Source organism: Nocardiopsis sp. NPDC006139, assembly GCF_040614155.1.
GTDB lineage: Bacteria > Actinomycetota > Actinomycetes > Streptosporangiales > Streptosporangiaceae > Nocardiopsis > Nocardiopsis changdeensis.
In genome coordinates, this window is record NZ_JBEXTT010000001.1 from 73936 (window position 1) to 131606 (window position 57671).

A 57671-nucleotide genomic window follows, 5' to 3' on the forward strand; every position below is an offset into this window, starting at 1 on the left:
GGCGCGGGACCGCGCCCCGCCCGGGGCGGGGCGCACCGTGGCGGGACGCGGGACCGCGCCCCGCCCGGGGCTACAGGACCGGGGCCTCGATCGGCTCGCCGTAGAACGGCTCGAACACGACGCGGTCGGCCTCCACCAGCCCCTGGACGGTGATCACCCCGGACGTGCTCTGCCCCGGGACGAGGGTGCTCGCGTCCAGCTCTCGCTCGTCCATCCCGATCCCCTCGGAGGTGCTGTGCAGCGTCCCGGAGACGTCGATGACGCTGAAGTACAGCGGGTTGACGTCCAGCGGCTCCTGGCCGTCGTTGCGCACGGACACGTCGACGCTGGTGAAGTCGCCCGACGAGTACAGCGGCCCGGGCTCGAACTCGGTGCGCCCGGCGGTCACCTCCGCGCCGCCGGCGCCCTCCTCCGACGGCGACCCGGAGTCCTCCGTCTCGGGCGCCCCCACACCGGGCGTCCCGCTCTGCGCCAGGACCAGGCCGATGGCGGTGCAGCCGCCGCCGACCAGCAGCAGGAGCAGCAGCACGCCGCAGCCGATGCCGAGGATCCTCCCCCAGGGGGTCTGCTTCTCCTGCGGCGGGCCGTACGCCTGCTGCGCGCCGTGCCCGCCGTACCCTCCGGGCCCGTACGCGGCGCCGTACCCGGCCCCGTAGGGACCGGACGGCGGCCCCTGCTCCCCGTACCCGGGCCCGGGCGCGGGCTCCCCCCGGTACGGCGGCTCCGGGTAGCTGCCCGCGCCCGCCCCGGACACGTCCGCCTCCCCGTAGCCGGGGGCGTATCCGGCGTGCTCGTACCCGGCCTGGGCGGGACCGCTGGGCCCCTCCGACAGCTCCCCGCCCACCGGCTCGGGCGGTCCGCCCGTGGGATGGTCGCCCGGCGGGTACCCGCCGGGCGGCGGTGGCGGGGGCGGCGGAGGGGCCCCGGGGCCGGGGCCGGGCCCCTGGTCGCCCAGGGGCGGCGGCGTCCAGTTCGGTCCGGGCGGGGGCGGCAGGTGGCCGCCCTCCTCCGGCGGCCCCGGGCGCCCCCCGTGCGGCCGGTCGGGGAAGACGTGCGGGGGCTCGCCGGGCGGCTGCGGGCCGCCCTCCATCGGGTCCTCGGGGTCCCCGGGGCGCCACTCCTCCGGAGGGTGGTGGTTCACCGGGTCGCCCGGCCTCTCCTGCGGTCGCTCCTGCGGCCCTTCCTCGGGATCCCGATCGGTCACGTGAGAACACCCCTCCAGTGGCGTCGGCCCACCGAGGGCGGTGGGCGCCCCAGACCTGCACGGTAACCGCGCCGGTCCGGGGGCCGAGGAAGAAGTCGGGGCGTTTCCGGTAAAGGTCCGGAAGTTTTTCAGCGCCCGGCGCGCGCCGCCCGCAGCGCCAGCACGAACACCGGGACGGTGAACAGGGCGGCGAACAGGTTGAGGCCGCCGAAGCCCGTCTGGGACAGGACCACGCCGGACAGGCCGCCCGCGGCGGCCCCGCCCAGGTTCATCAGCAGGTCGCTGACCCCCTGGGCGCGGGGGCGCACGCCCACCTCCAGCGATCCGGCCAGCAGCGCCGTGCCCGACACCAGGCTGAGCGACCAGCCCAGCCCCAGCAGGAACAGGCCCGCGGTCACCCTGGCCTCGTCGTGCCCGGCGGTGCCCGAGACCGCCGTCGCCGCCAGCAGCACCGCCTGCCCGGCCAGCAGCACCGGGATCCGGCCCAGCCGGTCGCTGAGCCAGCCCACCAGCGGGGAGAACGCGTACATACCCGCGATGTGCAGGGAGATGGTCAGGCCGATCACGGTCAGGGCGGCGCCGTGGTGGGACATGTGGACGGGGGTCATGGTCATGACCGCGACCATCACCGTGTGGGCGCAGACGATGCCGACCACGGCCAGCAGCGCGCCCGGGGAGGCCGCGACGATCCTCATGACCTCGCCCACCGGCAGCCTGCCCGGGGCCTTCGCCGCGGGGTCGGCCGAGGCGGCCGCGCGGGCGGCGGTGAGCAGCGGGTCGGGGCGCAGCAGCGCGAAGGTGAGCAGGGCGCCCAGGACGAACCCGGTGGTGGTGAACACCACCGGGCCCAGCAGATCGGGCAGGCCGAGCAGGGCGGCGACCCGGGCGCCGGGGGCGGTGAGGTTGGGGCCCAGTACCGAACCGACGGTGGTCGCCCACACCACGACGGACAGATCGCGTCCGCGGCTGCGGTCCGAGGCCAGGTCGACGGCGGCGTGCCGGGCCTGGAGGTTGGTGGCGGTCCCGGCCCCGACCAGGACCATGCCCAGCAGGAACAGCGGGAACAGCTCGGCGACCGCGGCGGCGATGACGACGAGGCCGCCGACCGCTCCCATCGCCCAGCCCAGCCCCAGCCCGGGGCGGCGGCCGCGGCGGGCCGCCAGCGAGGCCAGCGGCAGAGCGAACACGGCGGCGCCCAGGGTGATCATGGTGGTGGCCATGCCCGACCAGGTGTCGGAGCCGGTGAGGTCCAGGGCGATGAGCGCGCCCACGGCGATCATCGCCCCCATGCCGACGCCGCCGACCACCTGGGTGAGCATCAGCGCCGCGACGGTGCGGCGCTGGAGGCGAAGGCGCGTCTCCTCCGGCAGGGCGCCGGGAACGATATGCGTGGACACGCGACCTACTTCCGATTCGTCCGATCAACGGGGGAATCGTAACGCCGCGTTCATATCGTCCGCCATGTCATATGGCCCACCGTTCCGGACCCCTCAGCGGCGGCGGTGGCGCCAGCCCAGGTAGTCGTGTTCGCGCTCGACCTCGCGCATCGCGGAGTAGAGGTCTCCCGGGTCGACCGCGCTGACCACCACCCCCTGCGCCGGGATCACCGGCCAGCAGGCGAACGCCCAGTAACGGCGGGTGTGGACGCCCCAGAACACGACCCAGGCACCCTGCTTCTGCCACTGGATGTGCTCGGCGATCCGACGCTGCTCGGCGTCCCGCGTATCGTCCATTCCGCCCCGGGATGTACCCGGCGCCGGGCCCGCCGACCAGTCCGGAACCGGCCATACGTCAGGGGTTTTCGGCCCTTTTCGGACACGTCGGGACACACGTTGACGCCGACCCCCGCGCCCCTCCCCCGGGGTCCGCGGCACCCCGGCCGGCGCCCGGCCCGCGGGCGCCGGCGGGGGGCGTTCAGCGGCCGGGGACGAGCTCCGGGTCGCCGGGGACCGGCTCGGCCGGGTCGGCGCCCAGGGCGACCACCCTGTTGTCCCGGTCCACGTGCACGATGTGGGGCACGTGCCCGGCGCGCTCGGCCTCGGTCAGCTGCGCGTAGGAGATGATGATGACCAGGTCGCCGGGGCTGACCAGGCGGGCGGCCGCGCCGTTGATCCCGATGACGCCGGTGCCGCGCTCGCCGGTGATCGCGTAGGTGACGAGCCGGGCGCCGTTGTCGATGTCGACGATGTGGACCTGCTCGCCGTCGACGATGTCGGCGGCGTCCATCAGGTCGGCGTCGATGGTCACCGAGCCGACGTAGTGCAGGTCGGCCTGGGTGACGGTGGCGCGGTGGATCTTGCCGTTGATGAGGGTGCGCAGCACTGCTCGGTCCTCGTTTCAGGTGTCTTGCGGACTACAGGCTCCTCGCGGAGTCCCGTGCCCCTCCATGATGGACTCCGCCGTGACCGCTTTCGACCACGGGGTGCCCATCGCGCCCAACACCCCTTTCGGGACGGATGTTCCGCCCCCGCCGCCCCGCTCCCCGGACGGGCGCGGACGCCGGCGCGGGACGACGGTGAACAGGCGATGGTGAACAATGGGACCGCCCCGGGCTCCGTCCGGGACCCGGGGCGGTCCTGTCGTCGAAGAGAAGAAGATGCGGGTGTCGGTGAACCACAGCGGCGGCCCCGGGGCCGCCTCCGAACCGGTGCGCAGGGCCACCATGCGCGACGTCGCCGCCCTGTCCGGGGTGAGCATCAAGACCGTCTCGCGTGTCATCAACGGCGTGCCCTCGGTCTCCGAGGAGCTGCGCGACCGCGTCACCCGCGCCATCGCCCGGCTGGACTTCCAGCCCAACCTGGCGGCCAGCAGCCTGCGCCGCACCGACGGGGCCACCCGCCAGATCGCCCTGCTGCTGGAGGACGTCGCCAACCCGTTCTCGGCCACGCTGAGCCGGGCCGTGGAGGACGCGGCCCGCGAACACGGGACGCTGGTCCTGGCGGGCAGCCTGGACGAGGACCCGCAGCGCGAGAGGGAGCTGGTGCGGGCGGCCACCCTGCACCGGGTGGACGGCATCCTGCTGGTCCCGGCCGGCCCGGACCACGGCTACCTGCACCGGGAGATCCGCAACGGGACGCCGGTGGTGTTCGCCGACCGGCCCCCGCGCGGACTGGCCGCCGACGCGGTGCTGTCCGCCAACGCCGAGGGGGCGCGGCGGGCCGTGCTGCACCTGGCCGACCACGGGCACACCGAGATCGCGTTCCTGGGCGACGGGCACCGGATCAGCACCGCGGTCGAGCGACTGGCCGGGTACCGGGCGGCATTGGCCGAGCGCGGCCTGCCCGAACGGCCCGGCCGCGCGGTGTGGGACCTGTCCGACCCGCGGAGCGCCGCGGAGGCGGTGGCGGCGATGCTGGACTCCGACGACCCGCCCACGGCCCTGTTCACCGCGCAGAACCTGGTGACGATCGGCGCCATCCGGACCCTCCAGGACCGCGGCCTGCACGGCGAGGTGGCGGTGGTGGGGTTCGACGACTTCCCCATGGCCGACCTGCTGATGCCCCGGGTGACGGTGGTCGCCCAGGACGTGGCGGGCATCGGGGCGCTCGCGGTGCGCCGCCTGTTCGAGCGCATCGCGGGCGACACCTCGCCGCCCCGCGAGGAGCGGGTGCCCACCGCCCTGGTCGTCCGCGGCTCCGGCGAGATCCCCCCGGCCGCCGGGCGGCGGAGCGGGGCCGGGGGGAGCGCTCCTAGGTGAGCGAGGAGTAGGCGACCACCCCGCGGCGGACCAGGTCGGAGGCCTTGCGGGCGGTGGAGCGCACGTTCTGGTCGCCGGTGGCCCCGGCGATCTGGCCGAGCATGTCCACCAGCATCTTGGCGGTCCGCACGAAGTCGCCCGCGGTCATGTCGGACTGGCGCAGGATCGCGTCCAGCCGGTCGCCGCGCGCCCACCGGTGGGCCGTCCACACGAACCCCAGGTCGGGGCGGCGCAGGAAGCTCACCCGGTGGCGGGCCTCCACCTCGTTCAGCTCGCCCCACAGGCGCACCATCTCGGCCAGGGTGTCGTCCACCCGGCCGCCGGGCAGGCGCGGGTACGCCTCGTCGTTGCGGCGCGCCTCGTACACCAGGGACGCCGCGCAGGCGGCCAGCTCCACCGGGGAGAGGTCCTTCCACAGCCCCCGGCGCAGGCACTCGGCGACCAGCAGGTCCAGCTCCGAGTACACCTTGGCCAGGCGCGATCCGTCGTCGGAGACGTCGTCGCCGTCCAGGTACCCCAGGTCCTCCAGCACCCCGCACACGCGGTCGAAGGTGCGGGCGATGACGTGGGAGCGGCCCTCCACCCGGCGGCGCAGGGACTCGGTCTCGCGCTGGAGCCGGTGGTAGCGCTCCGCCCAGCGGGCGTGGTCCTCGCGCTCGGCGCAGCCGTGGCAGGGGTGCTCGCGCAGCGCGGCGCGCAGCCGGAGCACCTCGGAGTCCTCCCCCGCGTTGCGCGGGCCCCGCTCGTAGACGGGGTCGGTGCCCTGCTCCTTGAGCTTGTTGCGCAGGGTGGAGGCCAGGTCCTGGCGCGACCGCGGCGACTTGGCCGAGAACGACTTGGGGATGCGCATCCGCCCCGAGGCGTGCACCGGGACCGGGAAGTCCGCCGCGTTGATCCGCTTGACCTGCTTGTCCACGGTGAGCACCAGCGGCGCGGGCAGGTCGTGGCGCAGCCCCGGGTCCAGCACCACGGCGTGCCCGGTGTGGCGGCCCGCGGGGATGCGGATGATGTCGCCGGGGCGGAGCCGCTCCAGGCTCTCCAGCGCCTCCTCCCGGCGCCGCGCCGACCGGTTCTTGGACAGCATCGCCTCGCGGTCGCTCAGCTCCCGCCGCAGTCGGGCGTACTCCATGAAGTCGCCCAGGTGGCACTCCGCGGACGCGGCGTACCCCTCCAGCGCCTCCTCGTGCTTGCGCAGCTGCTTGACCAGGCCCACCACCGCCCGGTCGGCCTGGAACTGGGCGAAGGACTCCTCCAGCATCGCGCGGCTGCGCCGCCGCCCCACCTGGCCGACGAGGTTGACGGCCATGTTGTAGGAGGGCTGGAAGCTGGAGTTGAGCGGGTAGGTGCGGGTGCCCGCCAGTCCGGCGATGGTCTCGGGGTCGCTGCCCGCCTGCCAGACGACGACCGCGTGTCCCTCCACGTCGATGCCGCGCCGCCCGGCGCGCCCGGTGAGCTGCGTGTACTCGCCGGGGGTGAGCTGGACGTGGGCCTCGCCGTTCCACTTGTCGATCTTCTCGATGACCACGGTGCGGGCGGGCATGTTGATGCCCAGCGCCAGGGTCTCGGTGGCGAACACGGCGCGGATGAGCCCGCGCGAGAACAGGTGCTCGACGATCTCCTTGAACGTCGGCAGCATCCCCGCGTGGTGGGCGGCGATCCCGCACTCCAGGGCGCGCAGCCACTGGTCGAACCCCAGGACGGCCAGGTCGGCGCCGGGGATGTCGGCGCAGCGGGTCTCCGCGTACTCGCGGATGACCTCGGCCTCCTCGGGGGTGGTCAGGACCAGCCCCGCGGACAGGCACTGGCGGACGGCGTCGTCGCACCCGGCCCGGCTGAAGATGAACGTGATGGCCGGCAGCAGCCCCAGGTCGTCGAGCTCCTCGACGATCGCCGGGCGCGAGGGCGGCGCGAACCGGCTGCGCGGGCGCATGTTCCCGCGCGAGCGCGCCTGCGGGTGCCGGCGGCGGTGGGCCAGCTGGGTCAGCCGGGAGTCCTCCTCCGCGATGCGCGACAGCCGCGGGTTGATCCGCAGAGTCTGCCCGCCCACGCGGATCTCGCGGGGCTGCCAGCCGCGCTCGCGCCTGCGCTTCTTGCCGCCCTTGCGGTTCCTGCCGCGGTCCCGGTCGCCGGCCTCGGAGTCCCCGCCGTCCCCGCCGGTCCCCTCCTCCGCCTCCAGGTCCACGAACAGGTCGTGGATGCGGTCGCCCACCATGACGTGCTGCCACAGCGGGACGGGGCGCTTCTCGTCCACGATGACCGTGGTGTCGCCGCGCACCTGCTGCAGCCACTCGCCGAACTCCTCGGCGTTGGACACGGTGGCGGAGAGGGCGACCATGCGCACCGACTCGGGCAGGTGGATGATCACCTCCTCCCAGACCGCGCCGCGGAACCGGTCGGCGAGGTAGTGGACCTCGTCCATCACCACGTACGCCAGGCCGCCGAGGGTGGCCGAGCCCTCGTAGAGCATGTTGCGCAGCACCTCGGTGGTCATCACGACCACCGGGGCGTCGCCGTTGACGCTGTTGTCACCGGTCAGCAGCCCGACCCGGTCGGCGCCGTAGCGCGCGACCAGGTCGTTGAACTTCTGGTTGGACAGCGCCTTGATGGGCGTGGTGTAGAAGCACTTGGTGCCCTCGGCCAGGGCCTGGTGGACGGCGAACTCGCCGACCACCGTCTTGCCCGAGCCGGTGGGCGCGGCCACCAGCACCCCGTGGCCGTTCTCCAGGGCCTTGCAGGCCCGGACCTGGAACGGGTCGAACTCGAACCCGTACAGCCCCTGGAACGCCTCGATGGCGGGGCTGGAGGCGCCCTGGCGCCGACGGAAGGCGGCGTACCGCTCAGCGTGACTACTCATATGGCCTCCAGCCTATGAGGTCAGCTCCAACATCTCGACCGACTTCGGCACCACCTCGCACACCAGCGGCGCCCCGCCCAGGCGTTCCCCGTCGGCGTAGACCGGCACGCCCTCGGCGCGGACGGTGACGGTGCGCCCGCGCTCGGAGACGATCTCGGGCCGGTCGAGGTGGCCGCCGGTGAAGACCAGGGGGAACAGCAGCAGGAACCGGGCCAGCGGCGTCTCGCGGCCGAAGACCACGTCGATGAGGCCGTCGTCGGGCTCGGCGGCGGCGCACACCTTCATGCCGCCGCCGTAGGAGGTGGTGTTGCCCACGGCGACGAGCATGCCGGGCTCGTCGATGACCCGGCCGTCCACGTCGATCTCGTAGCGGGCGGGCTTGAAGGAGCCGAGTTCGGCGACGACGCCCGCGAGGTACCCGGCCCGGCCGATCCTGAACCGGAACCCGTTGACGCGCTCGTTGACGCGGGCGTCGAACCCGCACGCCAGCACGCTGAGGAAGTGGCGGCGGGTCCCGTCGGCCAGCTCGACCCGCACGCAGTCCACCGAGCGGGTGCGCCCGCGCAGGATGGCGGCGGCCACGTCGCGGGCCGACCCGCGCGGGCGGCCGAAGGCGCGGGCGATGTCGTTGCCGGTGCCGGCGGGCACCACGGCCAGGGGCACCCCGGTGCCGACCACGCCCTGAAGGGCCTGGTGGACCAGCCCGTCGCCGCCCACGGCGACCAGGGCGTGCGGTGCGTCGGCGGCGGCGAGGCGGGCCAGGCGGCGGCTGTCGGCGGCCGAGCCGCCGCTGTAGACGTGGACGCGCGCCCCGGCCTCCCGCAGCGCCTCCTTGAGGCGGACCGCGGTGACGGCGGCGCGGCGCCGTCCCGACTTGGGGTTGACCAGCAGGGCGATGTGAGGGGACTGCATGGGGGTCCTTCGCTACCCGGGGGCGGGGAGGGTGTACGGACGGCGCGGGGACGCCGCACACCCTCGCGCCCGGGTGTGCGCGAACCGCTCAGGGGGCGTCGGTCCCCCGCGCGGCCGCGTCGGCCTCCTCGCGCTGACGGCGATGGTACTCCTCCATCGCCTTGGGGCTGTTCAGCGGGGAGGGGACCCATCCGACCTCGACGTCCACCTCGCCGCGCTGGATCCTGGCCTCCTCCTCGGTGAGGTACTCCTCGGGGATGTCGAACTCGCCGTCGCGGGCCCCCAGGACGAACGCCTCCCACTCCGCGGGGGTGAAGAACAGGGTGCCCTTCCCGGGCGACTTGCCGTCGCGCACCGCGCGGAAGCCGTCGTCGAAGGTGGCGACCTCCACGATCGCCTCCGAGTCGGGGTTGGAGAGGGAGGAGCGCATCCACACCGCGTCGGTGGTGTCGTGCCACTTCTCGTTGCCCATGGCCTCGGGCGGGAGCTCCCGCCCGGTCTGTGTCTGCTCGCTCATCGGATGTCCTCTTCACACTGCCGGGGACGCCGTCCGGGGCGGAGAAAAAGGGGCCGGCGCCGGGGGCCCGACGGCCCCCGACGCCGACCCTAGCGCGTACGGGAGGTGCTCAGGAGCGCTTGCCCGCTTCCTCCTCCAGGTCCGGATCGTCCAGGGAGGAGGGGGTGTCGTCCAGTTCGGAGATCTCGTCGTCGGACAGGCCGGCGTAGGGGTCGTGGCGCTTCTTGCGGCGGTCGTTGAAGAACGCGAAGAGCTCGGCGAGCTCGAACAGGAGCACCAGCGGGACCGCCAGGGCCAGCATCGAGATGGGCTCGGCGGGGGTGACGACGGCGGCCAGGACGACCGCGCCGAAGATGATGACCCGGCGCCACTTGGCGATGGCGGCGTGCGGCAGGACGCCGATGATGTTGAGCAGGGCGACCAGCAGCGGCAGCACGAAGCCCAGGCCGAACATGGTCATCATGATGAGCATGTAGCTCAGGTACTCGCCGATGGTCAGGAACGGGTCGGCGTCGTCGGGCAGGAAGCTGAACAGCACCGTCAGCGCGTAGGCCGTGATGTAGTAGGCCAGCGCGGCGCCCGCGACGAACAGCACCGCGGCCAGCGGGGCGAAGACGTAGGCGTAGCGCTTCTCGCGGGTGTGCAGCGCGGGGGCGACGAAGGCCCACAGCTGGTACAGCCAGAAGGGCGCCGAGACGATCGCGCCGACGAACAGCCACACCTTGAACGCGACGAAGAACGCGTCGAAGGGGCCGGTGACGATGAGGGAGCAGCCGTCCTGCGCGGCGACCTTCGACTCCGGCAGCGAGCAGTAGGGGGCTTTGAGGAACTCCCACACGTAGTCGTAGGCGAGGTAGCCGACCACGCATCCCAGCGCGAGCGCGATCACCGCCTTCACCACGCGGCCGCGCAGTTCGCGCAGGTGCTCCATGAGCGGCATCCGGGCATCCGGGTTGGCCGCCCGGCGTCGGGCCCTCATCCTGTGGTCACTCTTCTCTCCCTCGGGGCCGCGCACCCGTGGTGCGGCCGCCTGCCCGGGCACGGCGCGCCCCTGGGCGCCGCGCCCGCCGCCGCGGCCCATCGGGACCGCGCGAGCCTGCCGTTACTGCTGGTTGTTGTAGGGCTGGGGCTCGCCGGCCTCGTTGACGATGCGCTGGCCGGGCGGCAGCTGCGGGTAGGAGGTCTGCGCCTGCGGCTGCTGCGGCTGCGCCTGGGGCGCGGCCTGCGGCTGCGGCTGCTGGGCCTGCGGCTGCTGCGGCTGCTGGGCCTGCTGGTTCTGGTCGTCCTCGTTCTCCACCAGGCCCTTGCTCTCGGCCTTGAGGATGCGGGCGCTGCGGCCCAGGGAGCGGGCCAGGTCCGGGAGCTTCTTGGCTCCGAACAGCAGCAGTGCGATGACCAGGAGGATCAGGATCTCACGTGCCCCGATACCCATCCTTCTCACTTCCTTTCGCGGCGCGACCAGGCGCCTTCGATGGTACGCGCACCGGACACGGGGTCGTCACCCGTCCCCGCCACGGCGGAGGGGGAGCGCCTGCGCCCCCTCGGTCCGGTGCTCGCCCGACGCCCGCGCCACCTGTCGGGCCAGCGCGTCCGCCGCCCGGCGCACACGCAGCGCGAGGACGCCGATGAGGACGCCTCCCACCGCAAACGCGCCGAACAGGACAGTCAGGACGATCACGCTTGTACCTTATCCCTTCCACCCCGACCTACACCCTGCCCCCGGATGAACAACCGAGGCTCACTCGTGCGACGAATCGGTCTCGGCCGACCGTCCGCGGGTTTCAGGAAGCCCGGTAGAGCTCCAGCGTCCGGCGCGCCTCGGCCCGCGCCTGCTCGGCCAGCGCCGGCGGCGCCGTGATCCGCCCCCGCGGACCGAGCCGCAGGGCCAGCCGCACCACCCAGGCGGGCGCGGGGGTGCGCAGCGAGGCGCGGACCCCGCCCCCCGGCAGCTCCGCCGTCGACTCGCACACGTAGTCCTCGGTGACCCATCGGGCCGAGGACTCCAGGTCCAGGGTGACCAGCGCGTCGCGGTCGGAGAGCTGGAGCAGCCCGCCGGACAGGTCGCGGCGGCCCACCCCCTCGGGCACCTCGGCCGGGTAGGGCAGCACGGTGAGGGCCAGCACCCGGTCCAGGCGGAACAGGCGCACGTCCTCGCGCAGCCGGCAGTACCCCTCCAGGAAGGTGTGGCCGTCCTGGACGACCAGGCCCATGGGGTCCACGTCGCGCTCGGTGACCTGGTCCAGGTACCCGGACAGGTAGCGCAGGTGCAGGCGCTGGCCCGACTCCAGGGCCTCGGCGCAGCGCCGCCGCGTCTGCTCGACCTGCTCGTCGTCGGAGTCCTCCAGGCGGACCTGCACCGAGTCGGCCAGGGAGCCCAGGGCGGTGCCCGCGGCGGTGCGCAGCTTCTCCGAGACCCGCTTGAGGGCGCCCGACTCCAGGCCCTCGGCCTCGGGCAGCGCCTCCAGCAGCGACAGGCCCACGACCAGGCTGGCCGCCTCGTCGGCGGTCAGCCGCAGCGGCTGGGCCAGCGTGTCGGCGTTGCCGATGATGATCTCGCCGGTCTCCCTGGCCGCGTCCAGGTCCACGTCGATGAGGTCGCCGGGGGTGTACCCGGGCAGGCCGCACATCCACAGCAGGCTCAGGTCGGCGACCACCTGCTTCTCGGTGAGGCCGAAGTGCTCCGCCACCTCCGGCACCCGCACGTCGCGGCCCAGGGCGTAGGGCACGAGCATCAGCAGGCGGCGCAGCTGGTCGGCCGAGCGCGGCCCGCGCGCCGGGCCGCCGCCGGGGGCCGCCTCGGCGGCCGGGGCCGGGTCGGGGTCGGGGACCCCGGCGTCGGCCGTCGCCGACAGGTGCTCGACCACGGCGGCACGGGCCTCGGCGGGTTCGACGATGACGGCGTTGGCGCCGTAGGAGGCGACGTGCTCGACCAGGTCGGGGACGTCGGTGTAGGGGACGGTGAGGACGTCCCAGCCGCCGTCGGCGCCCTCGCGCCCGCCCGGGACCACGCGCAGCGCCCCGCGGCGCAGGGCGTGGGCGGTGTCGGTGCGCACCCGCACGGTGGCGGTCGCCTCCGGCTCGGCGCGGTGCCCGGCCGCCACCGACCGCAGGTCGACGCCCTCGGGCACGACCACGTCGGGGCCGCCGCGCAGGACCTCCACCTCGCCGCGGATGCGGCCCAGGCGGAACACGCGGCGGGCGTCGCGCAGCCGGTCGTGGCCCACCACGTACCAGTGTCCGCGCAGGTTGACGATGCCCCACGGCTCGACCTCGCGCCGCTCGGGCTCGGACTGGCCGGGCTTGCGGTAGTCGAAGGCGATCGGCCGCCGGTCGCGCACCGCCTGCCAGACCGGCCCGAACGCGGGCTCGTCGGTGCGCATGGCGGGGGTCAGCCCCGGAGCGGCCTCGGTGTCCACCGGCACCCCGGCCGAGCGCAGCTTGAACAGGGCGTTGGCCGCGGCCTCGCCCAGGGAGGCGTGCCGCCAGGCGCGGGCGGCCAGGCCCAGCACCACGGCCTCGTCGGGCAGCAGCTCGATCTCGGGCAGCTCGTAGTCGGCCCGGGAGATGCGGTAGCCCTCCTCGCCGCTGATCGCGTCGCCGGTGCCCACCTGGATGGGGATGCCGCTGTCGCGCAGCTCCCGCTTGTCCCGCTCGAACATGCGCTTGAACGCCTGCTCGCTGTCGGCCTCGGCGTAGCCGTACACCGTACGGCGGATCTCCTGGGCCGTCAGGTGGCGGCGCGTGGACAACAGGCAGATGACCAGGTTCAACTGCCGTTCCGTCTTCCTGCGCGACATCGCCTGCACCCTCTTCTCGCCCGCGTGTGGAATGCCGTCGGCCCCGGGGCGCGTCGTCCCCGTACCGACTCAGCAACGAAGGTACCGTGCCTTGCATGATCCGGTGGCGCCGTGGTGAAGTCCGTGAACTCCTCCCGTCCTGGCCCGGGGTGCGGGTGTGCCTGACCGCCGTCGGGGACGGCGCGGGCGGGGAGGCGCAGTGCCGGGCGATCGCCTACACCGGTCTGGTGGGCGACCCCCTCCCCGGCGACACCGTGCTGCTCAACACCGGGGCCCTGGACCTGGGGCTGGGCACCGGGGGGTACGCGATGGTGGTGGCCCTGCCCGACCGGCTGCCGCCCGACCGGGAGGGGCCCGGGCACCTGGTCAAGGCGCGGTACACCCCGCTCCAGGCGCTGGTGGAGGGCGCCGACGAGCAGGACTCCCCGCACCACGCGACGCTGCGCGACGCGGCCGGGCTGGCGGGCATGCCCGTGGTGGTCGCCGACCTGCACTCGTCGCTGCCCGCGGTGCTGGCCGGGGTGCTGCACGAGCGGCCAGGGGCGCGGGTGGTCAACGTCATGACCGACGGCGGTGCGCTGCCCGCCGCGTTCTCCCGGACCCTCGGGGTGCTGCGCGAGGAGGGGCTGCTGGCGGGGTGCGTGACCACCGGGCAGGCGTTCGGCGGCGACCTGGAGGCGGTGACGGTCCACTCCGGGCTGCTGGCCGCCCGGCACGTGCTGGGCGCGGACGCGGCGGTGGTCTGCCAGGGCCCGGGCAACCTGGGCACCGGGACCCCCTGGGGGTTCTCGGGGGTGTCCTGCGGCGAGGCGGTCAACGCGGCGGCGGTGCTGGACGGGCACCCGGTGGCGGCGCTGCGGGTCAGCGAGGCCGACCCCCGCCCCCGGCACCGGGGGGTGTCCCACCACAGCCTGACGGCCTACGGACGGGTGGCGCTGGCCCGCGCCGACGTGGTGGTGCCGCTGCTGCCGGGGGTGTTCGGGGAGCGGGTGCGCGCCCAGGCGGCGCCGCTGGGCGCCCGGCACACGCTGGTGGACGTGGGTGTGGAGGGCCTGGAGGAGGCGCTGCTGGCGCTGCCGGTGAAGCCCTCCACCATGGGCCGGGGCCTGGAGGAGGACCGGGCGGCGTTCCTGAGCGCGGCCGCCGCGGGCCGCCACTGCGCCGCCCTCATCTGACCCTCAGCGGACGGCCCTCGCCCCCGGCACCTCCTTCACGGGGCCGTCGGGGCCGGGCGCCTGTCCGGGCACCGGGACCGGCCGGGACGGGGTGAGCGAGTGCGGCGAGGGCTCGTCGAAGAACGCCCCGGGCCGGAACATGGCCAGTGACGTCGGGTCGGCGCGGATCCCCTCGTCCACGCGGATCGCCGCGGGCACGAACACCGCCCCGTCCCCGCAGGTCACACCCCACACGCGGCCCGGTCCCGCCGACACCACCTCGCCCGGGGCGCCGCCCCGGACCCCCTCGTCCAGCACCCCGGCGCACAGGGTGATGCGGCTGCCGCCGAACATCGCGAAGGCGCCCGGGTAGGGGTCGGCCAGGGCCCGCACCAGGCGGTCCACGTCGCGGCCCGAGGCGGTGAAGTCGATACGCCCGTCGCTGGGCCTGCGGCGCGGCCACACCGACGCGTGCCCGCGCTGGGGCCGCCGGGGCGCGGTGCCCGCCAGCAGGTCGTCGATGCGGGCCGCGAGCATCTCGGCCTGGCGGCGGGCCACCCGGTCGTACAGGCCGGTGGCGGTGATGTCGGGCTCGACGTCGAACCACGCCTGGTCGATGATGTCGCCGGTGTCGCCGCCCCCGTCCAGGTGCAGCAGGGTGACGGCGCTGGCCCGCATGTCGCGCAGGATCGTCCACGGGATGGGGGCGCGGCCCCGGCCGACCGGCAGCGGAGCCGGGTGCAGGCCGACCCCGCCCCTCGGCAGGGCCGCCAGCAGGCGTTCGGGCACGGGGCTGGACCACCCGGCGACGACCAGCAGGGCGACGCCGCGGACCGCGAGCGCGTCGCGGACCTCGTCCGAGCCCAGGTCGGAGGCGCGCAGGTGCTCCAGGTCGTGGCGGCGGGTGACGGCCTCGTAGTCGACGTAGCCGGAGCGGTGGGCGAGTTCGGCGGGGTAGGAGACCACCAGGGACGGCGGGCGCCCCTGGGCGCACAGTTCCTCCAGGGCGGGGACCCCCAGGCTCAGCCCCGACACGTAGCAGTAGCGCAGCCGGTCCTCCACGGACTCCCCCTCCGCTCGGTCCACCCTTGGCACGACTCTACGCAGCAGCGGGGCGGAGCCGCCGGAGGCCGCCGTCGCTCTGCGTGTCCGGGGCGGCCCGCGGGGAACGCGCGGGGGCCTCCCGGCGGTCGCCGGGAGGCCCCTGTGCTCGCGGGATGCGGGAGTGCGCTACTCGGTCGCCTCGCCCTCGGGGGACTCCTCGTCCGCGGGGGCCTCCTCGCCGCCGTCCTCGGCTCCCTCGGAGGCGCCCTCCTCGGGCTCGGCCGGCGGCGGGTTGTCGAAGGCGCCCAGGACGTCCACCACGAAGACGAGGGTGCCCGCCGGGGCGCCCATCGCCTCCTCCTCGGTCTCGCCGTAGGCCATGTCGCCGGGCACGACCAGGAGCAGGCGGCTGCCGGTCTTCTGGCCGACGATGCCCTCGTCCCAGCCCTTGATCACCGAGCCCGCGCCGATGGTGGTGTCGAAGGGGGCGCCGCCGCGGGTCCAGGTGGAGTCGAACACGGGGTGGTCGCCGTTCTCGTCGGCCTCCCAGCGCACACCGGTGTACTGGACGATGACCTGCTGGCCCTCCTCGACCTCGTCGCCCGTCCCCTCGATCAGCGGGACGACCTCCAGCTCCTCGGGCGCGTCGCCCTCGGGGATCTCGATCGTGGGCTCGCTGTGGCCCTCCTGGGTCACGGTGGGCAGGCCGTCGCCGCCGTCGGTGGTCTGCTCGCCGGGCACCACCGAGCCCATGCCGAAGCGGTCCAGGATGTCGACGACCAGGACGCTGGCGCCCACCTGGGGCGGCTGGCCCATGGACTCGGCCTGGGCCTGCTCCTCCTCGGTCAGCGGCGGGAAGACGTACACCGCGCGGCTGCCGACGGCCTGGTTGACCAGGACCGAGCTGATCTGCTCGGGCATGTCGGTCATACGGATGAGGTCCGGGGCCCCGGTCTCGTAGCTGGACTGGCCCTCGACCGGCTCGCCCTCGCCGGGACCCGTCCACTGGAACTGGGCGACGTTGGCGATGACGAGGTCGTCGGCGCGGACCAGCTCCTCCTCGCTGGGGCCCTCGTCCACGACACCGGAGAGCTCCTCCTCGGGGGGCTCGATGTCGGGGAAGGCGACCTCGGGCGCCTCGCCGACGTCACCGGTGACGGTGGGCAGCCGGGAGTCGAGCTGGTCACCGTCCATCCGCATGAAGGCGGGAGTGCGCCACTCCTCGGGGATGTTTCCGCAGCTTGAGACCGTCAAAGCGATGACGGTCAGGGGCACCGCGAGGGCGGCGGCACGTCGGTGCATGGGTCACTACCTCTGTTTTCCGGCTCGGGACAGGGTCACACTACCGAAAAGCGCGACCTCCACCACCTCCCCCCGAGGCGGAACATCGGTAACAAAAGGTCACCGCGGCCCTGCGCGGCGCCCTTTTCGAAAGCGCCGGGAGGCGTTCCGGCCCCACTGCGGGGCGGTCCCGACGGCGGGCACGGCACGGCCCCGGCGGCGGGGGAACGCCGCCGGGGCCGCTGGTGCCGCCGGTCACATCCCGGCGATGAGCTTCTCCACCCGCTCGTCCACCGACTTGAAGGGGTCCTTGCACAGCACGGTGCGCTGCGCCTGGTCGTTGAGCTTGAGGTGCACCCAGTCGACGGTGAAGTCGCGGCGCTGCTCCTGGGCGCGGCGGATGAACTCGCCGCGCAGCCGGGCCCGCGTGGTCTGCGGGGGCACCGACTTGGCCTCGAAGATCTTCAGGTCGCCGACCACCCGCTCCATCTGGCCGCGGTTCTGCATCAGGTAGAACAGGCCGCGGTCGCGGTGGATGTCGTGGTAGGTCAGGTCGAGCTGGGCGATCCGGGGCGAGGACAGGGACAGGTCGTGCTTGGCGCGGTAGCGCTCCAGCAGCATGTACTTGGCGACCCAGTCGATCTCCCGGGAGACCGACTCCAGGTTCTGGGTCTCGACCGCCTCCAGGGTGCGCTGCCACAGCTCCAGGACCCGCTTGCCGGTCGCGTCGGTGCCGTGCCGGTCGACGTAGCTCTGCACCTTCTCCAGGTACTCGCGCTGGATCTCCAGCGCGCCCGCCTCGCGCCCGTTGGCCAGGCGCACCTTGCGGCGGCCGGTCATGTCGTGGCTGACCTCGCGGATCGCCCGGATCGGGTTCTCCAGGGTGTAGTCGCGCATGACCACGCCCGCCTCGATCATCCGCAGCACCAGGTCGGTGGAGCCCAGCTTGAGCAGGGTGGTGGTCTCGCTCATGTTGGAGTCGCCGACGATGACGTGCAGGCGGCGGAAGCGCTCGGCGTCCGCGTGCGGCTCGTCGCGGGTGTTGATGATCGGCCGGGACCTGGTGGTGGCGGAGGAGACGCCCTCCCAGATGTGCTCGGCCCGCTGGCTGACGCAGTACAGGGCGCCGCGCGGGGTCTGCAGGACCTTCCCGGCCCCGCAGATGATCTGCCGGGTGACCAGGAAGGGGATGAGCACGTCGGCCAGCCGCCCGAACTCCCCGTGCCGGCCCACGAGGTAGTTCTCGTGGCAGCCGTAGGAGTTGCCGGCGGAGTCGGTGTTGTTCTTGAACAGGTAGATGTCCCCGGCGATGCCCTCCTCGTGCAGGCGCTGCTCGGCGTCGACCTGCAGCCCCTCCAGGATGCGCTCACCGGCCTTGTCGTGCGCCACCAGGTCCACGAGGCTGTCGCACTCGGGGGTGGCGTACTCGGGGTGGCTGCCCACGTCCAGGTAGAGGCGGGCGCCGTTGCGGAGGAACACGTTGCTGCTGCGCCCCCAGGAGACCACCCTCCGGAAGAGGTAGCGGGCGACCTCGTCCGGCGACAGCCGGCGCTGTCCCCGGAAGGTGCACGTGACCCCGTACTCGTTCTCCAGCCCGAAGATCCGTCGTTCCACGCGGCCTCACCAACTTCCCGTCACCGTCGGCCCGGGACGACGGGGCCGCGTCGTCCGCCGGCCGGTGCGGCGCCCGCGGGGCGCCGCACCGCTTCTGCTATGCGTCGTCCTCGGTGGTGGTACCGCCGGGGGCGGCCCCGCCGCGCCCCTCCTGGAGGAGGGAGACCAGGCGCTGCCCCTGGATGCGGCGGAACTTGCGGTGCTCCCTGGAGCGCTCCAGGACGGCGACCTCCAGGTTGGCCGCCTCCAGTTCGCGCTCCTCGCCGTTCTCCCTGGCCAGGGCGTGGGTGGCGGCGTTGAGCGCGGCAGCGAGGGAGGCGGTCGCGGAGAACCGGTCCTTGAGCGCCTGGGAGACGTGGTCGGAGGACCCGCCCACCGCGACGAACCCCTGCTCGTCGACGATGGAGCCGTCGAAGGTGATGCGGTAGATCTCGTCGCCGTCGGCGGTGTCGCCGACCTCGGCGACGACGATCTCCACCTCCCAGGGCTTGAGGCTCTCGCTGAACACCGTGCCCAGGGTCTGGGCGTAGATGTTGGCGAGCTGGCGCCCGCTGACGTCGCGGCGGTCGTACTGGTACCCGCGCACGTCCGCGAAGCGCACGCCCATCAGGCGCAGGTTCTCGAACTCGGGGTAGCGGCCGACCGCCGCGAAGGCGATGCGGTCGTAGAGTTCGCTGATCTTGTGGAGTGTGCGGGAGACGTTGTCCGCCACCAGCAGGATGCCGCCCTCGTACTGCAGGACGACGGCGCTGCGGCCGCGCGCGATGCCCTTGCGCGCGTAGTCCGCCTTGTCCTTCATCTGCTGTTCGGGGGCGACGTAGAACGGCATCGACACCGCGGATCGTTTCCTTACCTAGAAGTCCAATGGGGCGGGTGGGGCCGGGCCGGCGGCTCAGGCCAGGGGGGCGGTGGGGCCGTCCGGGTGGACGGCGCGCCCCTCGACCACCTCGGTCGCCAGGCGGGCGACGTCCTCGGCGGGCAGGCGGCGGTGGCCGTCCGCGGTGATCACGTCGACCAGGGGGAAGATCCTGCGGTGCAGGTCGGGGCCTCCGGTGGCGGAGTCGTCGTCGGCCGCGTCGTAGAGGGATTCCAGGGCGGCCTTGACGGCGTCCGTCTCCGTGAGGTCATCGCGGTAGAGCTTCTTGATGGAGCCCTTGGCGAAGACCGATCCGGAGCCGATGGAGTAGTAGCGCTGCTCCTCGTAGCGGCCGCCGGTCGCGTCGTAGCTGAAGACGCGGCCGCGGCCCTCGTTCTCGTCGTAGCCGACGAAGAGGGGGACCACGACGAAGCCCTGCATGGCCAGGCCGAGGTGGCCGCGGACCATCTGCGCGAGCTTGTTCGCCTTGCCCTCGAGGGAGAGCGAGCGGCCCTCCATCTTCTCGTAGTGCTCCAGTTCCACCTGGTAGAGACGGGCCAATTCGATACCGAAGCCGGCGGAGCCCGCAATGGCCACCGCGGAGAACTCGTCCGTTCGATAAACTTTTTCCATGTCGCGGTTGGCGATCACGTTGCCCTGGGTGGCGCGACGGTCGCCCGCGATCAGGACGCCCCCGGGGAAGGTCAGCGCGACGATCGTCGTCGCGTCGGGGGCGAGGTGCTCGGCGGCGGCCCCCTGCGCCTGTGCCGACAGTCCGTGGCCGGGCATCAGTTCAGGCCTGACCTCCCGGAGAAACTCGGTGAAGGACGAGGTCCCCGCACTCATGAAAGCGGCGGGCAACCCCTTGCCCTCGAACCCTTCGAACACGCGACTCCCTCCACTCGCGCCCCGCCCCGACGCGGGCGGGACGCCTCGTCCTCAGTCTTCTCGGATCAGACCCTAGCCGGGTCCGCGGCGGCGCCGACGGCATCGCCGGTGCGCTGTCAGCGAACCGCCGCGGGGCCGGGCCGCCGGGCTACTGTCCGCCCTTCTGCACGAACTGCCGGACGAAGTCCTCGGCGTTGCTCTCCAGCACGTCGTCGATCTCGTCGAGGATGTCGTCGACGTCCTCGTCCAGCTGGTCCTTGCGCTCCTGAACGTCGGCGGAGGCCTCGACCTCTTCTACCTCTTCGTCGCGGCGCGACGCGTGCTTCTGACCGCCGGTGTCCTTCGCCATACCTGCTACCTCCCGTTCGGGGCTCTCGCCCTTATCTTGGCCCAACACCGGGCACCTCAACCCACTTCCCGGAGCCCGATACCGGCTGGTTACCTCGAACCACTGGGCGTACGCGCGGCCGGAATCCGCACCGGCGGCCCCCGCTCCCGGGCGCGTCGCACCGTGACCGGCCGTCCCCGCGCGCCCGGGCGGGCGGTCGCCGCGGGAGCCCGGCCCTGCCGCGGCGCCGGTCGGACCGGGCGCTGCGGGCCGGTGCTCGGATGATCCCAGGTGGTGACCGAACGGAAAAGCGGGCATACCCGGGGCCACGAGCCCACAGGGCCCGCTCCCCCCGCCCCTTCCCACAAGGAAGTCACCCCCATGAAGCACTCCCCCGCTCTGGCCGCGCTGGGCCTGGCCGCCGCGATGCTCGCGTCGGCCGGCCCCGCGGCGGCCGACACCGTCGAGGACGCGCTGGTCCGGGACCTGGGCCTGACCGCCGAACAGGCGCACGGGCTGCCGCGGGCGCAGGCCCGGGCCGCGGAGATCGACGCCGCGGCCGCGGACCTGGACGCCTACGCCGGGTCGGTGTTCGACGTCCGGACGCGCGTGCTGACGGTCCACGTCACCGACGGGTCCGCCGTGGCCGCCGTCGAGGCGTTGGGCGCCGCGGCCGAGGTCGTCGACGGCGACCCGGACGGGGTCGTCCGCGCGCTGAACGCCGCCGAGCCCCCCGAGGGCGTCGTCGGCTGGTACCCCGAGGCCGACGCCGTCGTGGTGGAGGTCCTCCCCGGCTCCGGGGTCTCCGCCGCCGACCTGGGCGTGCCGGACGACGGGGTGCGCCTGGTCGAGGCCGCCCGGCCGTCGACCTACGGACGGATCATCGGCGGCCACCGGTTCACCGCCCACGGCGGCAGCTGCACCATCGGCTTCTCCGCGCGCGGCGACGGCGTCGAGGGCTTCCTGACCGCCGGCCACTGCGGCCGTCCCGGAGACGTCCTCCAGGGCCCCGACGGCCCCGTCGGCGTGTTCCGGCACTCGGTCTTCCCCGGCTCCGACGGCGCGTTCGTGCAGGTCTCCCCGCCGTGGGTGGTGACCAACCTGGTCGAGCGCTACAGCACCGCATACCTGGAGGTGGCGGGCTCCACGCCCGCCCCCGTGGGGTCGGCGCTGTGCATGTCCTCGCCGGCCTACGGCTGGCAGTGCGGCACCCTCCAGGCCCGCAACCAGACCGTGAGCTACCCCCAGGGGACCGTGCGCGGCCTGTTCCGGACGAACCTGTGCGCGGGCCCCGGGGACTCGGGCGCGCCCATCGTGGCCGGGGACCAGGCCCAGGGGATCGTCTCGGGCGGCTCCGGTTCGCCCGGGGGCGGGTGCACCACGTTCGGCCAGGAGGTGAACCCCCTGCTGGCGATGTGGGGGCTGACCCTGGTGACCTCGTGACGGCCCCCTTCCGGGAGTAGGCCCTCCGCGTCGGGGCCGGGCTGCGGCCCGGCCCCTCCTCCTTCCGGCCCCTCGCCCCGGCGCGCTCCCCGACCGTCCCGGCACCGGTCGCGCCCCCGCGGGCGGCGGCACCGTGACCTCGGTTGTTACCGCCGTGTAGCCACGCGGTCACGAAGGGGACGGGGTTCCCTGGCCGGATCCGGCCAGGGAACCCCCCTTGCGACGCCAGACTTTACGCGCAGGGTAACCGGGCGACTGCGGAAAAATACAGGTCGTTCAACATTCGACTACCAACAGCCACCGCGGGACCCCGTCTCATCGGATGATCCCCTTGCCACTTGGTCGCTTTCCGGAGAAAGCGGGTCTTTCCCTCGCCAAAGTGTCCACTTATGGTTTGGAATCGTTTACCGAGCGTCTCGGTGAGCTTCGCGGAGTGGACCAATCCCACTCCGCGGAAGGGCCGCCCGTCCCCACCGGAACGGGAGCCCATTCCCCCGTCAATCCCCCTGGAGAGTAGGGATCATGCGACCCTCCCCCGTTATCTCCGCCGTCGGAACGGGAGCCCTGGCCTTCGGCCTGGTGCTCGCCATGTCCCCCGGCGCCTACGCGGCGACCGCACCACAGACCCCCGTGGCCGATGACAGCGCCGCCACCATGCAGGAGGCACTGGCCCGCGACCTCGACCTGACCCAGGCCGAGGCCACCGAGCTCCTGGAGGCCCAGGAGGAAGCCCTGGACGTCGACGCCGAGGCGACCGAGGCCGCCGGCGACGCCTACGGCGGCTCGCTCTACGACATCGAGACCCAGGACCTCACCGTCCTGGTCACCAGCGCCGACGCCGTCGCGGCGGTCGAGGCGACCGGCGCGCAGGCCGAGGTCGTCGAGTACGGCACCGAGGGCCTGGCCGAGGTCGTCGAGGCCCTCGACGCGGCCGACGCCCCCGAGGGCGTCACCGGCTGGTACCCGGACGTCGCGAGCGACACCGTCGTCCTGGAGGTCCTGGAGGGCACCGACGTCGACGCGCTCCTGGCCGACGCCGACGTGGACGCCTCCGCCGTCGAGGTCGTCACCACCGACGAGGCCCCGCAGCTGTACGCGGACATCATCGGCGGCCTGGCCTACTACATGGGCGGCCGCTGCTCGGTCGGCTTCGCCGCCACCAACAGCGCCGGCCAGCCGGGCTTCGTCACCGCGGGCCACTGCGGCACCGTGGGCACCGGCGTGACCATCGGCAACGGCCGGGGCACCTTCGAGCGCTCGGTCTTCCCGGGCAACGACGCCGCGTTCGTGCGGGGCACCTCGAACTTCACCCTGACCAACCTGGTCAGCCGCTACAACGGCACCTACCAGTCCGTCACCGGCACCACCCAGGCGCCGATCGGGTCGGCGATCTGCCGCTCCGGCTCCACCACCGGCTGGCGCTGCGGGACCATCCAGGCCCGCAACCAGACGGTCCGCTACCCGCAGGGCACCGTGAACGCGCTCACCCGCACCAACGTGTGCGCCGAGCCCGGCGACTCCGGCGGTTCCTTCATCTCCGGCTCGCAGGCGCAGGGCGTCACCTCCGGCGGCTCCGGCAACTGCTCCAGCGGCGGCACCACCTACTACCAGGAGGTCCTGCCGATGGTGAACTCGTGGGGCGTGCGGATCCGCACCAGCTAGTCGTCCCGCCCACCCCCTCCCCCGGTGTCCCCGCCCGCGCGCACAGCGCGGGCGGGGACGCCCCCGTTCCCCCGCGGGTCCCCGGCCGGGAGGGCCCGCCCCTTTCCCGGACTCGGGGATGCGCGGGCCTCAGGCCCGGTGGACGACCTTCCCGTCCAGCACGGTCAGCCAGGCGTTCACCGAACGCAGCTCATCCGGGCCCAGCCCCTCGACGTCGCGGTCCAGGACCACGACGTCGGCCAGGTACCCCGGCCGGAGGGCGCCGAGCCGGTTCTCCATCCCCACCGCGTGGGCGGCGTCCAGGGTGTGCGCCCGCAGCGCCTCGTGCAGGGTGACCGCCTGGTCGGCGCCGATCTCGTCGCCCTCGCGGGTGGTGCGCCCCACCGCGTTGGCGATGGTGTCCATCGGGCGCAGGCTGGAGACGAACGCGTCGCTGGACAGCGCCGGGCGCAGGCCCAGGTCGAGTTCCTCGCGCATCGGCTGGAGCCGGTGGGCCCGGTCCCCCAGGCGGCGCAGGAAGTCGCGCCCGCTGTCGTAGAGGAAGTTGGGCTGGTTGACCGGGATGACCCCGTACTCGGTGAACCGCTTGGCCTGTTCCACCGTCGGGTACCCGCAGTGCTCCACCCGCGGGCGCGGGTCGGGCCCGGACACCTTCGCCGCCGACGCGATCGCGGCCAGGGTGTGCTCCATCGCGGCGTCGCCCTGGGTGTGGATCGCCACCTGCCAGCCCTCGCGGGCGGCCCGGGTCACCAGGTCCACCAGCTGGTCGGGGTGGTGGTACAGGCTCCCGGCGAACTGGCCCCGCTCGCCGTAGGGGACGGTGAACTTGGCGGTGCCGCCCAGCAGGGTGCCGTCGGAGTAGAACTTCATGCCGGTCAGGCGCAGCCAGTCGTCGCCGAACGGCGAGGCCAGCCCCGCCTGGGTGAGGGCGTCGAGCTGGTGGGACAGCGGCATGCCGAAGGTGCGCAGCGGCAGCGTCCCGGCGTCCCGCGCCGCCCGGTACACGCGCAGCTCGCGCGCCGACACCTGCGGGTCGCACACGGTGGTCACGCCGGCGGAGAGGTAGGGGCGGGCGGCGTCGGACAGCCAGCCCAGGAGGTGCTCGGTGGGCAGGTCGGTGTGGAAGTTGGGCCCGTGGCAGCCGATGTCGACGGCCAGCGGCAGCAGCAGCTCCATCGCGGCGTCGGTGACCATGCCGGTGAGGCGGCCGCCCTCGTCGCGCACGAACGAGCCGCCCGCCGGATCGGGCACGTCCTCGCCGATGCCGCTCCAGGCCAGGGCCGCGGAGTTGACGACGGCCTGGTGACCCGACACGTGGTAGACGATCACGGGGTGCTCGGTGGTGGCCGCGTCCAGGTCGCGGCGGGTGGGACGGCCCTCGGGGTACTTGGCGTCGTCCATGGAGAAGGCGCGGATCCACTGCCCGGCCGGGGTGCGGGCGGCCTCGGCGGCGATGGCGGCGACCAGCTCGGCGGCGCTGCCCACCCGGGGGTAGCGGGCGTCCACGGCGGCCAGGGACTCGGCGGTGGACAGCAGGTGGTTGTGCGGGTCGATGAACCCGGGCAGGACGGTGCGCCCGCCCGCGTCGATCTCGGTGGCACCGGGCCCGGCCGCGGCGCGGGCCTGCTCGGCCGTGCCGGCCAGGAGCACGCGCCCGTCGCGCACGGCCAGTGCCTCGGCGCGGGGGCGGGAGTCGTCCATGGTCAGGACGGCGGCATTGTGGATGAGCAGGCCGGACACGGCTTCCTCCTCGGTTCGGATACGGGTGGGAGCCCCGGGGCGGGCCGGAGGACGGCCGGCCCGCCCCGGGGAGACGGAAGAACGTCGATCGGTGCTTCCGGTTCGGGGGGTGCGGGGTGGTGCGGGCCGGCTCAGGCCGACGCGGACTCCAGCAGGTCGGCGTCGCGGTGCCGGGGCGCGTTGGCCAGGCAGATGATGCTGACCACCGCCATCGCCATCAGCAGGCCCGCCACCGGCAGGATGCTGCCGGTCGCCGCGTACAGCGCGGTGCAGGCCAGCGGCGACAGGCCGCCGAAGATCGCGCCGGCGACCTGGTAGGCGATGGAGATGCTGGTGTAGCGGGCCCGCGGCGGGTACATCTGCGCGAGCACCCGGGCGATCGGGCCGTAGACCGCGGCCATGGCCAAGCGCATCACGCACAGCGACAGGAAGATCAGGCCGACGCTGCCGGTCTCCAGGACCAGGAACTGCGGGATCGCCAGGACGATGACGCCGACCAGGCCGATGGTGACCACGCGGACGGTGCCGAAGCGGTCGCCCAGCCAGGACACCCCCAGGGTGGCGACCAGCTCCACGAACGCGGCCAGGCTCAGGCCGTTGAGGATGACCTGTTCGCTGATGCCGACCTCGGTGACCCCGTACCCCTGGAGGAAGGTGGTGACGATGTAGTAGCCGCCGACCGCGACCGGCAGGATCCCGATGCCCAGCAGCAGCGGCCGCCAGGAGGTGCGCAGCGCCTCGCGCACGGGCAGCTCGGTGGGCGCGTCCTTCTGCTGCGCGGCCTCGAAGACCGGGGACTCCTCCACCTTGAGGCGGATGAACAGGCCGACCAGGACCAGCAGCACCGACGCCAGGAACGGCAGGCGCCAGGCCCAGTCGTGGAGGGCGTCGGCGTTCCAGGCGGCGATGAGGCCGAACGAACCGGTGGCCAGCAGGGCGCCGGCCGGGTTGCCCAGCTGGGCGAAGGAGCCGTAGAAGGTCTTGCGGTCCTCGGGCGCGTGCTCGACCGCCATGAGGACGGCGCCGCCCCACTCGCCGCCGACGGCGATGCCCTGCACGAACCGCAGCACCACCAGGAGCAGCGGGGCGAGGAACCCGACCTGCTCGTAGGTGGGCAGCAGGCCGACGCAGAAGGTGGCCACGCCCATCATGAGCAGGGTGATGACCAGGGCCGACTTGCGGCCGAGCCGGTCGCCGTAGTGGCCGAAGACCAGGCCGCCCAGCGGCCGGGCGAAGAAGCCGACGGAGAAGGTCGCGAAGGAGGCCATCAGGCCCACGACCGGGTCCGTCCCGGCGGGGAAGAACTGGGTGGCGAAGACCAGGGCCGCGGCCGTGGCGTAGACGTAGAAGTCGAACCACTCGATGGTGGTGCCGACGAAGGCCGCCACGGCCGCACGCGCGGGGTGCGAGGACGTGGGGGCGGTCCGCTCTGACATGGGAACTCCGGTTGCGTGTGGCGCGATCGTCGGGCGCTGCTCAGGTGTTGTTGTGACCGTAGACACTCCCCTGTCACCGGCGCCGGGATGTTCCGCACAGGGCTTACCGTGACAAAAGTGCGGCGCGCACAGTCGGTCCCACCGCGCGCCGCCGGGACGCACGACCGGGACCCGGGAGCAGCCGTGAGCATCACCGTCCGCGACATCACCTCGGCACCGCACCTGGAGGTGCACGCCTCGGCCGGGTCCCCGGGGCTGGACCGGGTGGTGCGCTGGGCACACGTCACCGAACTGCCCGACCCGGTGCGCTGGCTGCGCGGCGGCGAGCTGGTGCTGACCGTGGGACTGGGCCTGGGGGCCGGCGAGGAGGAGCGGCGCGCCTATGTCCGGCGGCTGCACCGGGCGGGGTGTGCAGCGCTGGCCTTCGCCATCGACGTGTGGCTGGGCGGGACGATCCCGCCGGAGGTGCTGGACGAGGGCGACCGGCTCGGCTTCCCGGTGCTGCGGGTGGAGGGCGAGACGTCGTTCATCGCCGTGGTGGAGACCGTGGCCGACCACTACGCCGCCGAGCGGAGCAGGGAGCAGGGCAGGGTGCTGGCCGCCCAGGACGCGATGGCGCGGGCGGCGCTGCGCTCGGGGCCGGCGGGGGTGATGCACGAGCTGGCGTCGGCGGCGTCCGGGGAGTGCCTGCTGCTGGACCGCAACGGGATGACCAGCCGGGCCGTCCCGGACGCCGAGCCGGCCTGGCACGCGCCGGTGCGCGCCGCGGTGGCCGGGTCCGGCGGCACGCCGGGCATGCGGGTCCTGGCCGGGGACGGCCGGGGCGCGGCAGGCGCGGACGGCCCGGGCACCGCCGAGGCGGACGGCACGGGGACGGGCGGTGCAGCGGACGGCGAAGGGGTGATCCTGCTGCAGACGCTGGGCACCACCGGCCGGACGCTGGGGTGGCTGGCGCTGCGCTGCGCCGCCCCCTCCACGAGCGTGCGGGTGCTGGCCAACCACGCCGCGTCGCTGCTGGCGGTGGACCTGCTGCACTCGCGCGACGCGCGTCGGGCGATCTTCCGCGAACGCGCCCCGCTGCTGCGGGCCGCCGTGCTGGGCGGGCCGGTGGGCGTTCCGCTCACGCTTCCGCCCCCGCCCTGGGAGGTGGTCTGCTACCGGGCCGGCGGCGAGCGCGACCCCGCTCCGGGGGCGCCGAGCGCGCTGGACGCGGCGGCGGACGCCCTGGTGGACGTGCTCGGGGACACCGGTGCCGCGCAGAGCGCGGGGCTGTGCCCGCTGGACGGGGTACTGGTGGCGGTGCTGCCCGACACGGGCCGCCCGCACGCCGGGGAGCGCCTGCTCGCACTACTGCCGGGGGTGCCGGCGGCGGGGGCCTGCCGTGCGCGCGGGCCGGCCGACCTGGCCTCGGCGGTGTCCCGGGCCCGCGACGCGGTCCCCCCGCAGGGGTACCGGCACGTGGACGAGGCGGACGCCTGGGCTCTGCTGCGGTCGGCGGTCCCCGAGAGCGGGTCGCGGGCGTTCACCGAGGCCGTGCTGGGGCCGCTGCTGGAACACGACGTGCGCAACGGGACGGAGCTGGCGCACACCCTGCGGCACTACCTGGACTCCGGGGCGCAGGTGGAGGGGACCGCCCGGGACCTGGGGGTGCACCGCAACACGCTGCGGGCGCGGCTGCGCACCGCCGAGCGGGTGCTGGGCCGCCCGCTGTCCGATCCGCGGACCCGGCTGGAGCTGTGGACGGCGCTGAGCCTGCGCCCCCTGCGCTGCACCGACGGCACCTGGCACGACTGAGCGCCCACGGGGGGGCACCGGCGGTCCTCCCCGCCGCACGTGGGGAGGACCGCCGGCGGTCAGGCGGCGACGGTGTAGAGCCGTCCGGAGTGGGCGTCGGTCTCGATCTCGTCGACGAAGGCGACGGCGTAGTCGGCGTCGCTGAGCCGGCTGCGCCCGTGCTCGTCGGTGAGGACGACGTCGCCGCCGGTCCGGTAGCGGCCGGTGCGCTCGCCCTCGCTGACGAGTTCGACCGGCGGGGCCAGGTAGGTCCACCGCAGGTCGAGGCTGATCTGGTAGAGGAAGTAGGCGCGTTCCAGGGAGCGCGCCAGGTCGCGCAGGGGGCCGCGGGCCATCCTGCTCTGCCAGTAGGTGGCGGTCCTGGACTCGTCGGCGTACAGGTGTCCGTGGCTGCCGGCCACGAGGAGCCGCACGGAGGTTCCGGTGAGCAGCGAGATCAGGTGGCGGTCGACCTCTATGTGGTCGCGTTCGCGGCCCACCTGGGCCTGGTGGGCGTTGACGAGGACGTCCAGGCCGTCGAGGTCGCCGTAGCCGATCTCCAGGGGGTCGCGGCGGATGTCGCACACGTCGTGCCCTCGCTGACGGGCTTCGGCGGCGATGAGCGCTCCGATGCCCGCGGTCGCGCCGATGACACCGATCCGCAGGGAAGTGGCGTTGTCTTGCATGGCGGGTCCTTAGGGACAGGTGCTGTGACCCGGTGCGGGGCCGTCGAACCCGAAGGGACGGCCCCCACCGAGGAGAATGAAGTGACGGAGAGGTCTCCGCCACGTACACAGAACTTACCGGAGAGGTCTCCGCCAGGCAATCCCGAAAACCTGTGACGCGAGCCGCAGCACCCCCGGGAAACATCGTCTGAACTGGGATGACAAGAAATCGAAATATCGGCTAACCTATGACGGAGAGATCTCCGCCAACGAAGGACCACGACCGTGTCGACCAAGCGCGTCGAGCAGCTGCACGCCCAGGGCGTCCGCACGCGCGCCCACCTGCTGGAGACCGCCCGCGAGGCGTTCTCCACGTGCAGTGACGCCTCCCTGAACTCCATCGCCAAGAAGGCCGGGGTGGGCATCGGCACCCTGTACCGGCACTTCCCCACCCGCGAGGACCTGGTCTTCGAGCTGTACCGCGCCGAGGTGCAGCAGATGGCGCAGGCCGCCGACGACCTGCTCGACGAGCACCCGCCGCTGGACGCCTTCAAGCTGTGGCTCACCCGGTTCGCCCGCTACGCCATGACCAAGGCCGGCCTCATCGGGGCGCTCCAGAGCGCCACCAGCAGGGGCCGGTTCGCCCAGGAGGCCCGGGGACCGCTCACCTCCGCGCTCCAGCGGCTGCTCGACGCCAACCGCGCCGCCGGGACCCTGCGCGAGGACCTCGAACCCGACGACGTACTGCTGGCGATCGCCGGGCTGTACCAGCTCGACCCGGCGGGCGACTGGGAGCCGCGCGCCAGGCGCCTCCTCGAACTCGTCTGCCTGGGCCTGTGCCGCCGGGACACCGTCCTGCCGGGCGGGACCGTACGGGCCTGACCCCGCGCCCCGGCGGGGCGGTCAGGGCAGGATCGAGTCCACGTAGCCGCCGTCCACCCGCAGGGCGCCGCCCGTGGTGGCCGAGGCCAGCGGCGAGGCGAGGTAGACGACCATGTTCGCGATCTCCTCGGGCTCGATGAGCCGCTGGATCAGGGACATCGGGCGGTGCTCGCGCATGAACACCCGCTGCGCCTCCTCCCAGGGCAGGTCCCGGTCCACCAGCTCGTAGACGAAGTCCTCGACCCCGCCGGTGTGCGTGGGCCCGGCGATGACGGAGTTGACGGTGACCCCGGACCCGGCGGCCTCCTTGGCGAAGCCGCGGGTGACCGAGAGCAGGGCGGTCTTGGTCATGCCGTAGTGGATCATCTCGGCGGGGACCACCACCGCCGAGTCGCTGGCGATGTTGAGGACGCGCCCCCAGGAGCGCTCCACCATGCCGGGCAGGTAGGCCCGGGTCGTGCGCACCGCGGTCAGGACGTTGACCTCGAAGTAGCGGCGCCACTCCTCGTCGGTGATCTCCAGGGCGGGGCGGGCGCCGAAGACGCCCAGGTTGTTGACCAGGACGTCCACGGCGGGGACGGCGTCCAGGACGCGCCGCAGGCCGCCGTCGTCGGCCAGGTCGCCGGGGGCGGCGACCAGGTCGGCTCCGGGGTGCTCGGCGGCGATGCGCTCCAGCGCGCGGTCCACGGTCTCCGGGCTGCGCCCGTTGACCGCGACCCGCGCCCCGGCGCGGACCAGGCCGGTCGCGATCGCCGAGCCGATGCCCTGGGTGGATCCGGTGACCAGCGCCGTCTTCCCGGTGAGGTCGATCTGCATGGTGCGCCCTTCGTCGGAGTCGGGAACGAAGATATTTGCACACGCGCTCTAAGCGCAAGGGCACATAACCGGCGTGTCGCCCGTACCGGGCGGTCAGGCCCGGACGGCGGCGACGGCCTCGTCCCAGAGGTCTTCGAGGGGGACCGCCCCGTCGACGCGGAGCCAGGTGTCCGTGGCGACGTCGATACAGGTGAGCGCGGTGGCGATGATCGCGGCGGCACGGTGGTCGGCGCTCACCCCGTCGAGGCCGTGCGCCTCGCGCAGGCGCCGGGCCAGCTCGGGGACCAGGACCTCCTGCCAGGCGAGGTGCTTCTCCAGGCTGCGGGCGCGCAGCGACGGGGTCCCGTGCAGCATCCGCCCGATGCGCAGCTCCTCCTCGGGGCCGCCGGAGGACTCCTCGCGCAGCGCCATCAGCGCGGCCCGCACCGCCGCCCAGGGCTCCTCCCCGGAGGGGCGCGCGGCCAGCGCCGCGCCGATGCGGTGCCCCCGCTCGATCATGTCGCCCAGGACCACGTCCTCCTTGGTCGCGAAGTAGCGGAAGAAGGAGCGGCGGGAGATCCCGGCGGCCTCGGCGATCTGGTCGACGGTGGTCTCTTCGAAGCCCTGGTCCAGGAAGAGCGCCATCCCGGCCTCGGCGATCTCGCGGTGGACCGCGCGGCGCGTGCGCTCCCGCAGGCCGGGGGTCGGTTCTCCGGTCGTCATCCCGCCAGCCTACAAGGAAAGGCACCCAGGAGCGATCTTGACACCGAGTGTCATACATGGCGTAGGGTGTCGACATGACCCTTGATCATGCCTCCCAGACCACACTCATCACCGGTGCCAGCTCCGGCATCGGCGCGGCCCTGGCCCGCCTGCTCGCCGCACGCGGCTCCGGCCTGGTGCTCGTCGCCCGCCGCGCCGAACGGCTGGAGGCCCTGGCCGCCGAACTGCGCGGGGCGCACGGCGTCCGCGTGGAGACCGTCTCGGCCGACCTCGGCCGCCCGGGCGCGGGCCGGGACCTGGCCGCCGAGGTCGACCGCCGCGGCATCCGCGTGACGAGCCTGGTCAACAACGCGGGGATCGGCGCCGACGGCGCGTTCGCCGAACAGGACCCCGACGAACTGGAGGCGCTGCTCGCGCTCAACGTGACCGCGCCGGTGGACGTGTCACGGGCGTTCATCGGGCGGTTGGACCCGGGCGGCTACCTGGTCAACATCGCGAGCATGGCCGCCTACCAGCCGATCCCGGGGATGGCGGTGTACGCGGCGAGCAAGGCGTTCGTGCTGAGCTTCACCGAGGCGCTGTGGTGGGAGACCCGCGGGAGCGGTCCGCGCACCCTGGCGTTCTCGCCGGGCCTGACCCGCACGGAGTTCTTCGACGGGATCGGCACCGAGGGGTACCCGGGGGACTTCCGGACGCCCGAGCAGGTCGCCGCGGCGCTGGTGCGCGTCCTGGACCGGCGCCGGTCGGCCCCCAGCGCGCTGTCGCGGGCGGCCGACGCCGCCGCCCCGTTCCTGCTCCGGCTGTTCAGCCGCCGGTCGGCCGTCCTGACCACCGCCCGCGTCGCCGGTTCGGCGGACCTGGTGCGCAAGAATCGCCCCGCGGCGGTGTGAGCCCGGGGCCGGTCAGCCGGCGGACGGGGGGACGCGGTCGGCGGGGAAGCCGCCGGTGGCGATCGGGCCCCAGCGCCGCGGGGTCACCCGGACCAGCGCCTTGCCCTGGCGGCGCATCGCCTCCCGGTACTCCGCCCAGTCCGGGTGCTCGCCCGCGATCACGCGGAAGTACTCCACCAGCGGCTCGACGGCCTCCTCGCCGTCCAGCACCTCGGCCTCCCCGTCCACCTGCACCCAGGCGCCGCCGAAGTCGTCGGACAGCACCACCACGCTCACCCGGGGGTCGCGCGCGGCGTTGCGGGCCTTGGCCCGCTCCGGGTACGTGGAGACGACGATCCGCCCCTGCCCGTCGACACCGCAGGTCACCGGGGACGCCTGCGGCCCGCCGTCGCCGCGGCGGGTGATCAGCAGCGCGTTGTGCCGGGGCCGCACGAACTCCAGCAGCCCGGCCAGGTCGACGGTGGTGTTGGTCGCGATCGAAGGACTCATGGGCCTCTCTCCTCAGCGGGAACGGGCCCAGCCTATCCCCGCGGGCCCCGGCCGTTCCGGGTCCCGCGCGGCCGCCCTATAGTCGGCTGCGTGCTTCCCGTCGTATGGCTGCTCGGCGCCTCGGGGGTGGGCAAGTCCACCGTCGGGTACCGCATGCTGTCCGCGGCCGCGGACGCGGGCGTGACGGCCGCGTTCGTGGACGCCGACCAGCTCCGGCTGGCCGCCGGGGTGACGGCCACGGAGACCGGGCTGATCGCCTCCGCCCTGCCCGCCCTGTCCCGCGGGTACCGCGCGCACGGAGCGGAGGTGCTGGTCGTGGCCGGGCAGGCCGACGGCCCCGGCCACCTCGCACGGCTGCTGCCCGGCGTCCCGCGCGACCGGGTCCTGGCCGTGCACCTGGACGCGGACGCGGACACGATCCGCGAGCGGGTACGGCGCCGCGGATGGCTCGTCGGACTCGCCGACGAGGCCGCGGAGCACGCCGCCCGGCTCGACCCGGGCGCCGCCGACGTGCACGTGGACACGGTCGGCCGCTCCCCCGCCGACATCGCCGCGCAGGTCGCCGCCGCGGCGCTCGGCGGACCGCTCCGGACCACCGCCGACGACGACGCGCCCGCCCCCGGGGCGGCACCGCGGCGTACCGCCGTGGTCACCGGCCCCGGCGGGGCCGGCCTCTCCACGGCCGGGTTCGGGGCGTTCTCCCGGATCGCGCGCGCCGGCGAAGCCGTGGGGTACCTCGACGCCCACCAGCTCGGGTTCCTCGGAACGCGCACCCGCGCGGACCGCCTCGCGCCCCTGCGCGCGGCGAACACCCGCGTGGCCGCAGCGAACCTGGCCCGCGGCGGCGCCGGGACCGTCCTGGTCAGCGGCGACCCCCGCACCGCCCGGCTCCTCCGACGCCTGTGGGACCCCGGGGGCGTGGCGGTGTTCTGGCTGCACGCCTCCCCCGCCGTCCTCGCCGAGCGCATCACCCGGCGCGCCCGCGGCGACGGGCCCGCCATCCCCGGCGACCACCGCGCCGGCCTGAGCGGCCCCGCCCTGAGCGCGGCCGTCGACGCCGCGGTCCGGGAGAGCAGGCTGCCGCGGCCCTCGGGCGCCCGCGTCATCGACACCGACGGCCTGGACGCCGCGCAGGTCGCCGCCGCCATCGCCGCGGCCCTTCCCTGACGGTGGCGGCGCGCCCGCCGCGCACACCCCCGGACCGCGGAGGTCACCGCTCTCTCCGATCAGCGGCCGGATCCGTCCCCGCAGGAGCGGGGCCACCGGTTCGGGCCGCGCGACCGATGGTGTGCGATCGGACCACCTCCGCGTGAACGGGGCACGGGGCGGGGGCGGCGCGCCGTCCCCGCCCCGCCGCGCGCCCGCGGTCAGCGGCCGCCCGACAGCACCGCCACCAGGTCGGCCGCCGTAGGCGAGGCGTCCAGCAGCTTCCCCACGTGCTCCTTCGTCCCGCGGCGGGGCTCCAGGGTGGGCACCCGCTGGAGCGAGTCGTAGCCCGGCAGGTCGAAGATCACCGAGTCCCACGACGCCGCCGCCACCGAGTCCGCGTACTTGGCCAGGCACCGGCCGCGGAAGTACGCCCGGGTGTCCTCCGGCGGCTCGGTGACCGCCCGCTGCACCTGGGGCTCCTCCAGCAGCCGCTTGACCCGCCCGCGCGCCGCCAGCCGGTTGTAGATCCCCTTGTCCGGCCGCACGTCCGAGTACTGCAGGTCCACCAGCTGCAGCCGCGGGTGCGACCAGTCCAGCCCGTCCCGGGAGCGGTACCCCTCCAGCACCTTGAGCTTGGCCACCCAGTCCAGCTCGTCGGCCAGGTCCATCGGGTCGTTGCCCAGCCGGGTCAGCGCCGACTCCCACCGGTCCAGCACGTCGGCGGTGTCGGGGTCCACGTCCGTGCCGTAGCGGTCCTCCACGTACTTGCGCGCCTGGTCCAGGTACTCGCCCTGGAGCTCCAGCGCGGTCATCCGGCGCCCGTCGCGCAGCTTCACGCGGTGCGCCAGCGTCGGGTCGTGGGACACCGCCCGCAGGTCGGCGACCGGGGTCTCCAGGGACAGGTCCACGCTGATGAACCCGTCCTCGATCATCGACAGCACCAGCGACGTCGTCCCCAGCTTGAGGTAGGTGGAGATCTCGCTCATGTTGGCGTCGCCGATGATCACGTGCAGCCGCCGGTACTTGTCCGGGTCGGCGTGCGGTTCGTCCCGCGTGTTGATGATGGGACGCTTCAGCGTGGTCTCCAGCCCCACCTCGACCTCGAAGAAGTCGGCGCGCTGGGAGAGCTGGAAGCCGGTCCCCTGCCCGTCGGAGCCGATGCCCACCTTGCCCGCGCCCACCACCACCTGGCGGGACACGAAGAACGGGACGAGGTGGCGCACGATGTCGCCGAACGGCGTCGACCGCTGCATCAGGTAGTTCTCGTGGCAGCCGTAGGACGCGCCTTTGTTGTCCGTGTTGTTCTTGTACAGCTGGATGGGCTCGATCCCCGGCGTGGCCCCCGCCCGGGCGGCCGCGTCCGCCATCACCCTCTCGCCAGCCTTGTCCCACAGCACCGCGTCGCGCGGGTTGGTGACCTCGGGCGCCGAGTACTCGGGGTGGGCGTGGTCCACGTACAGCCGCGCCCCGTTGGTGAGGATGACGTTGGCCAGCCCCAGATCCTCGTCGGTGAGCTGCGTGGGGTCGGCCACCTCACGCGCCAGGTCGAAGCCGCGCGCGTCGCGCAGCGGGTTCTCCTCCTCGAAGTCCCATCGTGCCCGTCGCGCCCGGGCCGCCGAGGCGGCCAGATAGGCGTTGACCACCTGGGTTGAGGTGACCATCGCGTTGGCCCCGGGGTTGCCCGGCACGGAGATCCCGTACTCGGTCTCGATACCCATAATCCGCCGCACACTCATGGTGAAGAGATTATCCACCGGGGGCCGGTCTTGAACGCTTCCGCGTCGATTGTGGCCCAAGCGCCGTCTTCCCGGGAGTTCCGGGCCTCCCGGCGCGCCGTTGTCATCGCAGGTGGGACCGGCTTTCCCCGAGCCGGGAAAAACCTTTCACCCGTTTTCCGGGAAAAGTCGGCCGACCGTTGCCGCCTCCCTTGCGGCCGCGGTCCGCGCGGCAAAGCGCAAGACACCCCGAGGACACGGGCAAGGCCCGGCGATACGGACCCATCCGCCTAGATTATGACCATGTGCCACATGGCGAACACGCCGGGCGACGATCGCCCCGGACCCCGCGAGCGGCCGGCATGAGCGGCGCGCACGCCGCCGAGCGCGCGTCCGGGGGCGCGCCGGTCAGGCTCACCCTGCCGACCCTGACGGCGATGGTCGTCGGCTCGATGGTCGGGGCCGGGGTCTTCTCCCTGCCGTCGCGGTTCTCCGAGTCCACCGGCGTGGCCGGGGCCCTCATCGCCTGGGTGATCGCGGGCACCGGCATGCTCATGCTCGCCTTCGTCTTCCAGATGCTCGCCGTGCGCAGGCCCGACCTGGACGCCGGGGTCTACGCCTACGCCAAGGCGGGCTTCGGCGAGTACCTCGGGTTCTTCGCCGCGTTCGGGTACTGGGCCAGCGCCTGCGTCGGCAACGTGACCTACTGGGTGCTCATCATGTCGACGCTCGGGGCCCTCTTCCCGGCCCTGGGCGACGGCGACACCCTCCTGGCCGTGGGGCTGTCCTCGGTCGGCCTGTGGGGGTTCTTCCTGCTGGTGCGCCGGGGCGTCAGGGAGGCCACGGCGATCAACCGGGTGGTCACCGTCGCCAAGCTCGTGCCCATCCTGGTGTTCGTCGTGCTGGCCCTGTTCCTCCTGGACCCGGCGGTGTTCGCCGGCAACCTCACCGGCACCGCCGGCGCCGGGACCCTCTTCGACCAGGTGCGCGGCACCATGCTGGTCACCGTGTTCGTGTTCCTGGGGGTGGAGGGGGCCAGCGTCTACTCCCGCCACGCCGCCCGGCGCGAGGACGTGGGCCGGGCGACCGTCCTGGGCTTCCTCAGCGTCTTCGCGGTCTTCGCCTCGGTCACCGTCGTGTCCTACGGCATCATGCCGATGGAGGAGATCGCCGCCCTGCGCCAGCCCTCGATGGCCGGGGTCCTGGCGCACGCCGTGGGCCCCTGGGGGACGGTGTTCGTGAGCGCCGGGCTGATCGTCTCGGTGCTGGGCGCCTACCTGGCCTGGACCCTGATGGCCGCCGAGGTGCTGTTCGTCGCCGCCCGGGACGACGACATGCCCCGCTTCCTGCGCCGCTCCAACGCCGCCGACGTCCCGGTCCCGGCCCTGGTGATGACCACCGCGCTGTCCCAGGCGGTCCTGGTCGTCACCCTGTTCTCCGAGGACGCCTTCGACTTCGCGCTCAACATGACCAGCGCGCTGACCCTGATCCCGTTCCTGCTCGCGGCGCTGTTCGCGGTCAAGGTCGCGCGGGACCCCGCCGCGGGCGCCGGGGCCGGGGCGTCCCGGGGCGCCCTCGCGATCGCGGTGCTCGCCACCGCCTACACCGCCTTCCTGCTGTACGCGGCCGGCCTGAAGTACGTCCTGGTCTCCCTCATCGTCTACGCGCCCGCCACCGTGCTGTTCGTCAAGGTCCGGCGCGAACAGGGCCGCCGCCTGTTCACCCCGGCCGAGCTCGCCGTGTGCGCCGTCTCCGTCGCGGGGGCGGCGGCCGGCGTGGCCGCCCTGGCCACCGGCCTGATCACGCTCTGAACCGCTCCGAAGGGACTCCGCCATGCCCGACACCGCCCCGCCGCCGCACGGCGTCCACTCCGAGGTGGGCCGCCTGCGCAAGGTCCTGGTCTGCTCGCCCGGACTCGCCCACCGCCGCCTCACCCCGACCAACGCCGCGGACCTGCTCTTCGACGACGTCATGTGGGTGGACAGCGCACTGCGCCACCACGAGGAGTTCGTCGCCGCGCTGCGCGGCCGCGGCGTCGAGGTCGTCGAGCTCCACGACCTGCTCGCCCGGACCCTGGCCGTGCCCGGGGCCCGCTCCTGGCTGCTGGACCGCAAGATCACCCCGAACGAGGTCGGGACCGGCCTGATCGAGGGCACCCGCGCCTTCCTGGAGTCCCTGGACCCCCGCGGCCTCGCCGAGCTCCTCATCGGCGGCATGGCCGCCGACGACCTGCCCGACGAGTACCGCTCGCCCTACCTCTCGCTCGCCCAGGAGTCCACCGGCGGCCGCGAGTACCTCATGCCGCCGCTGCCCAACACCCTCTACACCCGCGACACCACCTGCTGGCTCTACGGGGGCGTCACGCTCAACCCGCTCTACCGGCCCGCCCGCCGCGACGAGACCCTGCTGATGAAGGCCGTGTACCGGTTCCACCCCGACTTCGCCGGGGACACCGTCTGGTGGGGCGACCCCGAGCTCCCCTGGGGCCAGGCCACCTTCGAGGGCGGCGACGTCATGCCCGTGGGCGACGGGGTCGTGCTCATGGGCATGAGCGAGCGCACCTCGCGCCAGGCCGTCACCCAGGTCGCCGCGGCGCTGTTCTCCGCCGGGGCCGCCCGCCGGGTCATCGTGGCGGGCATGCCCAGGCTGCGCGCCGCCATGCACCTGGACACCGTGCTGACCTTCGTGGACCGCGACGTGGTCACCCTCTACCCGCGCATCATGGACGCGGTGCACACCTTCTCGCTGTACCCGTCCGACCGCGCCCCGGGCGTGGAGGTGGTGGACGAGGGCGCCCGGGCGTTCACGGACGTGGTGGCGAAGGCCCTGGGGCTGTCCGCGCTGCGGACCATCGAGACCGGCGGCGACGCCTACGCCTCCGAGCGCCAGCAGTGGGACAGCGCCAACAACGCGGTCGCCGTGGAGCCGGGCGTGGTCTTCACCTACGACCGCAACACCCAGACCAACGCGCTGCTGCGCGCGGCGGGCATCGAGGTCCTGCCGATCGTCGGCGCCGAACTGGGCCGGGGGCGCGGCGGCGGCCACTGCATGACCTGCCCCCTGGTCCGCGACCCCGTGGACTTCTGACCGGTCCGCGCCCGGCCGCCGGACGCGGCGGGGGCCGACCGGAAGTCCGGTCGGCCCCCTCTGTCGTCCTCTCAGGCGCGGCCGTCACAGGCACCGGCCGGTGCCTGCCGCCGTCGCAGGCGGCCCGCCCCGCGCCGGCGGCAAACGGACCCCGGTGGCCGACGCGGTCACAGGGCGTGCCCGCCGGCGACCTGGAGAACCTGCCCGGTGACCCATCGCGCTTGGTACGAGGCCAGATACACCACCGCGTCGGCGACGTCCTGCGGCTCGCCCACCCTGCTCATCGGCACGATCTCCTCCGCCCGGGCCAGGAGGTCCTCGTCCATCCAGCCGGTCTGGACGGGCCCCGGAGCGACGGCGTTCACCCGGATGCCGCGGGCCGCCAGGTCCAGTGCGGTGGACCGGGTGAGCGCCTCCAGCGCCCCCTTGGACGTCCCGTAGCCGGTCTGGCCGGGGAAGGCCCGCGCGGCATCGGTGGTGATGTTGACGACGCACAACGGGTCGTCCTCACGGTGCAGCCGCGCCACCTCGGCGGTGAGGAGCGCGGGGGCGATGGCGTTCACCCGGTAGTGGCGGTCCAACGACGCGGCGGTCAACGTGTCGACGGTGTCCGGCGTCTCGCAGTGGGCGGCGTTGTTGACCAGGACGTTGATCGCGCCGACCCGGGCCGCGACGTCGCGCACCAGCCGGGAGGCCGCCTCCGGTTCGGACAGGTCGGCGCTGACGGCGAAGGCGCCGTTGCCGAGTTCCTCCGCGAGCCCGTCCGCCTCCTCCGCGGCGGGGGTGACGTGCGCCCATTCGGTGCCCGCCGGCGCGGGGGGATCCTGGGCGAGGTAGTGGATCGCGACGCGTGCCCCCTGCGCCGCGAAAGCGCGGCCGATCGCCGCGCCGATATTGCCGGAACCGCCGGTCACCAGGACGTTCCGGCCGGCGAGGCGGGTATCGATCATCGTGTCTCCTCGTCGGAAAAGTGTCGACGCCCTGCTGGCACGGAGCCCGGGGACCACCGGCACGAGCGGGGGCCGACCGGAAGTCCGGTCGGCCCCCTCTGTCGTCCTCGGAGGTGCGTTCCTACAGGTACTGGCCGGTGTTGGCCACCGTGTCGATGCTCCGCCCGGAGTCCGCGCCCTTCTTGCCCGTGACGAGGGTCCGGATGTAGACGATGCGCTCGCCCTTCTTTCCGGAGATCCGCGCCCAGTCGTCGGGGTTGGTGGTGTTGGGCAGGTCCTCGTTCTCGCTGAACTCGTCGACGCACGCCTGGAGCAGGTGCGCGACCCTGATCCCCTTGGAGTCGTGGTCGATGAAGTCCTTGATGGCCATCTTCTTGGCCCGCGAGACGATGTTCTCGATCATGGCGCCGGAGTTGAAGTCCTTGAAGTACAGGACCTCCTTGTCACCGTTGGCGTAGGTGACCTCCAGGAACCGGTTCTCCTCGCCCTCGGTGTACATCCGCTCCACGACCGTCTGGATCATGGCGTCCACCGTGGCCTTGGCCGAACCGCCGTGCTCGGCCATGTCGTCCTCGTGCAGCGGCAGGTCCTCGGTGATGTACTTCGCGAAGATGTCCCGGGCCGCCTCGGCGTCGGGCCGCTCGATCTTGATCTTGACGTCCAGGCGTCCGGGCCGCAGGATCGCCGGGTCGATCATGTCCTCGCGGTTGGAGGCGCCGATGACGATGACGTTCTCCAGGCCCTCGACACCGTCGATCTCGCTCAGCAGCTGCGGGACGATGGTGTTCTCCACGTCGGAGGACACGCCCGAGCCGCGGGTGCGGAAGATCGAGTCCATCTCGTCGAAGAAGACGATGACCGGCGTGCCCTCGGAGGCCTTCTCCCGGGCCCGCTGGAAGACCAGGCGGATGTGCCGCTCGGTCTCGCCGACGTACTTGTTGAGCAGCTCCGGGCCCTTGATGTTGAGGAAGAAGCTCTTGCCCACGTCGCGGCCGGTGCGCTCGGCGACCTGTTTGGCCAGCGAGTTGGCGACCGCCTTGGCGATGAGCGTCTTGCCGCAGCCGGGCGGGCCGTACAGCAGCACGCCCTTGGGCGCGCGCAGCTTGTGCTCGCGGAACAGGTCCTTGTGCAGGTAGGGCAGCTCGACCGCGTCGCGGATGAGCTCGATCTGCCCGGACAGGCCGCCGATGTCGGTGTAGGCGATGTCGGGGACCTCCTCGAGGATGAGCTCCTCGACCTCCGACTTGGGGATGCGCTCGTACACGTACCCCGAGCGCGGCTCCAGCAGCAGGGAGTCCCCGGGCCGGATCGGCTCGTCGCGCAGCGGGTCCGCCAGGCGGACGATGCGCTCCTCGTCGTGGTGCGAGATCACGAGGGCGCGCTCGCCGTCCTCGAGGATCTCCTTGAGCATCACGACCTCGCCGACCGTCTCGAAGGACTCCACCTCGACGACGTTGAAGGCCTCGTTGAGCATGACCTCCTGGCCGGGACGCAGCTCGTCCACGTCCACGGAGGGGCTCACGTTGACCCGCATCTTGCGGCCGTTGGTGAAGATCTCGACGGTCTCGTCGTCGCGCCCGCCCAGGAAGACGCCGAAGCCGGACGGCGGCTGCGCCAGCCGGTCGACCTCCTCCTTCAGGGCCACGATCTGCTCGCGGGCCTCCTTGAGAGTGGAGACCAGCCGCTCGTTCTGGCCGTTGGCCGCCGCCAGGTTGGCCTGGGCCTCCCTGAGGCGCTCCTCGAGGAGGCGTACATGTCGGGGCGAGTCGGCGAGCTTGCGCCGGACCACGCTGAGTTCCTTTTCCATGTAGGAGACCTGGGCCGTGAGTTCAGCGACTTCACGGTCCCGGTCGCTCTGACGCTCGTCGTCGCGCTCGGCCACGTCCGCCACCTCCTTTTAGAAGGACGACTACTCGGGAGCGTACCTACCCCTGCCCTATTCCTAACCTCCCAGCCCCGACGAGTGTCGTAGGCCTCATTTCAAGACCTTGCGTCACCGCAGGTCAGGCTGCTAGAGGATGACCCGACGTAATGAGAAAGTAACCTCTCGGGCGGGACCGGGTCACGCTTCGGCCCCTTGACGGCGCGGCGGCGCCGTGCACGTCGCCGGGGATGAAACGGACATGTTTACGGTACTCGAACGCCGGGGAGCGCCCCGGGACGCCCTTTCGGGAAACGCGACGGCCCGCCCGGAGACGTGCTCCGGACGGGCCGTGCCGCGGTTGCGCCCGCCGCCCCGCCGGGGCCGCGGGGCGTCCCGCGGCCGGTGCGGGCGGCGCGTCCCCGCGCGGGGGTCACTCCGCGGCGGTGTCCTGTGCGGCGGAGTCCTGCGCGGGGGACTCCTGGGCGGTCGGCTCCCGCTCCGCCCCGGCGGCGGGCGCGACCTCGGCGGCGGGCGCGGCGGCGCCGCCCGCGGCCGCGCGGGCCGCCTCGTAGTCCTGGCCGTAGGCGCCCTTGGCCGGGCGGCGGCGGCGCTCGGGAGCCTCCACCCCGTCGGCCAGGCGGCGGGCCACCACCAGGAACCCGGTGTGCCCGATCATGCGGTGGTCCGGGCGCACCGCCAGGCCCTCCACGTGCCAGGTCCGCAGCATGGTCTCCCACGAGCGCGGCTCGTAGAACCGCTCGTCCTCGCGCAGCTCCTCCACCACGCGCGAGAGCTGGGTGGTGGTGGCGACGTAGCAGCACAGCAGGCCGCCGGGGATGAGCGCCCCCGCCACGGCGTCCAGGCACTCCCAGGGGGCCAGCATGTCCAGGAACACGCGGTCCACGTCGGTCTCGTCGAGCTCCTCGACGAGGTCGCCGACGGTCAGCTTCCACGCGGGGTGCGGGCCGCCGTAGAACCGCTCGACGTTCTTGCGGGCGATCTCGGCGAAGTCGGCGCGGCGCTCGTAGGAGTGCACCATGCCCTTCTCCCCCACCGCGCGCAGCAGCCAGCTGGACATGGCGCCGGACCCGGCGCCGGCCTCCACGACGCGCGCGCCGGGGAAGATGTCGGCCTCCACCAGGACCTGGGCGGCGTCCTTGGGGTAGACGATGGTCGCCCCGCGCTTCATCGACAGGGTGTAGTCGATCAGCAGGGGGCGCAGCGCCACATAGGCGGTACCGGTGTTGGAGCGCACGACGCTGCCCTCGGGCCGGCCGATGAGGTCGGAGTGCTCGACCTTGCCCTTGTGGGAGTGGAAGGTGCCCCCTTCGTGGAGGGTGATCGTGTGCATGCGCCCCTTGGGGTCGGTCAACTGCACGGTGTCACCGTCGGTGAAGGGACCACGGCGGCCATGGATACCGGTCAACGTCGCTCTCGTCTTCCCAGATTCGGTTCGGTCGGGGCGATCGTCCAGCGTATCGGTCCGCCGACACCACCTGGGCCCGTCCGCGGCGGGCGGACACGCGCCGGCCCCGTGTGCGAAGCCCCGCCCGTCAGGGCAGTATCAGCCCAGCGGGCCGATCTGCTCGCCTGAGCACGGACACGGAGACGAGGACCCATGTCAGAGCCGACCACCGGGCTGGGGATCGACATCGGCGGCAGCGGCATCAAGGGGGCCCCGGTCGACCTGACCACCGGGGAGTTCCTCGAGGACCGCCTGAAGATCCTCACGCCCCACCACGCCGGACCCGAGGAGGTCGCCGAGATCGTCGGCGAGATCGCCGCGCACTTCCCCCAGGCGGACGGCCCTCCCCTGGGCGTCACCTTCCCGGGCGTGGTGCAGAACGGTGTGGTGCGCACCGCCGCCAACCTGCACAAGAGCTGGATCGGCACCGACGCGCGGGCGCTGTTCGCCCGGGTCACCGGCCGGCCGGTGCGGCTGCTCAACGACGCCGACGCCGCGGCGGTGGCCGAGGCCCGCTACGGGGCCGCCAAGGGGGTCTCGGGCGTGGTGCTGATGACCACCCTGGGCACGGGGATCGGCACGGCGCTGGTGGTGGACGGGCACCTGGTGCCCAACACCGAGTTCGGGCACCTGGAGATCGACGGCCACGACGCCGAGACCAAGGCGTCCTCGGGCGCCAAGGAGCGCGAGGGCCTGTCCTACCACGAGTGGGCCCACAAGCGCCTGCAGAGGTACTACCGGGTGGTGGAGGACCTGCTGTGGCCGGACCTGATCGTGGTCGGGGGCGGGGTGAGCCGCAAGTCGGACAAGTTCCTGCCACTGCTGGACATCCGCACCCCGATCGTCCCGGCCGAGCTGCGCAACACGGCGGGCATCGTGGGCGCGGCCCTGGCCGCCCACGGCCCCGGCGCGGCGCTCCCGGGCGCCTGACGCCCCGGCCCGCGCCTCGGACGGGGGCGGTGGCGCGCCCCGGCCGCAAAGGGGAAGGGGCCGGGGCGCGCCCCGTCGTGAACCGCCCGGGGGCGCGGGGCGGGACCGCCGCGGCACGGGGGACCGTGCCGGCGGTCGTCGTGCCCCGGCCACGGGGGAGGTGCGGCCGGAACACTTCCGGACCCGGCCCGGCCGCGGAGGGACTGCGGTCGGGACGTTCCGGTCTCCCCGCCGGACCCGGGCGCGGGGGGCGCGGTCCGGGGGCGGGGCGGTCGGGCGGGCGGGGCCGGGCGGCCCCGCACAGAGGGAGACTGGGTTCCGGGGAAGCCCATGCACCGCCCGCCCTGGGGCGCGGGCCGGATCCGCGCCCCGGGGGGCGCGGTGCGGACCGCGCGGTCTCAGGTGCGGTCCAGGGCCCCCAGGATGCGGCGGACCGCCTCGGAGGTCCGTGTGGCCGGGGACAGGGGCACCCCCGCCAGCGGCCGGGGCTCCCCCGGCCACCGCATCCACCACCACAGGTCGCCCCGGTGCGGCCGGAGCAGCGCGTGCTGCGGCCCGGCGTGCACGATCCCGTGCACCCCGTCCTCGCGGGCCTCCACCCCGTGCGAGCGCAGTTCCGCGGCCAGCCCGCGCAGCACGAGGTCGATCTCGCCCGGACACCGCATGTCCGGGTCACCCGCCGGTGGGGTATCGACGGTCACTCAGGCCTCCCCTGTGGTCGCCAACGACGTTCTCACTCTGCCCCACCGCCGGGACCGGAAAAGCACGCCTATGCGGATCACGCATGAGCGGTTATGCGTGGCCCTCCCGGGGAAGGCGGAACCCTCCCGGAGAACACCCCCGGAACACAATGAAAGCCGACAGAAGGTTTTTATCGCCCTTATCTCAACAACCCATGCCACAAGGGGCGGAGCGCTCACCTAAGAACGTTAGAACGGGGTTGTGAGAAGCCACGAAAAACCGCGATCCCGGGCTTTACCCGGTACCGCCGGACCGAACACGGCCACCTCCGGCACCGCGAATCCCTAATCTGAACTCCATGTCCCAACTTCCACCGGACCTGTGGTCCCGGCCGCGCATCGCGGCCGCCCTGGCCACCTGCGACATGGCGACCGTCATCGAGGGGGTGCGCACCGCCCGCGGCTGGTCCCAGGGCGACCTGGCGCGCGCCGTCGCCTACTCCCAGAGCTGGGTCTCCCGGGTCGTCAACGGCCAGCAGTCGCTCACCGTCACCCAGGTGCACGACCTGGCCCGGCGTCTGGACATCCCGCTGCACCTGCTGCGCTTCGACGGCACCCTGCCGCTCGACGCCGACGAGGACCCGGCGCCCGCGCCCGCCCCGGCGGCCTCCCGCGCCGCCGACGCCGGCGCCGCCTTCGGCATCCCGCCCGAGGGCGGCCACGCCGCCGTCGACGAGACGACCGCGCCCGCGCTGCGCTCCATCACCGGCGGCCAGCGCCGCATGGACTCCACCTCGCCCGCCCGCGACCTGCTGCCCAGCGCCGTGGCCCACGTGCACCTGGCCGAGCGGATGCTCCTCAAGGCCCGCGGCACCGCCCACCACTCCGCCGTCAGCGCCGCCGCCAGCGAGGCCTCCGGGTTCGCCGCCTGGCTGCACGCCGACCAGGGCGACATGGGGTCGGCCCGCATGCACTACCGCACCGCCGTCATCCGCGCCCGCCAGGCCGGGATGCGCCTGCTCGACGTGTACATGCTCGGCTCCCTGGCCGCCTTCGAGATCGACACCGCGGAGGACCCCGAACTGGGCCTGGGCCTGGTCCAGGAGGCCGAGCACGTCCTGGGCCCCTCCGCGCACCCCACCGCCCGCGCCTGGCTGGCCTGCGTGGGGGCGCTGGCCCACGCCGGCATCGGCGACCGCTCCGCCGCGGCCCACGCCATCGGCCGCGCCGAGAAGGAGATCGCCCGTTCGGGCAACGTCAACCCGCCCTGGCCCTGGGTGTTCGCCTTCGACCAGGCCAAGGTCTCCGGCTACCGCGCCCTGGTGGGGGTGCGCCTGCGGCGCCCGCACGACGCCCGCGACGCCTTCGCCGAGGCGTCCGGCCCCCAGGGGCGGGGCGCCAAGCAGGCCGCGGTGCTCAAGGTCGAACTGGCCGCGGCGCACGCCGAGGCGGGCGACGTCGACGAGGCGTTCCGGCTGGCCGTGGAGGCCCTGGAGACCGGGACCCGGTTCGGCTCGGCCCGGGTCGTGGACCGCGTCCGCTCGTTCAGACGGCGCTACAGAGGGCCGCAGGCCGCGTGTGTCCGAGACCTCGACGACCGCCTCGCGCTGCTCGTGAACGCCGTCCCTGCATCTGGGTACAAAGGCGGCTAAACGAACAGCAGGGAGGGTGACGTGATCCGCATCGGCATCACCGGCCATCGCAACCTGACCCCCGGTGTGGGCGACGCCGTCGCCGCCCTCATCGACTCGCACCTGGAACCCTACGGATGCGACCTGGTGGGCCTCTCCTGTCTGGCCGACGGGGCCGACGCCCTGTTCGCCGCCGCGGTCCTGGACGCCGGGGCCCCGCTGGAGGCGATCGTCCCCGCCCGGGAGTACCGCGACGGGCTCCCCGCCGGACACCACCCGCTCTATGACCGCCTGCTCGCCCAGGCCGTCCTCGTCCACACGCTGCCGCACGTGGAGTCCACGCCCCGGGCGCACCTGGAGGCGGGCCGCCTCCTGGTGGAGCGCTGCGACCAGCTCGTCGCGGTGTGGGACGGCGAGCCCGCCCGCGGCCCCGGCGGCACCGCCGACATCGTCGCCTACGCCCGCTCCCTGCACCGCCCGGTGTCCGTCCTGTGGCCCGAGGGCGCCCGCAGATGAGGGCTGCGGCGGGCGGGCGGGCGGGGGCGGGGGCGGCGTCACGGCGCCGCCCGGCTCACTCCCGGCCGGACATGGCCGCGTTGACGTCGGCGGCGCGCAGCACCCCGTGCACCGCGCCGTCGGCGTCCGCCACCAGGTACTCCGGAAGCGGATGGGAGGTCAGGCGCTCCAGCATCTCCTCCCCCTCCAGGTCCAGCGGGAGCACCGAGTGGGCGGTCAGCGCCCGCGCCACCTCCGCCACGGGCACCCACGCCCGCCGCGCGTCGGTGACCTCCGCGGCCAGCCCGGGATGCACCACCGCCGTCGGCGTGCCCTCGGAGTCGGTCACCACCAGGGCCGTCGCCCCGATCACCGCGGCCCGCCGCTCGGCCTCGGCCAGCGGGGTGTCGGCCGGGACCGCCAGCGCCGCCCGCGCCAGGTCGCGGACCCGCAGCCCCGGCACCCGCGAGCGCACCCGCGCGGCCCGCAGGGAGTCGGTGGCCCCCATCCACATGAACCCGCCCAGCACCAGGCCCCAGACCGTGCCCCACGGGTTGAGGGCGCCGGCGGCCCACCCCAGCAGCAGCGGCACCGCCACCACGACCAGGGCCAGCACCCGGCCGCCCCAGGCCGCCGCCACGCTGCCCGCCAGCGGCCGCCCGGTCAGCTTCCACACCGCGGCCCGCACCAGCCGCCCGCCGTCCAGCGGCAGCCCCGGCAGCAGGTTGAACACACCCACCAGCAGGTTGGCAACCCACAGCTGGAACAGCAGCTCGCCCACCACGGAGAACGGGTCCGCCAGCCGGAACAGCCCGTACGCCCCGGCCGCGATCAGCAGGGAGAACAGCGGGCCCGCGAACGCGATCCAGAACTCCCGCCCCGGCGTGGGCGCCTCCTTCTCGATCTCGGAGACCCCGCCCAGCACGTACAGCACGATCCGCCGCACCGGCAGCCCGTACCGCCGGGCCACCACCGAGTGCGCCAGCTCGTGCACCAGCACCGACGCGTACAGCAGCAGCGCGAACACGAACGCCATCGCGTAGGAGAACACCGACGGCAGGGCCAGGCGGTCCTGCACGATCCCGCCGTACACCAGGGTGATGAGGACCGCCACCACCCACCATGACGCGGTGACGTACACGGGGACCCCGAAGGGCCGGCCCAGGAGCAGTCCGTTGGAGCGGTCGCGGGGCGCGGGGCGATCGTTGCCGGTGGTCACGCCCCCAAGGTTACGGGGCCGCGCCGCACCCGGCACGCGGGCCCCGGCACCACAGGGCCTGCGCGCACGGGTGTCGTCTGTCACGCCCTTCTCATAGGCTCACGTGTATGACCACCGTGCTCCTGCCGTCCGCGCTCTCGCCCTCCCGGGCGTCGGACTTCCTCCAGTGCCCGCTGCTCTTCCGGTTCCGCACCATCGACCGGCTCCCGGAGGCACCGAGCGCGGCGGCCCTGCGCGGCACCCTGGTCCACGCCTGCCTGGAGCGCCTGTACGAGCTGCCCGCCGAGACCCGCACCCCCCGCACCGCGGTCGGCCTGGTCGACCCCCAGTGGAACAGGCTCCGGGAGAAGCGCCCCGAGGTGGAGTCGCTGTTCGCCGACGAGGCCGCCCGCGACGCCTGGCTGGAGTCCGCCCGCGACCTGGTCCGCCGCTACTTCGACCTGGAGAACCCCACCGCCCTGGAGCCGCGCGAGCGCGAGATGCGCATCTCGGTGGAGCTGCCCACCGGCCTGCGGCTGCGCGGCTACGTCGACCGCCTCGACGTGGCCCCCGACGGGCGCATCCGCGTCGTCGACTACAAGACCGGCAAGTCCCCCTCCCCGCGCTTCGAGGACAAGGCCAGGTTCCAGATCTTCTTCTACGCGGTGATGATCTGGCGCGACCTGGGCGTGGTCCCCACCCGGCTGCAACTGGTCTACCTGGGCGGGGACGGGGCGATCCGCTGGTACGACCCCACCGAGGACGAGCTGCGCGCCGCCGAGGCCGAGATCTCCGACATCTGGGCCCGGATCGAGGCGGCCGGCCGCGCCGGGGTCTGGGAGCCCAAGAAGAGCAGGCTCTGCGACTGGTGCGAGCACCAGGCCATCTGCCCGGCCTTCGGCGGCACCCCTCCGCCGCTGCCCACCGCCCTGCCCCCGGGGGCCTGACGTCGGGCACCGTCCCCGCGGGGCGCCCCGGATGCGGCACAATCGGCCTGTGCCCGTCTCAGTGCTGCTGGTCGACGACCAGCCCCTCGTCCGCGCCGGCTTCCGGATGATCCTGGAGGCCGCGCCGCACCTGTCGGTGGTCGGCGAGGCCTCCGACGGCCGCGAGGCGGTGGAGGCGGCCCGCAGGCTGCTGCCCGACGTCGTCCTCATGGACGTGCGCATGCCCGGCATGGACGGCGTCGAGGCCACCCGCCGCATCGTCGAGCGCTCGCGCTCCCTGGACCAGGAGGTCCGGGTGCTGGTGCTCACCACCTTCGACCTCGACGAGTACGCGGTGGGCACCCTGCGGGCGGGCGCCCACGGGTTCCTGCTCAAGGACTCCCCGCCCGAGGAGCTGGTCGCGGCGGTGGAGACCGTCGCCTCCGGCGGCGCCGTGGTCTCCCCCCAGGTGCTGGAGCGGCTGCTGGCCCGGTTCGCCCCGCTGCTGCCCGCCCCCGACGGCTCCGGGGACGCGGCCCCCGACCCCCTCACCGACCGCGAGCGCGAGGTGCTGCGGCTGGTCGCGCGCGGCTGGTCCAACTCCGAGATCGCCGCGCATCTGATCGTCGGCGAGACCACCGTCAAGTCGCACGTGGGCCGCATCCTCACCAAGCTCGGCCTGCGCGACCGCGTGCAGGCCGTGGTGCACGCCTACGAGAGCGGACTGGTGCGCCCCGGGGAGCGGGACGGATGACCCCCGATCCGCCCCCGCGGCCCCCGGCGCGTTCAGCCGCACGGGCCCGTCCGGCTTGGGAGGATGATCCGGTGATCGAACTCACCGGTACCCGGTCCCCGGGCGGGCGAACCCGAGCCGACGGGCCCGCGTCCCCTGAAGGGGTCGTGAACACCGGGTCGACCGCCGCGGGGCGGCGGCGGGAAGGGGAGGACGGACATGGGGGACAAGCGGGGCCGCCCGCCGTCGGGTGAGGACCGCATGCTCAGCCGGATGCGCGACTGGCGCGCCCGGCACGAACGCGACCTGGCCCCGGACGAGGAGGAGGACGAGCGCCCCCTCCCCGACGCCCGGGCCATCGACCTGGTGCTGCGGGTCGGCGAGCTGATGCTCGCCAGCGGGGAGGGCACCGAGGCCGTCAGCGAGGCGATGCTCAGCCTCACGGTGGCCTTCAACCTGCCCCGTTCGGAGGTGTCGGTCACCTTCACCACCATCACCCTGTCCACGCACCCGGGCGGCGACCAGCCGCCCATCACCGGCGAGCGCGTGGTGCGCCGCCGCTCCCTGGACTACTTCCGGGTCAACGAGCTCCACACGCTGGTGCAGCAGGCCGCCCTGGGCCTGCTGGAGCTGGAGGACGCCGCCGCCAGGCTGGAGCACATCCGGCGGGCCCGCATGCCCTACCCCAACTGGGTGATCGTGGTCGGGTTCGGGCTGATCGCCTCCAGCGCCAGTGTGATGATGGGCGGCGGCCTCATCGTGGCGACGGTGGCGTTCCTGGCCGCGGTGCTGGGCGACCGCACGTCGGTGTTCCTGGCCCGGCGCGGGGTCGCCGAGTTCTACCAGATGACCGCCGCGGCGATGGTCGCGGCGACCATCGGCGTGGGGCTGCTGTGGGTGAGCCACGAGCTGGAGCTGGGGCTCCAGGCGGGGGCGATCATCACCGGCAACATCATGGCGCTGCTGCCCGGGCGCCCGCTGGTGGCCAGCCTCCAGGACGGGATCAGCGGCAGCTACGTGTCGGCGGCGGCCCGGCTGCTGGAGACGTTCTTCATCCTGGGCGCGATCGTGTCCGGGGTGGGCGCGGTCGCGTACACGGCGGTGCGCCTGGGCGTGTCCATCGACCTGGACGCCCTGCCCTCGGCGGGCACCGCCATGGACCCGCCCGTGCTGCTGGGCGCGGCCGGGATCGCGATCGCGTTCGCGGTGTCGCTGGCGGTGCCGCCCCGGATGCTGGTGACCATCGGCCTGCTGGGCGTGATGATCTGGGTGATCTACGCGGGCATGCGGGCGGTGTTCGAGGTGCCGCCGGTCGTGGGCACCGTCGTGGGCGCGGTGGCCGTGGGGGTGGTGGGCCACTGGCTGGCCCGGCGCACCCGCCGCCCGGTGCTGCCCTACCTGGTGCCGTCGATCGCGCCCCTGCTGCCGGGCAGCCTGCTGTACCGGGGGCTGATCGAGTTCACCCAGGGCACGGCGGTGGCGGGTCTGCTCTCGCTGGTGGAGGCGGTCATGGTCGGCCTGGCGCTGGGCGCCGGGGTGAACCTGGGCGGCGAGCTGGTGCGAGCGTTCCAGCGCGGCGGCCTGGCCGGGGCCGGGATGCGCAGCCGTCCGGCGGCGCGCCGGACCCGGGGCGGCTACGGGTACTGACCCCGCGCGATCCGGTCGAAGGTGATGCGAACCACAGGCGATCCGCGGGTATCTCACCGTGTGAGAGCGGACGACGACACCGACCGCGTGTTTTCGCCCCGAAACGCGACAAGCATGTGATGTGAGCCACTATTCTTGGCGTCAGCTCAATGACGAGTCCCTAGCGAAAGGCCGATCCCATGTGCAGCCACGAACCCGCCTGCCCGTCCTTCGAGGACACCGACCGCGAGGCCGCGCGCGTCGTGTCCAGTCACCCGGAACAGGGCTGGAGCCTGCTCTGCAACGGCGTCGTCCTTTTCGACGACACCGGTGAGCTGCTGCCCGACGGCGCCGTCGTCGCCCCGCACCGCCCCCGCGTCCTGGCCGCCTGACCCGCGAACGCCCGACCACCACCGTCCCCACCGGTCCCCCCGACGGGCCGGACGAACCCCGCCCGGGAGCAGAGCCCCCGGGCGGCGGTACGCGCGGACCGCTCCGCGGCCCGCGGCCTCACAGGCGCTCGGGCCAGTCCTCGGGCAGCAGGTCGCGCTCACCGGTGGCCTCCGCCAGCCGGCGCCGCAGATCCGCGTGCAGGCCCGGCCCCCACACCAGTTCGTCGGGGGTGCGCACCGCCTGGACCAGCGCCTCCCGCAGCCGCGCCGGGTTCGCCTCCCCCTCCAGCGCGGGCAGCGCCGCCAGGGCGTGCATCCGCGTCAGCACCGCGAACAGCTCCGCCGCCAGCGCCGGCGCGCTGGCCGTGGCCACCGCCTCCGTCAGGTAGGGCTCCCACCAGGGCACCCCGTCCTCCTCGCCCCCGTGGGCGAACCCGCGCCGCAGCCGGGCGCCGACCTCCTCGGCGGTGGCGTCCCCGAGGTCGCGCAGTCCGCCGCGCCACACCCCGGCGGCCCCCTCGGCGTCCCCGCGCAGCGCCAGCAGGCCGGCCAGCAGCTCCACGGCGGCCCCGGCGGTCGGCGGGGCGGCCGGCTCCCCGCCCTCGCCGGGCGGTTCGAGGACCGCGTCCAGGTCGGCGATGGCGTGTTCGAGGTGGGCGGCGGCGCGCAGCAGGCGCAGCTCCGGGTCCTCGGCCGCGGCCAGTCCCCGGTCGGCGGCGCTCAGGGCGGCGCCCGGCGCCCCCCGGCCCAGCAGCCTCCCGGCCAGGTCCCGGGCGGCCTCGGCCACGGTCTCGGTGTGCAGCCGCTCCGCCCGTTCGGGCGGCGGGGCCAGCGCCGCCTCCCAGTGCTCCTCGGCGGCCCCGGGGTCGCCGCGCTCCTCGGCCGCTCGGGCCAGCCCGTAGTGGGCGACGGCGGTGTGCCCGGGACCGCCCAGGTCCAGCAGGCGGCGCCAGACCCGCTCGGCCTCGGCGCCCTCGCCGTCCTGCTCCAGCGACAGCGCCAGGTGGTGGGCGGCGCGGGGCGCGTGCCGGGCGTCGCCCGTGTCCAGGGCCCGGCGGGCGGCGTCGCGCGCGGCGGCGGTGTCGCCGCGGCCGTCCTCGACCACGGCCAGGCCCAGCAGCGCGCGGGCCAGCACGTCCGGGGGCGGGTCGGCGGCGACGGCGCCGCGGTAGAGCTCGGCGGCGCGGTCGAGGTGGCCGTTCTCGGCCAGGTCGCGGGCCTGGTCGCACAGACCGGCCGCCTCCGACGCCGAGGGCGCGGGTCCGGCGGGGGCGTCCCGGGGGTCGACGGCCCGCGGCCGGGGGTCGACGGGGCCGCCGTGGCGTGCGGAGGGTCCGGACGTCGTGGTCATGCTGGGCGCTTTCCGGTGGGGGTCCGCGCGGTGGGACACGCGGGTGTCGCCGCAACTCTAACGCGCGCGACGGCGGCGGGAGAGTGCCGTGGGGGCCGGTGTCGCCCTTCGGGGCGCGTGTGCCCCGTGGGAGCCCGGAAGCCTCACCTTTATGTCGTAGATTTTCCTTATGTCCGAATAAGGGGCTCCGCCCGGATCCGGACGGAGCCCCCGGTGCCCTACCGGGCCGGACTACAGCTCGAAGGCCTCCGGCGGCGGGCAGGAGCACACCAGGTTCCGGTCACCGTAGGCCTGGTCGATGCGGCCCACCGGCGGCCAGTACTTGTCGCGGCGCAGCGACGGCACCGGGTAGGCGGCGTCCGCGCGGGTGTACCCGTGGGTCCACTCGTCGGCCGTGACCTCCTCCGCCGTGTGCGGGGCGTTCTTGAGCGGGTTGTCCTCGGCGTCCCACTCCCCCGCCGCCACCTTGTCGATCTCGCCGCGGATGGCGATCATCGCCTCGATGAACCGCTCCAGCTCAGCCAGGTCCTCGCTCTCGGTGGGCTCCACCATGAGCGTCCCGGCCACCGGGAACGACATCGTCGGGGCGTGGAAGCCGTAGTCCATCAGCCGCTTGGCCACGTCCTCGTTGCTGATGCCGCTCGCCTTCTGCAGCGGGCGGATGTCGATGATGCACTCGTGCGCGACCAGGCCGTCCGCACCGGTGTAGAGCACCGGGTAGTACGGCTCCAGGCGCTTGGCCACGTAGTTCGCCGACAGCACGGCGACCTCGGTGGCGGTGCGCAGCCCCTCGCCGCCCATCATCCGCACGTACGCCCAGGAGATCGGCAGGATGCCGGCCGAGCCGAACGGCGCCGCCGACACCGGGCCCACGCCCGTGTGCGGGCCCGCCTCGGGCTGGCCCGGGTGGTTGGGCAGGAACGCCGCCAGGTGCGAGCGGACCGCGACCGGGCCCACGCCCGGGCCGCCGCCGCCGTGCGGGATGCAGAAGGTCTTGTGCAGGTTCAGGTGGCTGACGTCGGCCCCGAACTCGCCCGGCTTGGCCCAGCCCACCAGCGCGTTCAGGTTGGCGCCGTCGACGTACACCTGGCCCCCGGCCTCGTGGACCAGGCGGCACACCTCGGTGATGGTGTCCTCGTACACGCCGTGCGTGGACGGGTAGGTCACCATGATCGCGGCCAGCGCGTCGGCGTGCTTCGCGATCTTGGCCTTGAGGTCGTCCACGTCGATGTTGCCGCCCTCGTCGCAGGCCACCACGGCCACGCGCATGCCGGCCATCACCGCGCTGGCGGCGTTGGTGCCGTGCGCGGAGCTGGGGATCAGGCACACGTCGCGGTGGTCGTCGCCGCGCGAGCGGTGGTAGCCGCGGATGGCCAGCAGGCCGGCGAACTCGCCCTGGGAGCCGGCGTTGGGCTGCAGGGACACCGCGTCGTAGCCGGTGATCTCGGCCAGCCAGGACTCCAGGTCGCGGATGAGCGCCACCGAGCCGGCCGCCTGGTCCAGCGGGGCCAGCGGGTGCAGGCCCGCGAACTCCGGCCAGGTGACCGACTCCATCTCGGTGGTGGCGTTGAGCTTCATGGTGCACGAGCCCAGCGGGATCATCGTGCGGTCCAGGGCCAGGTCGCGGTCCGACAGCCTGCGCATGTAGCGCAGCAGCGAGGTCTCGCTGCGGTGGGTGTTGAACACCGGGTGGTCGAGGTAGTCCACCCCGCGCGCCAGGTCCCCGGGCACGCGGTCGGCGTCCCCGTCCACGGCCACGGCGGCCTTGGGGCCGTGCCCCGCCCCGCCGAACGCCTCGGCCAGCGCGGCCAGGTCTGCGACGGTCGTGGTCTCGTCGACGCTGACGCCGACGGTCGAGGCGTCCACGCGCAGCAGGTTGAACCCGGCGGCCAGGGCGCTCTCCACGACCCGGTCGGCGCTGGGCACCCGCACCCGCAGGGTGTCGAAGAACGCGCCGTGGACCACCTCGAAGCCGCGCTCGGCCAGGGCGTCGGCCAGCGCCGCGGTGCGGGTGTGCACCTGGCGGGCGATCGCGCGCAGGCCGTGGGGGCCGTGGTAGACGGCGTACATCCCGGCCATGACGGCCAGCAGCACCTGCGCGGTGCAGATGTTGCTGGTGGCCTTCTCGCGGCGGATGTGCTGCTCGCGGGTCTGCAGGGCCAGGCGGTAGGCCGGGCGGCCCGCGGTGTCCACCGAGACGCCGACCAGGCGGCCCGGGATCTGGCGGCGCAGCTTCTCGGCGACCGACATGTAGCCGGCGTGCGGGCCTCCGAAGCCGAGGGGGACGCCGAAGCGCTGGGTGGAGCCGACGGCGATGTCCGCGCCCAGGGAGCCGGGGCTGCGCAGCAGGGTCAGCGCGAGGATGTCGGCGGCGACCACGGCCAGGGCGCCGCGCTCGTGGGCGGCGGCGATGACCGCGCCCGGGTCGCGCACCGCACCGCTGGAGGCCGGGTACTGGACCAGGACGCCGAAGGCGTCGCCCTCGGGCAGGCCCCGGGAGAGGTCGGCGACGACGACCTCGATGCCCAGCGGCTCGGCGCGGGTGCGCAGCACCTGGAGGGTCTGCGGGAAGACGTCGGAGTCGACGACGAAGACGTCGGCCCTGCTCTTGGAGGCGCGGCGGGCCAGGGTCATGGCCTCGGCGGCGGCGGTGGCCTCGTCCAGCAGGGAGGCGCCGGTGACGGGCAGGCCGGTGAGGTCGGAGACCATGGTCTGGAAGTTGATGAGGGCCTCGAGGCGGCCCTGGGAGATCTCCGGCTGGTAGGGCGTGTACGCCGTGTACCAGGCCGGGTTCTCCATGATGTTGCGCAGGATCACCGGCGGGGTGAAGGTGCCGTAGTAGCCCTGGCCGATGAGGGGCTTGACGACGGTGTTGCGGTCGGCGAGCGCGCGCAGCTCCGCGAGGGTCTCGGCCTCGCCGATGGCCTCGGGCAGGTCCAGATCCGCGCTGCGTCCGGGGGCGCTGAGGATGGACGCGGGGACGGCGGCGGCCATGAGCTCGGCGGTGGAGCCGTAGCCGACCGTCTTGAGCATCTCCTCGACGGCGCCGGGCGCGGGTCCGACGTGGCGGTCGGCGAACACCCGGGCGGGCGCGCCGGGGACGTTCACGGGCTGGTCGGACACGGAGACCTCCTGGTGACAGGGCCGATGCGGATCGGCGGTGTTCCTCACGGTCTCCCCCTCTGTCACCGGGCACGGCGGCGCCCAGGCTTCAGAGCGGCCTTCTCCGCACGGTCCGTGGTGCCTGAGAGGTTACTGGGGAGTATTGCCCCGTCGGCGCCCCTGGGTCAGGGGTCTCTCCCGCGCGGTATCGACAGCCTGCTGACGCTGTGTTCACTTGTACGGACAGGGCGAATGTCGGTTTTCATCCCTGTTGTGGTTACGACCGTACTCGATCACATCGCCACAGGCCGAGTCCCCCCGCGCGTTCCGCGCGCCTCGCGCGCCCGGGCGCGACGAGGGCCCGTGCGGCCGTCCCTCCGCACGGACCCTCCACCGTCCTCTCTCGGACGGTCCCCGGCGGGGCCTTCGCGCGGCCCCGCACTCCTCTCTCGGACAGTCGCGCCGCCCCCGCCGCTCCCCCACCCCCGGAACACACCGTGTCCCGCATCACACCCCGCCCCGGGTCGCCGTCGCCCCCGGCGAGGACTCCCCTCCGCGCCCACACAGCACCACAACCCCCGCCCGCCCCAGCGGCCCCACCCGCACCACCCACACCGCCACCCCCGGCCCTGGGCAACGTCACCCCAGAAGAGGGCTCCCACCCGCATCCACACGGCACCACGGTCCCCGCCCGCCCCAGCGGCCCCGCCCGCATCGCCGGCACCGCCACCTCGGGCCCGGTGGTCCCGGGGCTCCCCTCCCGGTGGCCGTCACGTGTGCCGGGGCGCGCGACCGCCTTCGACCCGGGGGTGGAAAGGGGGGAGCCCGTGCGGCCGTCCCTCCGCACGGGCTCCTTCTCCCATCCCTCTCGGACAGGGTTCGAGGAGGGCTTCGCACGGCCGTCCTCCGCACGAAGCCCTCGACTCTCACTCTTTCATCCCTCTCGGACGATCCGCAGCCACACCGCCGTGTCGGACGGCAACCGATCGCCCTCCAGGGGCCCGCCGGCCACCAGCACCCCCCGGTGCGCGGGCAGGTCCGCCGGGTCCCCGCCCAGGTTGACGACACAGGCCACGTCGCCGCGGGCGAACGCCAGCACCTCCTCGGGCGCCTCCAGCCAGCGCATCCCCGGGCCGTCGGCGGGCGGGGCGCCCAGGGCGGGTTCGGCCCGGCGCACCGCCAGCGCCCGGCGGTACAGGTGCAGCATGCCGTCGGGGTCGGTGGCCTGGGCCGCGGCGGTGCGCGCGGCCCAGCCCGCGGGCTGCGGCAGCCACGGATCGGCCGCGCCCGGCGGCCCGAACCCGAACGGCGGCCCCTCCCCCGACCACGGCAGCGGCACCCGGCAGCCGTCCCGCCCCCGGTCCGCGCCGCCCGAGCGGACGAACACCGGGTCGTCGATCAGCTCCTCCGGGACGTCCACCTCTTCCAGCCCCAGCTCCTCGCCCTGGTAGACGTACACCCCGCCGGGCAGCGCCATCGCGAGCAGCGCCGCCGCCCGCGCCCGCCGGGTGCCCAGCTCCAGGTCCACGGGCTCGCCGTGGCGGCGGTCCGCGAACGAGAACCCGGTGTCCCCCGCCCGCCCGTACCGCGTGACGTGCCGGGTCACATCGTGGTTGGACAGCACCCACGTGGCGGGCGCCCCCACCGGGGCGTGCGCGGCCAGGGTCCGGTCGATGACCGACCGCAGCGCCTTGGGCTCCCAGGGGCAGCTGAGGAAGTCGAAGTTGAACGCG

General features: G+C 74.0%; 49 protein-coding genes and 1 riboswitch (1 of these 50 running past the window's edge). Of the genes, 17 read left to right on the plus strand and 32 right to left on the minus strand.

Translation table 11 applies throughout. The features are described from left to right. Positions 1–70: 70 nt before the first annotated feature. The 4 genes from ABZ249_RS00325 to panD all read right to left on the minus strand — a co-directional run bounded on the left by ABZ249_RS00325 (position 71) and on the right by panD (position 3526). A complete protein-coding gene (locus ABZ249_RS00325; RefSeq protein ID WP_355255105.1) occupies positions 71–1204 on the minus strand; it encodes a DUF4352 domain-containing protein in 1134 nt (377 codons plus the stop codon). Between the two features lie 128 nt (positions 1205–1332). Then, complete coding sequence (locus ABZ249_RS00330; RefSeq protein WP_355255108.1) at positions 1333–2601, minus strand: MFS transporter; 1269 nt, start codon at positions 2599–2601, stop codon at positions 1333–1335. Positions 2602–2694: 93 nt separating this feature from the next. Further along, a complete protein-coding gene (locus ABZ249_RS00335; RefSeq protein WP_220562105.1) occupies positions 2695–2937 on the minus strand; it encodes a hypothetical protein in 243 nt (80 codons plus the stop codon). 181 nt (positions 2938–3118) lie between these two features. Further along, the gene (panD, locus tag ABZ249_RS00340) at positions 3119–3526 is read right to left on the minus strand and encodes an aspartate 1-decarboxylase (RefSeq protein ID WP_220562106.1); all 408 of its coding nucleotides are present in this window, start codon (positions 3524–3526) and stop codon (positions 3119–3121) included. Positions 3527–3866: 340 nt separating this feature from the next. On the opposite strand from panD, the gene ABZ249_RS00345 reads away from it, so the two are divergent. After that, positions 3867–4901, plus strand: a complete 1035-nt coding sequence (locus tag ABZ249_RS00345; protein ID WP_355255995.1) for a LacI family DNA-binding transcriptional regulator — start codon at positions 3867–3869, stop codon at positions 4899–4901. Here ABZ249_RS00345 and ABZ249_RS00350 read toward each other — a convergent pair. The 7 genes from ABZ249_RS00350 to ABZ249_RS00380 all read right to left on the minus strand — a co-directional run bounded on the left by ABZ249_RS00350 (position 4894) and on the right by ABZ249_RS00380 (position 12981). Next, positions 4894–7755: a DEAD/DEAH box helicase gene (locus ABZ249_RS00350; RefSeq protein WP_355255113.1), complete on the minus strand. Its 2862-nt coding sequence runs from the start codon at positions 7753–7755 to the stop codon at positions 4894–4896. The genes ABZ249_RS00345 and ABZ249_RS00350 overlap by 8 nt on opposite strands. Before the next feature lie 12 nt (positions 7756–7767). Continuing rightward, positions 7768–8667 carry a YegS/Rv2252/BmrU family lipid kinase gene (locus tag ABZ249_RS00355; protein ID WP_355255116.1) on the minus strand — a complete coding sequence of 300 codons (900 nt, stop codon included), beginning with the start codon at positions 8665–8667 and terminating at the stop codon, positions 7768–7770. An 88-nt stretch (positions 8668–8755) separates the two neighbouring features. Next, positions 8756–9184, minus strand: a complete 429-nt coding sequence (locus ABZ249_RS00360; protein ID WP_220562110.1) for a DUF397 domain-containing protein — start codon at positions 9182–9184, stop codon at positions 8756–8758. A gap of 109 nt (positions 9185–9293) precedes the next feature. Further along, complete coding sequence (tatC, locus tag ABZ249_RS00365; RefSeq protein WP_355255998.1) at positions 9294–10124, minus strand: twin-arginine translocase subunit TatC; 831 nt, start codon at positions 10122–10124, stop codon at positions 9294–9296. A 162-nt stretch (positions 10125–10286) separates the two neighbouring features. After that, complete coding sequence (gene tatA / locus ABZ249_RS00370) at positions 10287–10616, minus strand: Sec-independent protein translocase subunit TatA (RefSeq protein ID WP_355255120.1); 330 nt, start codon at positions 10614–10616, stop codon at positions 10287–10289. A 66-nt stretch (positions 10617–10682) separates the two neighbouring features. After that, positions 10683–10862 carry a hypothetical protein gene (locus ABZ249_RS00375; protein WP_220562112.1) on the minus strand — a complete coding sequence of 60 codons (180 nt, stop codon included), beginning with the start codon at positions 10860–10862 and terminating at the stop codon, positions 10683–10685. 103 nt (positions 10863–10965) lie between these two features. Next, complete coding sequence (locus ABZ249_RS00380; protein ID WP_355255124.1) at positions 10966–12981, minus strand: WYL domain-containing protein; 2016 nt, start codon at positions 12979–12981, stop codon at positions 10966–10968. A 95-nt stretch (positions 12982–13076) separates the two neighbouring features. Here ABZ249_RS00380 and ABZ249_RS00385 point away from each other — a divergent pair, with 95 nt between their 5' ends. Then, positions 13077–14156, plus strand: a complete 1080-nt coding sequence (locus tag ABZ249_RS00385) for a DUF3866 family protein (RefSeq protein WP_355255127.1) — start codon at positions 13077–13079, stop codon at positions 14154–14156. 3 nt (positions 14157–14159) lie between these two features. Here the strand turns inward: ABZ249_RS00385 and ABZ249_RS00390 are convergent, their stop codons facing one another. From ABZ249_RS00390 to ABZ249_RS00415, 6 genes are all read right to left on the minus strand, one after another. Then, positions 14160–15197, minus strand: a complete 1038-nt coding sequence (locus tag ABZ249_RS00390) for a formyltransferase family protein (protein ID WP_355256001.1) — start codon at positions 15195–15197, stop codon at positions 14160–14162. Between the two features lie 168 nt (positions 15198–15365). Continuing rightward, positions 15366–16481 carry an FKBP-type peptidyl-prolyl cis-trans isomerase gene (locus tag ABZ249_RS00395; RefSeq protein WP_220562115.1) on the minus strand — a complete coding sequence of 372 codons (1116 nt, stop codon included), beginning with the start codon at positions 16479–16481 and terminating at the stop codon, positions 15366–15368. A 234-nt stretch (positions 16482–16715) separates the two neighbouring features. After that, complete coding sequence (gene pafA, locus ABZ249_RS00400) at positions 16716–18074, minus strand: Pup--protein ligase (RefSeq protein WP_220562116.1); 1359 nt, start codon at positions 18072–18074, stop codon at positions 16716–16718. A gap of 97 nt (positions 18075–18171) precedes the next feature. Next, the gene (prcA, locus tag ABZ249_RS00405; protein ID WP_220562117.1) at positions 18172–18909 is read right to left on the minus strand and encodes a proteasome subunit alpha; all 738 of its coding nucleotides are present in this window, start codon (positions 18907–18909) and stop codon (positions 18172–18174) included. Positions 18910–18966: 57 nt separating this feature from the next. After that, complete coding sequence (prcB, locus tag ABZ249_RS00410) at positions 18967–19818, minus strand: proteasome subunit beta (protein ID WP_355255132.1); 852 nt, start codon at positions 19816–19818, stop codon at positions 18967–18969. A gap of 148 nt (positions 19819–19966) precedes the next feature. After that, the gene (locus ABZ249_RS00415) at positions 19967–20167 is read right to left on the minus strand and encodes a ubiquitin-like protein Pup (protein ID WP_220562119.1); all 201 of its coding nucleotides are present in this window, start codon (positions 20165–20167) and stop codon (positions 19967–19969) included. Positions 20168–20527: 360 nt separating this feature from the next. Between ABZ249_RS00415 and ABZ249_RS00420 the strand changes: the two genes are divergently transcribed. Then, the gene (locus tag ABZ249_RS00420) at positions 20528–21589 is read left to right on the plus strand and encodes a S1 family peptidase (RefSeq protein ID WP_355255135.1); all 1062 of its coding nucleotides are present in this window, start codon (positions 20528–20530) and stop codon (positions 21587–21589) included. 522 nt (positions 21590–22111) lie between these two features. Further along, entirely contained in the window at positions 22112–23251 is a 1140-nt protein-coding gene (locus ABZ249_RS00425; protein WP_355255138.1) for a S1 family peptidase, read from the plus strand. 129 nt (positions 23252–23380) lie between these two features. Here the strand turns inward: ABZ249_RS00425 and ABZ249_RS00430 are convergent, their stop codons facing one another. Both ABZ249_RS00430 and ABZ249_RS00435 read right to left on the minus strand, forming a co-directional pair. Next, on the minus strand, positions 23381–24991 hold the full coding sequence (locus ABZ249_RS00430) for an amidohydrolase (RefSeq protein WP_355255141.1): 1611 nt from the start codon (positions 24989–24991) through the stop codon (positions 23381–23383). A gap of 131 nt (positions 24992–25122) precedes the next feature. After that, positions 25123–26427 (minus strand): MFS transporter, encoded by a 1305-nt coding sequence (locus tag ABZ249_RS00435; protein WP_355255144.1) that lies wholly within the window; start codon positions 26425–26427, stop codon positions 25123–25125. 183 nt (positions 26428–26610) lie between these two features. On the opposite strand from ABZ249_RS00435, the gene ABZ249_RS00440 reads away from it, so the two are divergent. Beyond that, the gene (locus ABZ249_RS00440; RefSeq protein WP_355255146.1) at positions 26611–28221 is read left to right on the plus strand and encodes a PucR family transcriptional regulator ligand-binding domain-containing protein; all 1611 of its coding nucleotides are present in this window, start codon (positions 26611–26613) and stop codon (positions 28219–28221) included. Between the two features lie 59 nt (positions 28222–28280). On the opposite strand, the gene ABZ249_RS00445 is transcribed toward ABZ249_RS00440, so the two are convergent. Beyond that, positions 28281–28886, minus strand: coding sequence for a hypothetical protein (locus tag ABZ249_RS00445; RefSeq protein WP_355255149.1), 606 nt, complete (start codon positions 28884–28886; stop codon positions 28281–28283). A gap of 264 nt (positions 28887–29150) precedes the next feature. Between ABZ249_RS00445 and ABZ249_RS00450 the strand changes: the two genes are divergently transcribed. Then, the gene (locus tag ABZ249_RS00450) at positions 29151–29747 is read left to right on the plus strand and encodes a TetR/AcrR family transcriptional regulator (protein ID WP_220562126.1); all 597 of its coding nucleotides are present in this window, start codon (positions 29151–29153) and stop codon (positions 29745–29747) included. 21 nt (positions 29748–29768) lie between these two features. Here the strand turns inward: ABZ249_RS00450 and ABZ249_RS00455 are convergent, their stop codons facing one another. Both ABZ249_RS00455 and ABZ249_RS00460 read right to left on the minus strand, forming a co-directional pair. Further along, complete coding sequence (locus ABZ249_RS00455; protein WP_355255152.1) at positions 29769–30563, minus strand: SDR family oxidoreductase; 795 nt, start codon at positions 30561–30563, stop codon at positions 29769–29771. 93 nt (positions 30564–30656) lie between these two features. Next, positions 30657–31265 carry a helix-turn-helix domain-containing protein gene (locus tag ABZ249_RS00460; protein WP_355255155.1) on the minus strand — a complete coding sequence of 203 codons (609 nt, stop codon included), beginning with the start codon at positions 31263–31265 and terminating at the stop codon, positions 30657–30659. Between the two features lie 74 nt (positions 31266–31339). Here ABZ249_RS00460 and ABZ249_RS00465 point away from each other — a divergent pair, with 74 nt between their 5' ends. After that, on the plus strand, positions 31340–32155 hold the full coding sequence (locus ABZ249_RS00465) for an SDR family NAD(P)-dependent oxidoreductase (RefSeq protein ID WP_355255158.1): 816 nt from the start codon (positions 31340–31342) through the stop codon (positions 32153–32155). Positions 32156–32167: 12 nt separating this feature from the next. Here the strand turns inward: ABZ249_RS00465 and ABZ249_RS00470 are convergent, their stop codons facing one another. Further along, on the minus strand, positions 32168–32644 hold the full coding sequence (locus ABZ249_RS00470; RefSeq protein ID WP_220562130.1) for a PPOX class F420-dependent oxidoreductase: 477 nt from the start codon (positions 32642–32644) through the stop codon (positions 32168–32170). Positions 32645–32734: 90 nt separating this feature from the next. Between ABZ249_RS00470 and ABZ249_RS00475 the strand changes: the two genes are divergently transcribed. Further along, positions 32735–33811: a hypothetical protein gene (locus ABZ249_RS00475; protein WP_355255163.1), complete on the plus strand. Its 1077-nt coding sequence runs from the start codon at positions 32735–32737 to the stop codon at positions 33809–33811. A 200-nt stretch (positions 33812–34011) separates the two neighbouring features. Here ABZ249_RS00475 and dop read toward each other — a convergent pair whose 3' ends face one another. Continuing rightward, entirely contained in the window at positions 34012–35529 is a 1518-nt protein-coding gene (dop, locus tag ABZ249_RS00480; RefSeq protein WP_355255166.1) for a depupylase/deamidase Dop, read from the minus strand. A 341-nt stretch (positions 35530–35870) separates the two neighbouring features. Between dop and ABZ249_RS00485 the strand changes: the two genes are divergently transcribed. Together ABZ249_RS00485 and ABZ249_RS00490 are read left to right on the plus strand one after the other, a co-directional pair. Next, complete coding sequence (locus tag ABZ249_RS00485) at positions 35871–37319, plus strand: basic amino acid/polyamine antiporter (RefSeq protein WP_355255169.1); 1449 nt, start codon at positions 35871–35873, stop codon at positions 37317–37319. A 22-nt stretch (positions 37320–37341) separates the two neighbouring features. Next, complete coding sequence (locus ABZ249_RS00490; RefSeq protein ID WP_355255172.1) at positions 37342–38595, plus strand: arginine deiminase; 1254 nt, start codon at positions 37342–37344, stop codon at positions 38593–38595. A gap of 167 nt (positions 38596–38762) precedes the next feature. On the opposite strand, the gene ABZ249_RS00495 is transcribed toward ABZ249_RS00490, so the two are convergent. The 3 genes from ABZ249_RS00495 to ABZ249_RS00505 form a co-directional block, all read right to left on the minus strand. Next, positions 38763–39545, minus strand: a complete 783-nt coding sequence (locus ABZ249_RS00495; protein WP_355255175.1) for an SDR family oxidoreductase — start codon at positions 39543–39545, stop codon at positions 38763–38765. Positions 39546–39666: 121 nt separating this feature from the next. Then, positions 39667–41436 (minus strand): proteasome ATPase, encoded by a 1770-nt coding sequence (gene arc, locus ABZ249_RS00500; RefSeq protein ID WP_355255178.1) that lies wholly within the window; start codon positions 41434–41436, stop codon positions 39667–39669. Between the two features lie 403 nt (positions 41437–41839). Further along, positions 41840–42835 carry a tRNA (adenine-N1)-methyltransferase gene (locus ABZ249_RS00505; protein ID WP_355255181.1) on the minus strand — a complete coding sequence of 332 codons (996 nt, stop codon included), beginning with the start codon at positions 42833–42835 and terminating at the stop codon, positions 41840–41842. Positions 42836–43027: 192 nt separating this feature from the next. Between ABZ249_RS00505 and ppgK the strand changes: the two genes are divergently transcribed. After that, entirely contained in the window at positions 43028–43804 is a 777-nt protein-coding gene (gene ppgK, locus ABZ249_RS00510; protein ID WP_355255183.1) for a polyphosphate--glucose phosphotransferase, read from the plus strand. Positions 43805–44202: 398 nt separating this feature from the next. Here the strand turns inward: ppgK and ABZ249_RS00515 are convergent, their stop codons facing one another. Then, positions 44203–44469, minus strand: coding sequence for a hypothetical protein (locus ABZ249_RS00515; protein WP_220565893.1), 267 nt, complete (start codon positions 44467–44469; stop codon positions 44203–44205). 413 nt (positions 44470–44882) lie between these two features. Here ABZ249_RS00515 and ABZ249_RS00520 point away from each other — a divergent pair, with 413 nt between their 5' ends. Beyond that, positions 44883–46136, plus strand: coding sequence for a helix-turn-helix transcriptional regulator (locus ABZ249_RS00520; RefSeq protein WP_355256006.1), 1254 nt, complete (start codon positions 44883–44885; stop codon positions 46134–46136). A 21-nt stretch (positions 46137–46157) separates the two neighbouring features. Beyond that, positions 46158–46631, plus strand: a complete 474-nt coding sequence (locus ABZ249_RS00525) for a hypothetical protein (protein ID WP_355255186.1) — start codon at positions 46158–46160, stop codon at positions 46629–46631. Between the two features lie 55 nt (positions 46632–46686). Here the strand turns inward: ABZ249_RS00525 and ABZ249_RS00530 are convergent, their stop codons facing one another. Beyond that, positions 46687–47751: a site-2 protease family protein gene (locus tag ABZ249_RS00530; RefSeq protein ID WP_355256008.1), complete on the minus strand. Its 1065-nt coding sequence runs from the start codon at positions 47749–47751 to the stop codon at positions 46687–46689. 185 nt (positions 47752–47936) lie between these two features. Here ABZ249_RS00530 and ABZ249_RS00535 point away from each other — a divergent pair, with 185 nt between their 5' ends. The 4 genes from ABZ249_RS00535 (at position 47937) to ABZ249_RS00550 (ending at position 51485) form a co-directional block, all read left to right on the plus strand. Continuing rightward, positions 47937–48755, plus strand: a complete 819-nt coding sequence (locus ABZ249_RS00535) for a RecB family exonuclease (protein ID WP_355255189.1) — start codon at positions 47937–47939, stop codon at positions 48753–48755. A 49-nt stretch (positions 48756–48804) separates the two neighbouring features. Then, on the plus strand, positions 48805–49488 hold the full coding sequence (locus ABZ249_RS00540) for a response regulator transcription factor (RefSeq protein WP_355255192.1): 684 nt from the start codon (positions 48805–48807) through the stop codon (positions 49486–49488). 198 nt (positions 49489–49686) lie between these two features. Next, positions 49687–51114, plus strand: a complete 1428-nt coding sequence (locus ABZ249_RS00545; protein ID WP_355255195.1) for a threonine/serine exporter family protein — start codon at positions 49687–49689, stop codon at positions 51112–51114. A gap of 179 nt (positions 51115–51293) precedes the next feature. Next, positions 51294–51485 (plus strand): DUF5999 family protein, encoded by a 192-nt coding sequence (locus ABZ249_RS00550; RefSeq protein ID WP_220562139.1) that lies wholly within the window; start codon positions 51294–51296, stop codon positions 51483–51485. A 118-nt stretch (positions 51486–51603) separates the two neighbouring features. Here the strand turns inward: ABZ249_RS00550 and ABZ249_RS00555 are convergent, their stop codons facing one another. From ABZ249_RS00555 to ABZ249_RS00565, 3 genes are all read right to left on the minus strand, one after another. After that, positions 51604–52836: a tetratricopeptide repeat protein gene (locus ABZ249_RS00555; protein WP_355255198.1), complete on the minus strand. Its 1233-nt coding sequence runs from the start codon at positions 52834–52836 to the stop codon at positions 51604–51606. 231 nt (positions 52837–53067) lie between these two features. Beyond that, positions 53068–55959 (minus strand): aminomethyl-transferring glycine dehydrogenase, encoded by a 2892-nt coding sequence (gcvP, locus tag ABZ249_RS00560; RefSeq protein ID WP_355255201.1) that lies wholly within the window; start codon positions 55957–55959, stop codon positions 53068–53070. 98 nt (positions 55960–56057) lie between these two features. Beyond that, a riboswitch (glycine riboswitch) is annotated at positions 56058–56149 on the minus strand. Positions 56150–56872: 723 nt separating this feature from the next. Then, positions 56873–57671, minus strand: the 3' end of a protein-coding gene (locus ABZ249_RS00565) for a glycoside hydrolase family 13 protein (RefSeq protein ID WP_355255204.1). 845 nt of this gene lie beyond the right edge of the window; the window shows 799 of its 1644 coding nt (coding positions 846–1644); its start codon lies off the right edge, out of view — the gene reads right to left on this strand; the stop codon is at positions 56873–56875.

Bases quoted from the DNA above. Each gene is read 5' to 3' on its own strand.
- ABZ249_RS00445 (WP_355255149.1), bottom strand. From the start codon at position 28,886: ATGCAAGACAACGCCACTTCCCTGCGGATCGGTGTCATCGGCGCGACC.
- ABZ249_RS00420 (WP_355255135.1), top strand. From the start codon at position 20,528: ATGAAGCACTCCCCCGCTCTGGCCGCGCTGGGCCTGGCCGCCGCGATG.
- ABZ249_RS00470 (WP_220562130.1), bottom strand. From the start codon at position 32,644: ATGAGTCCTTCGATCGCGACCAACACCACCGTCGACCTGGCCGGGCTG.
- ABZ249_RS00550 (WP_220562139.1), top strand. From the start codon at position 51,294: ATGTGCAGCCACGAACCCGCCTGCCCGTCCTTCGAGGACACCGACCGC.
- ABZ249_RS00345 (WP_355255995.1), top strand. From the start codon at position 3,867: ATGCGCGACGTCGCCGCCCTGTCCGGGGTGAGCATCAAGACCGTCTCG.
- ABZ249_RS00425 (WP_355255138.1), top strand. From the start codon at position 22,112: ATGCGACCCTCCCCCGTTATCTCCGCCGTCGGAACGGGAGCCCTGGCC.
- ABZ249_RS00335 (WP_220562105.1), bottom strand. From the start codon at position 2,937: ATGGACGATACGCGGGACGCCGAGCAGCGTCGGATCGCCGAGCACATC.
- ABZ249_RS00395 (WP_220562115.1), bottom strand. From the start codon at position 16,481: ATGCACCGACGTGCCGCCGCCCTCGCGGTGCCCCTGACCGTCATCGCT.
- ABZ249_RS00545 (WP_355255195.1), top strand. From the start codon at position 49,687: ATGGGGGACAAGCGGGGCCGCCCGCCGTCGGGTGAGGACCGCATGCTC.
- ABZ249_RS00555 (WP_355255198.1), bottom strand. From the start codon at position 52,836: ATGACCACGACGTCCGGACCCTCCGCACGCCACGGCGGCCCCGTCGAC.
- ABZ249_RS00415 (WP_220562119.1), bottom strand. From the start codon at position 20,167: ATGGCGAAGGACACCGGCGGTCAGAAGCACGCGTCGCGCCGCGACGAA.
- ABZ249_RS00360 (WP_220562110.1), bottom strand. From the start codon at position 9,184: ATGAGCGAGCAGACACAGACCGGGCGGGAGCTCCCGCCCGAGGCCATG.
- ABZ249_RS00465 (WP_355255158.1), top strand. From the start codon at position 31,340: ATGACCCTTGATCATGCCTCCCAGACCACACTCATCACCGGTGCCAGC.
- ABZ249_RS00495 (WP_355255175.1), bottom strand. From the start codon at position 39,545: ATGATCGATACCCGCCTCGCCGGCCGGAACGTCCTGGTGACCGGCGGT.
- ABZ249_RS00460 (WP_355255155.1), bottom strand. From the start codon at position 31,265: ATGACGACCGGAGAACCGACCCCCGGCCTGCGGGAGCGCACGCGCCGC.
- tatC (WP_355255998.1), bottom strand. From the start codon at position 10,124: ATGCCGCTCATGGAGCACCTGCGCGAACTGCGCGGCCGCGTGGTGAAG.
- ABZ249_RS00535 (WP_355255189.1), top strand. From the start codon at position 47,937: ATGACCACCGTGCTCCTGCCGTCCGCGCTCTCGCCCTCCCGGGCGTCG.
- ABZ249_RS00385 (WP_355255127.1), top strand. From the start codon at position 13,077: ATGATCCGGTGGCGCCGTGGTGAAGTCCGTGAACTCCTCCCGTCCTGG.
- ABZ249_RS00355 (WP_355255116.1), bottom strand. From the start codon at position 8,667: ATGCAGTCCCCTCACATCGCCCTGCTGGTCAACCCCAAGTCGGGACGG.
- dop (WP_355255166.1), bottom strand. From the start codon at position 35,529: ATGAGTGTGCGGCGGATTATGGGTATCGAGACCGAGTACGGGATCTCC.
- ABZ249_RS00490 (WP_355255172.1), top strand. From the start codon at position 37,342: ATGCCCGACACCGCCCCGCCGCCGCACGGCGTCCACTCCGAGGTGGGC.
- ABZ249_RS00485 (WP_355255169.1), top strand. From the start codon at position 35,871: ATGAGCGGCGCGCACGCCGCCGAGCGCGCGTCCGGGGGCGCGCCGGTC.
- ABZ249_RS00380 (WP_355255124.1), bottom strand. From the start codon at position 12,981: ATGTCGCGCAGGAAGACGGAACGGCAGTTGAACCTGGTCATCTGCCTG.
- ppgK (WP_355255183.1), top strand. From the start codon at position 43,028: ATGTCAGAGCCGACCACCGGGCTGGGGATCGACATCGGCGGCAGCGGC.
- ABZ249_RS00350 (WP_355255113.1), bottom strand. From the start codon at position 7,755: ATGAGTAGTCACGCTGAGCGGTACGCCGCCTTCCGTCGGCGCCAGGGC.
- ABZ249_RS00455 (WP_355255152.1), bottom strand. From the start codon at position 30,563: ATGCAGATCGACCTCACCGGGAAGACGGCGCTGGTCACCGGATCCACC.
- ABZ249_RS00435 (WP_355255144.1), bottom strand. From the start codon at position 26,427: ATGTCAGAGCGGACCGCCCCCACGTCCTCGCACCCCGCGCGTGCGGCC.
- tatA (WP_355255120.1), bottom strand. From the start codon at position 10,616: ATGGGTATCGGGGCACGTGAGATCCTGATCCTCCTGGTCATCGCACTG.
- ABZ249_RS00515 (WP_220565893.1), bottom strand. From the start codon at position 44,469: ATGCGGTGTCCGGGCGAGATCGACCTCGTGCTGCGCGGGCTGGCCGCG.